Genomic DNA, 57259 nt, shown 5'->3' on the forward strand with positions numbered 1-57259 from the left:
TGCCGACGATGCCGTCCTCGACGAGCGCGTCGTCGAGCGAGCGGTTCGCGCGCCAGTTCGACACCATGCGCGAGGGGTCGCGCACGACGTAGCCCGCGACCCAGATGCGGCGGGATTCGGGATCCTCGTCGTTCACGCCGGTGTTGCCGATGTGGGGGGCCGTCTGCAACACGATCTGGCCGGCGTACGAGGGGTCGGTGATCGTCTCCTGGTACCCGGTCATGCCGGTCGCGAAGACGACCTCGCCGAGGGTCTCGCCGTGCGCACCGTAGGCGCGGCCTGTGTAACGGGTGCCGTCTTCCAGCACGAGGACGGCCGGGTCTCGCGAGATCCGCGAGGAAGGGATCAGGGCGGTCATGCGTCGCTTCCTGTCGTGGTGATGAGGGGACGGATGGCATCGGCCAGCGCTTTGGCAGAGGCATCCTGAGGTCGGAGGTAGGTGTCGACGACGGTGTCGTCGTCGATGCGCCAGCTGACACGCGCCAGACCGCCCGCCTCGACCACGCGGTCGATGGCGACGGTGGCCTGTGCGGCATCCACCAGCAGGTCACGGGTGAGCGCGATGCGGGGCTGGCCCGGAAGGTCGAGGGCGACGCCCGCCGTGGTGACGGTGACGTCGACGCGGGAGCGGAAGCCGAGGCCCTTGATCGCGAGTCGCTCGAGCGGCTCGTCGTGACGGGTCGTGGCCACGTAGAGACCCGGGAACACCGCGATTTCGACGGCGTCGCCGGGCAGCTCTCCCACGGGGGCCGTGTAGCGCGCATCGCGCCGCGTTCGTCGCACCCACGCCCACGCCAGCAGAGCCAGCGCGATCACGGCCACCGCGGCCATGACGAGAAGGGCGCCCTCACGCGTCATCCGAGGACTCCCGGCGCGTCGAGCAGTGCCCCGTCGGCGACGGTGGGGATTCCGGCGCGGACGGTCCAGCGCACCTCACCGGGCAGCTCCCGGCCGAGGTACGGCGAGTTCTTGCTGCGTCCGCGCAGGTCGGCGACGGCGAAGGTGCGCGAGGGGCGGGGGTCGTACAGCGTGAAGCTGGCCGGGTGACCTGCGGCGACCGGGGTGCCGTGACCGTCGAGGCGGCCGATGCGCGCCGGCGTCTTCGACAGCACGCGCGCGACGTCCGCCCAGTCGAGCAGGCCGGTGTCGACCATGGCCTGCTGCACGACCCGTAGGGCGCTCTCGAGGCCCACCATGCCGTTGGCGGCCGCCGCCCACTCGCAGGCCTTCGCCTCGGCGGGGTGCGGGGCATGGTCGGTGGCGACGATGTCGATCGTGCCGTCGGCGAGGCCCTCGCGCACCGCCATCACGTCTTCTTCGCGGCGCAGCGGCGGGTTGACCTTGTATCGGGCGTCGTAGTCGCGCACGAGCTCATCGGTCAGCAGCAGGTGATGCGGGGTCACCTCGGCAGTGACGTCGACGCCGCGCTTCTTGGCCCAGCGGATGATGTCGACCGAGCCCGCCGTCGAGAGGTGGCACACGTGCAGGCGCGAGCCCACGTGCTCGGCCAGCAGAACGTCGCGGGCGATGATCGACTCCTCGGCGACCGCCGGCCAGCCGGTGAGGCCGAGCTCGGCCGAGACGGCACCCTCGTTCATCTGGGCGCCCTCGGTCAGACGCGGGTCCTGCGCATGCTGCGCGACCACGCCGTCGAACGCCTTCACGTACTCGAGCGCTCGCCGCATGATGAGCGGGTCGAAGACGCAGAACCCGTCATCGCTGAACACGCGCACGTGTGCCCGGGAGTCGGCCATCGCTCCGAGCTCGGCGAGACGCTCGCCCTTCTGCCCCACCGTGACAGCCCCGATCGGCTGCACGTGCACGTAGCCGGCGGCCTCGCCGAGCGCGAGCTCCTGCTCGACGACGCCCGCGGTGTCGGCGGTGGGAGAGGTGTTCGGCATCGCGAAGACGGTGGTGAAGCCGCCGGCCGCAGCCGCGCGGGAGCCGGTGAGGACGGTCTCGGACGCCTCGAACCCGGGCTCGCGCAGGTGCACGTGCAGATCGACGAGGCCGGGAAGGGCGATCAGCCCCTCAGCGTCGATGACCGTGGCACCGGCGTGCGACAGGCCGGAGCCGGTCTCGGCGATGACGCCGTCACGAACGAGGAAATCGGTGGCATCCTGCCCTTCGACGCGCGCGCCGCGCACCAGAAGGGTCTGGGGGGTGGCGTGGCTCATCGGAGGTCCTCTTTCTCGGTGTCGGGCCGCTCGCCCGCCAGCAGCAGGTACAGCACGGCCATCCGCACGGAGACGCCGTTCGTGACCTGTTCGAGCACCGTCGAACGAGGCGAATCGGCGGCTTCGGCGGAGATCTCCAGACCCCGGTTCATCGGACCGGGGTGCAACACAATGCTATCGGTCGGCAGGGCGTCCAAACGTCGCGCGTCGAGACCATAGCGACGCGAATACTCCCGTTCAGTCGGGAAATACGCCGCCGACATGCGTTCGAGCTGGATGCGGAGCATCATGAGCGCCTCGGGGCCCGCGGCGATCGCGTGGTCGAGGTCGTAGTCGACCTCGACGGGCCAACCGCTGACGTCCTGAGGGACGAGGGTCGGCGGTGCCACGAGCGTGACCCGGGCACCCAGGGTGTGCAGGAGCCACACGTTCGATCGCGCGACGCGCGAGTGCAGCACGTCACCGACGATCGTGACCCGGATGCCGCTCAGGTCGCGGCCGCGGCTGTCGTCGCCGAAGAGGCGCTTGCGGATCGTGAAGGCGTCGAGCAGCGCCTGCGTGGGGTGCTCATGCGTGCCGTCGCCCGCGTTGACCACGCCCGCGCTGATCCAGCCGCTGGTGGCGAGAGTCCGCGGGGCACCGGATGCGCCGTGGCGGATGACGACGGCATCCGCCCCCATCGCCTGGAGCGTCTGCGCGGTGTCCTGGAGCGATTCGCCCTTGCTGACGCTGGAGCCTTTCGCCGAGAAGTTGATGACGTCGGCGCTCAGGCGCTTCGCGGCGGCCTCGAACGAGATGCGCGTGCGCGTGGAATCTTCGAAGAAGAGGTTGACGACCGTCTTGCCGCGCAGGGTCGGGAGCTTCTTGATCTCACGGCGTTGGGTGTCGGCCATGTCTTCGGCGACGTCGAGGATCTCGAGGGCGTCGGCTCGTGAGAGGTGCTGGGTGTCGAGAAGGTGCCTCATGATTCGATCGTCACCTCTTCGACGCCATCGACTTCGGCGAGGCGCACGTTGACCCGCTCGTCGCGGGCACTGGGGAGGTTCTTGCCCACGAAGTCGGGGCGGATCGGCAGCTCGCGGTGGCCGCGGTCGATCAGGGTCGCGAGTCGCACCGCCGCGGGACGCCCGATGTCCTGCAGGGCGTCGAGGGCGGCGCGGATGCTGCGGCCCGAGAACAGCACGTCATCGACGAGCACGACGGTCTTGCCGTCGATGCCGCCGGCGGGGATCTCGGTACGCCGTGGTGCTCGGGTCGGGTTCCGGTGCAGATCGTCGCGGTACATGGTCACGTCGAGCGCGCCGACCGGGACGGATGTGCCGCCGAACTCGCCGACCAGCGGGCCGATCCGATTCGCGAGCGTGACGCCGCGGGTCGGGATACCGAGGAGGACGAGCCCTTCCGGACCCTTGTTCGACTCCAGGATCTCGTGCGAGATACGCGTCAAAGCGCGGGCGATGTCGGCATCGTGCATGACGGTGCGCGTGTTCATCCGCCGCTCCCTTCTCCGCCTCACGGGACGGGGTTAAAGGTTGCTGTGGTTCGAGGTCGAGTCTAGCGGGTGGGGCGAGCATTCGCCGGGCGGGGCGGACGCATCTGCGGTGCGGACAGCCGCGGCGGCGTGAGGCCTTGGCGTGTGTGGGGGCCTTGGGTGTGGCGGCCGCGGCGGCGGCGGGAGGAGATTCAGCGAAGGGGGGCGGATGCCGCGGGCTCGGTCCTCCGTTCCCGGATTGTCCTCCCGCGGGGGCCCCTGGGTCGGCGATCTCAGCCCGCGGCGACCTCGGCGGCGGCACGTTCGCCACTCCCCGTCGCGCGAATGCCCGACGAGCGGATCGGGTGACCGGTCGTCGTCAGGCATCGACCCGTCGCGAGGTCCCACTTCCAGTCGTGCAGTGAGCAGGTGAGCACGCCGTCCTCGATTTTGCCGGTCTTGGTCAGATCGGCGCGCAGGTGCGGGCACCGACGCTGCACGGTCCAGCCGTCGATCTCGGCATCCTCGGTCTGGTCCGACTGCTCGGAGTACCAGTTCTCGACATACTCGATGCGGTCGCGCGACAGGCACTTGAGGAACGTCGTGAGGAACTCGTTGAACTTGCCCGAGCGACCGACCTCGAACTGCATCGACAGGAAGATCGAGTTCGACCAGTCGATCTCGTGATCGCGGATGTTCGTCGAGACGAGGTCGGCGGGGATCGTGTACCAGTAGATGCAGTCCTCGCCGGCGTACTCGCGCACCTTCGCCTTGGGGAAGTCGACGACCATGTCGAGCTCGCCGATGCGGAATCGCACCGCTCCCCCGACGCCGTTGCGGATGGTGCGGGCGCGGCGAAGCAGCGGCTCCCACCACTCCTTGATCGCGGCGAGCATCTCTTCCGGCGGCAGGATCTCGGAGCGGGATGCCACTTCGGCGGCGATCTCGTTCCGGCGGCTGTCGCGCTGCTCGGCGAGGTAGTTCCACTTGTCGCCGAAGACGCGCTCGATCTCGTCGTCGGTGTACAGCGTCTGGGTGACGGTCACGTCGGATCCCTGCACCTCGACCTCGGTGCCGGGGAGGAACAGGTACCCCTTCTGGTCGGGGCGCTGCTCTTTCATGTGCGCGAGGAATTCACGCTGGTCGGTGAAGATCGAGTCGTTCTCGAGCCCGGTGCCGTTGTACCGGAACAGCTCGTCCCGCAGGAACATCGGCGGCCCCGCCATGGGGAACACATGAGGCGCGTCGACCTTGTCGATGTAGTACATCGCGCGCTTGTTCTGCGCGTCGCGCTTGAGTTGGGCGAAGTTCTGCTTGGCGTCCTGGGGCAGGTCGTAGACCATCGGCCACCAGATCGCGCCCGACACCTGGGTGAAGTACGCGTCGGGCTTGCCGAAGTCGAAGAGCGTGTCGAGATCCAGCGGGTGAGAGTCGTTCTGGTTCAACACGGATGCCGTGCCGTCGTCGACCGAGAGGGACGAGTCGCCGATGGGGCCGTCGGAGGGCGCGCGCAGGGGGGTGACCATGAGTTTCAGGTCGCCGAACTGCAGGGGCACTCCCGCCTCGGTGCGCACGAGGTTCGTGTAGCCGAGGGCGATGAGATCTTGCTCGAGGTCGTCTGTCGGGTACTCGGGCAGGAGAACCGCGATGTCTTTCGACACGTACCGCTCGAGCAGCGCCGGGTCGAAGTGGTCGCGGTGGCGGTGCGAGATGTAGAGGAAGTCGGCCGCGCCGAAACGCTCCCAGTCGAGGGAGCGGTTGTCGGGGAACGGGAACCACGAGCCGAAGAAGCTCGGACCGATGACGGGATCGCAGAGGATGCTGCCGCCCGCCGTCTCGATGAACATGCCTGCGTGGCCGAGGCCGGTGACTCTCATGTCGCTCCTGTGTCGTGGACGGAACCTGTTGAGTCTACGCGGGGGTCGCCTGGGCGGGCGGTGGGCGTGGCGCTGCGCGGGAAACGGACGCCGAACCGCACCCCGGGATCGACCGCGCCCTCCCCCGAGAGCCGAAGCCGGAAGTCCGACCGCTCCGTTCCCGTCACGGCCCGAGGAGCCCACGGATGTCTTCGGCATCGAGCGCCGCAGCGAAGGCCTCGCCGTCGTCGATGACCGCCTCGGACAGTGCGGCCTTCCGGCGCTGCAGGGCCAGCACCTTCTCTTCGATTGTGCCCGCAGCGATCAACCGGTAGACGAACACGCTCTTGTCCTGCCCGATGCGGTGGGCTCGGTCGATCGCCTGGGCCTCGGCCGCGGGGTTCCACCACGGGTCGAGCACGAACACGTACTCGGCCTCAGTGAGCGTCAAGCCGAATCCGCCGGCTTTGAGGCTGATGAGGAACACCGGCGCATCACCCTCGCGGAAGCCCGCGACCACGTCGCCACGCCGTGTGGTGCTGCCGTCGAGGTGCGCGTAGGCGAGGCCTGCGGCATCCAATCTCTGCGCCGCCATGTCGAGGAACGAGGTGAACTGACTGAACACCAGCGCGCGGTGTCCCTCGGCGGCGATCTCGACGAGCCGGTCGAGCAGCACGTCGAGCTTGGCGGAGCCGAGACTCGCGTCACGGTCGTCGACCAGGCCCGGCGCGAGCGCCAGCATGCGCAGCAGCGTCAGCGAGCGGAAGACGATGAACCGCTGTCGATCGAGGTCGTCGAGCAGCCCGAGCACCTTCTGGCGCTCGCGCTGCAGCACCCGGTCGTACACCGCCTGGTGCGCCGGCCCGAGGGGCACCGCGATCTCCTGCTCCTGCTTGGGCGGGAGATCGGATGCGACGACGTCCTTCGTGCGGCGCAGAAGGAACGGGCGCACCCGTCGACGCAGCCTCTCGAGCATCTTGGCGCGGTGGGAGCCGGTGGCCGCAGCCGAGAGCTCGGTGGGCGCGTCGGAGGGAAGCCGTTCGATGGCCCGGGTGTAGTCCTCGCGGAACTGCCGGATCGAGGGGAACAGCCCGGGCGCGGTCAGTGCCAGCAGCGCCCACAGGTCGTCGAGTCCGTTCTCGATCGGTGTACCGGTGGCCGCGTACACCGCGTCGGTGTGCAGCGCCGCGATGGCGCGGTGGATGCGGGTGGCGGGGTTCTTCACGAACTGCGCCTCATCGAGCACCACCCCCGAGAAGTGCGTCGCGGCGAACTCCTCGGCATCGGCTCGGACGACCCCGTACGACGCCACGACCACGTCGGCGGCGCCCGCGATCTCGGCGATCGTCCGTTCGCGCCGCACGGCCGTCGCCTCGACGACGGCGACGCGCAGGTCGGGGACGAAGCGCGCGGCCTCGGCGTGCCACGTCGGAAGCACCGAGGTGGGGGCGACGACGAGCCAGGGGCGCGCATCGCCTCGTGAACGCGAGTGGGCGATCAGCGCGAGCAACTGCAGGGTCTTGCCGAGCCCCATGTCATCGGCCAGGATGCCCCCGAGCCGGTGCCCGTGCAGGAGCGCGAGCCACGCCAAGCCCTCGCGCTGGTACGGACGCAGGTCGGCGAGGAATCCCGGCGGCGTCGCCACCTCGGGTACTTCGGCGACGTCGCGCAGCGCCCGCGCGAGCTGTCGCCACTCCACCGCCGCGTCGGATCGATCGGCGAGATCTTCGAACTCGGCCCACAGGGCGAGGTGCGTCCGCGGCACGCGCGGACCCGTCTCCCACTCGTCGAGCGCAGCGGCCTCTTCCAGCAGCTCACGCAGGCGTTGCAGGGCGGGGTGGGCGAGAGAGAACCATGCCCCGTCGGAGAGCTTGATGCGCGTCCGCCCGCGCGACAGCGCCGTGAAGAGCACGCCGAACGGGATCAGCCGGCCGTCGATGGTCACCGCGATTCCGAGGTCGAGCCAGTCGCGATCGAGCGACTCGACCGTCGTGATGCGCAGCGACGGGTCGCCGCGCAGCTCACGGAACGTCGGGCGGGTTCCGCGCGTGCGCACCCGCACCTCGTCGACCACGTCGACCGCCGGGAGCACGTGCGCGCTGAAGGCCGCGGCATCCGCATCGCGCAGGGTGGCCCGCGGCGCGAGGGACAGGTCGGATGCCGACATCCACGCCGTCTCGAACCGTTCGCCGATCTGCGCCTCGGCGCGGTCGTCGCGGTCGACGTGCTCGCGGTCGTCGTCCCAGGCGGCACGGTACCCCCCGGGGTACACCCAGTCGAGGCGGTACTCCACCGCATCGCCGTCGACGTACGAGACGTCGAGCGTGAGGGTCGGCCGGGCCGGGGGCGGCGCCGGCACACCGGCACCGACCGACAGCGGGGCACGGCGCGCCAGCCGCGGGTAGACCTCGGCGACGAACTCCGCCGCGTCGTCCGACGGCACTTCGACCACCCCGCCTCCGAGGAGGGAGGGCAGCGGCGCGGGCAGGTCGACCGCCGCGAGCACGAGCGGTACGGGGTCGCGGTCGAGCTCGTACGCGAACAGCCCGGAGCCGCCGATCGCCCGGGCGTGGGCGGGGTCCTGCCGCCGCCCGTCGATCTCGAGGTCGGCGGACACGCGGAGCGCTCCCCCGCCCACGGCGTCGAGTGCCACACGCGCCGTCGCCTCGGCCGCAAGGCTCACGATCTGCTGCGCGTTCATCGAGACGATCGGGATGCCGAGCGCCTCCGCCGCGCGCAGGTGCGGCCAGAGCAGGGGCGAGTCGACGGCATCGAGGGCGACCGTGTCGCCGGAGGGGGCGAAGGGTCCCGTCGTCTTCAGCGCCTGCGCCAGGGCGTGCAGCTCCGCGAACCACCGGACCTTCGCCGGATCGAAGCGGCCGGACGATCGCCGCACGGCATCCCACGTGGCATCCGCCCGGATCCAGGTGTCTCGCGTTCCGCGCACGAGAGGCCGCGCGACGAGCTGCAGGTCGTCCTGCCGTCGGGCCAGCGTGCGCGGGGTGACCGGCACGACCGTGCGGGCGTCCCACCGGGTGGGGTCGTACGCCTCGCGCTGACGCAGCTCGATGCCGAGGGCGAGCGGCTCGAGTGCGGCCGGCTCACTCCTTGGGACGAGGTCGCGCCAGGTGGTCACGCGAGCATCCTGTCGGAGACCTCCGACATCGGACCGTGCGCGTCGCGTGCCGACGTCTGTGCCGAGGGCCTGACCTTCGAAGAAACGCGATTCGCGGGAACAAACGCCTGGACGTGGCGTTTCTGCCCGCCGATCGCGTTTCTCGCCGCCCACTGCTCAGCGTCCGCAGACGCACCCTGCGTCGCCGCTCGGCGGCATCGCCCACCTGCGCAACAGGACCGCGACGCGACCGCCGACGAAACGCCGGGGCCGCGTCGGATCACGTCGCGAGCCGTCGGGGTGCGGGAGGTCAGGATGAACGCGCGATGCGCGCGAGCACGCCGTGCACGAACGAGCCGGAGTCGTCGGTCGAGAACTCCTTCGCCAGCTCCACCGCCTCGTCGATCGCGACCGCCGTGGGCACCTCGTCGTTGTAGAGGATCTCCCACGTGGCGATGCGCAGCAGGGCGCGATCCACGGCGGGCATGCGCTGCAGCGACCAGTCCTTGGAGAACGTGGTGATCTGCTCGTCGATCGCGTCGCCGTTGTCGATGACGCCGTCGACGATGTCGCGTGCGTACAGCCACGAAGCCTGACGGTCGGGCTCGCTCGACGCGCGCTTCGCCTCGGTGGCCAGCATGATCGCGAGCTCTTCGCCGCGGACGTCGGCCTGGAAAAGGATGTCGAGGGCGCGCTTGCGCGCCTTTGTGCGGGCGCTCAACGTCAGCTGATGCGGCCGAGGTACTCGCCGGTGCGAGTGTCGACCTTGATCTTCGTGCCGGTCTCGAGGAACAGCGGAACCTGCATCTCGTAGCCGGTTTCGACGGTGGCGGGCTTGGTACCGGCCGACGAGCGGTCGCCCTGCAGGCCCGGCTCGGTGTAGGTGACCTCGAGCACGACCGACGGCGGCATCTCGACGTAGAGCGGGTTGCCGTTGTTCAGCGCGATCTGCACCTGCTGGTTCTCGAGCAGGAAGTTCGCGGCGTCGCCGACGGTGGCGGATCCGACGGTGATCTGGTCGTAGTCGGCGACGTCCATGAAGACGAAGCCGTCGCCGTCGTTGTAGAGGTAGGTGAAGTCGCGGCGGTCGACGTTCTCGGTCTCGATCTTGGCGCCGGCGTTGAAGGTCTTGTCGACGACCTTGCCGCTCATGACGTTCTTCAGCTTCGTGCGGACGAACGCGCCGCCCTTGCCGGGCTTGACGTGCTGGAACTCCACGACGCTCCAGAGCTGACCGTCGATGTTCAGGACGACGCCGTTCTTGATGTCTGCGGTGGATGCCATGAGTGCCAGTATTCCGTTTCGTGTGAGGAGAGGCGGCGCTCCGGCGCACACCCAGCGACCGAGTCTACGTGATGCCCCGCGGCGGACGCGATCGCGGGGTGTGCACGGGCGGGCGACGGGATGCGGGTCGCGGACGCCTCAGCCGTCGGCTCGGCCCGAGATGACCTCGACGAGCAGGTCGACCGCCCGCGCGTAGCCCGGTACGCCCTCGCCGATCACGTGCACGACCGCGACGTCTTCGATGTAGGAGAAGTGCCGGAACGTCTCGCGCTCCTTGATGTTCGAGATGTGCACCTCGGCGACCGGGAGATCGACGGATGCCAGGGCGTCGCGGAGCGCGACGGAGGTGTGCGTGAGTCCCCCCGCGTTGATGACGATCCCGGCGCAGTCGAGGCGCGAGGAGTGGATCGCGTCGATCAGCACGCCCTCGTGATTGCTCTGCACGGCGCGCGTCTCGAAACCGTGCCGCGTGGCGGCCTCGAGGGTGACACGCTCGACGTCGGCGAGTGTGTCGCGCCCGTAGATCTCGGGTTGGCGGGTGCCGAGCAGGTTGAGGTTCGGGCCGTTCACGAGCAGCAGGCGGCGGGGCGTCGTCATGTCGGGCACGCTATCAGCGCCGACCCTGCGCGGTGAGGCGCACGGGGGCCGTGCCCGCGCCGAAGCCCGCGTAGGCGTCGATGCGCTGGACGAACTCGAAGAACACCTCGCCGATCGTGCGCGTGTAGAAGTGGAGGTACTCCCCCGCGGCATCCTGGTCGTACCCGAGGTGGAGCTCTCGCAGTTCGTCGACCTCTGCCTCCGACAGCGCGAAGCGCGCGGCGATGTCGTCGTAGTAGTTGGCGGGCATCTCCAGCGGCGCGAATCCGCGCTCGCGCGCCGCCCGGGCGACTGCGCGCACGTCGGCGCAGACGAAGGCGACGTGCTGCGGGAGGGCGACGCCCGCCCGCTCGGCGGCGAGGATCGGGGGCGCGACGTTCAGAGGTAGGCGCACGCCCCCGCCCGCGGCGACGAGCACGCGGCTGGCGACGAGGCCCTGCGGGCCGGGGACGTCGGTGCTGCTGTCCACGCGCAAGGCGAAACCGGCGGTGTAGAACAGGGTCGCCTCCTCGACGGCGTCCCACGGCTGACTGAGACTCACGTGATCGACACCCGTGATCTCGGTGGGCAGCTCCGGCTCGCCGTGCTCGAACTCCTGCACCCAGGCCGGATCGCCCTCGTCGGCGGCCTGCGCCCAGTAGACCTCGGTGCCGTCGGGGGCGATCGCCCCGTCGAGGCGCTCCTCGGTGGCGTAGGTGCGGCGATAGGCGCGCGGGACTCCCAGCTCGCGCATGCGCAGGTCGACCGCCTCGGCGTCGTCGACCTCGAGGCCGATCGCGGCCAGGCGCGGTTCCCATCCCCGTGCGTGCTGTTCGTTGAGCACGACACGCGCGTCGCTCGCGGTCCACAGGGTCACGGGCTTGGTGCGGTGGCGTCCGCGCGGGGTGAAACCGAGCTGGCCGAGCAGTTCCTCGATCGCGGAGGTGTCCTCGGCCTTGACCTCGACGAAGTCGACGGCGGAGGGGGCGGCCGAGTCGGGCAGCATCTGCAGCTCGGCCGGAGCGTCCGGCATCGCGCGCGACACGGCGTCTTCGAGCCACCGCAGCGAGCGACGAGCGTGGCGCGCGGTGCGCCGCGCGTCGGTCTGACGGAAGGTGTCGTTGAACACCTCCAGCGACCACGGCCCGGTGTACCCGGCATCCACGATCCGCGCGGTGAAGTCGGTCAGGTCGAAGTCGCCCTCGCCCGGGAAGAGACGGTGGTGCCGGCTCCACGACAGCACGTCCATGCTGAGCCGCGGCGCGTCGGCGAGCTGGACGAAGAAGATCTTCTCGCCCGGGATGCCGCTGATCGCAGCGGGATCGTGACCGCGCGAGAGGATGTGGAACGAGTCCAGGCACACCCCCACGGCGGGGTGGTCGGCGAGCTCGACGATGCGCCACGCGCGCCGGTAGTCGTCGACGAAGCGCCCCCACGCGAGGGCTTCGAAGGCGATGCGGATGCCGTACCCCGCCGCCAGATCGCCGAGGCGCCGCAACTGGTCGGCTGAGACGTCGTCGTCGTCGACCGTGGCGGTGGCGACGTTGCTGCAGCAGAGGACGAGGTCGATGCCGAGGCGGTTCATGAGGCGGAATTTCGCCTCGGCGCGGCGCAGCACCGAGGCGAAGATCTCCTCGTCGACGCCCTCGACGTCGCGCATGGGCTGGTAGAGATCGAGGCTGAGTCCGAGTCGCCCCGCGAGGGCGGCGATCTCCTCCGGGCTCTCGGGAGCGGCGAGCAGGTCGGGCTCGAAGATCTCCACGCCGTCGAATCCGGCCTCCGCGCACGCGTGCAGCTTGTCGGCCAGGGTGCCGCTGATACAGACGGTCGCCATCGAGGTCCTCATGGGCGCCGAATGTACCAGCTGGTACAAAGCGGGTCCACTAGTCTGACCGAATGGCCGAGGCACGCAGGGACGCCGAGCGCACTCGCGCCGAGCTGCTCTCCGTCGCGACCGAGGTGTTCGCCGAAGACGGCTTCTCCGGCGCCCGCGTCGATGAGATCGCCGCCCGCACCCGCACCACGAAGCGGATGATCTACTACTACTTCGGTGGCAAAGAGGGCCTCTACCGGGCCGTGCTCGAAGAGGCGTATCGCGGTATCCGCGAGGCGGAGCGGGCGATCGACGTCGACCATGCCGACCCCGTGGATGCCATCCGCGCCCTCGCCGAGCTGACCTTCGACCACCACGTGGGACACGAGGCCTTCATCCGTCTGGTCGCGATCGAGAACATCCATCGTGGCGAGTTCATCCGCCAGATCGAGGGCCTCCGCACGCTCTCGCAGCCGGCGAAGGGACTGCTCGACGAGATCTTGGAGCGCGGGCGCGTGGCGGGCGTGTTCCGCTCCGACGTCGACGCGATCGACGTACACCTCGTGATCAGTTCGTACTGCGTGTTCCAGGTCGCGAACCAGTACACGTTCGGTCACCTCTTCGACGTCGACCTCGCCTCGCCCGAGCGTCGGGCGCACCTGCGCACCGCCCTCGGTGACGTGGTCGTCGGCTGGTTGACCGCGCCCGCCCGTTGACCCGCGCCCGCGCGTCCTCCGCGCACGCCCCTCCCCGGGCGCGACGCCCCGCGCACCTGCGCCCGCCCCTCTGTCGAGCGTCCAGGACGCGCCGCATGCGCGGGAGCGGCACGGCGTGTCCGGGACAGTCGGCGGGATGGGTGACCCGCGTGCGTGTAGCGGGATCGCGGCGGCACGACCCGCGAGGCGGCGGCGCGGCGCCGGTCGCCGCAACGCGAGCTGCGTCGGGCGCCGACCGCGTGGCATCCGGAATTCGTCGTTGACAGCGCGCCCCGCTCATGGTTTCCTCTGAACGTACCGGTTAGTACATAACCGGTCCCACGGACACGAAGGAGTACCGTGATCGACGCGCACCCCTACCTCGTCGGCCTCATCGGCACCGGGGTCCTCCCCTCGCTCACCCCGCCGATGCACATGGCCGAAGCTCGCGCCCTCGGGATGACCTACGTCTACCGCCCGCTCGACCTCACCGCCCTCGGCATCGACCCCGAGCGCATCGGCGACGTGCTCGCCTGGGCGGAACGCCTCGGCTACGACGCCGTGAACGTCACCCACCCCTGCAAGCAGAGCGTGCTCGCCCACCTCGACCGCATCGACCCGGTCGCCGCCGCCCTCGGTGCGGTCAACACCGTGCTGTTCACGCCCACCGGGCGTGTCGGCCACAACACCGACACCACCGGCTTCGCCGCCGCGTTCGTCGACGGGCTCCCGGATGCCGAGACCCGGCACGTCGTCCAGCTGGGCGCGGGAGGTGCGGGCTCGGCCGTCGCCGACGCACTGCTGCGTCTGGGTACCGCGCGGCTGAGCATCGTCGACCTCGACCCCGTACGCGCCGCGGCCCTCGCCGACGACCTGGCGTCGCGGCATCCGCTCGCCGTCGTCGACACCGCTGCGCCCGACCGGCTCGCCGACGTGCTGGCCGGCGCAGACGGTCTCGTGCATTGCACTCCCGTCGGCATGGCCGAACACCCGGGGCTCCCCCTCGACGCCGCCCTGCTGCGCCCGGAGCTGTGGGTCGCCGACATCGTCTACCGGCCGCTCGACACCGAGCTGTTGATCACCGCGCGCGAGCGCGGCTGCCGCACTCTCAGCGGCGGACGCATGGCGGTCCACCAGGCCGTCGACGCGTTCGCCCTCATCACGGGGACGCGACCCGACCCCGACCGCATGACCACCCACTTCCTCGACCTCGTAGCCGCCGACACCACCGTCGGACCGGCCGCCGCCCGCTAAGGAGCATCCGTTCATGACCACCACCGCAACGACGCGGAAGACTCCCGTGAAGGCGGCCACGGCCAGCTTCATGGGCAGCGCCGTGGAGTACTACGACTTCTTCCTGTTCGGCTCCGCCGCCGCCCTCATCTTCCCGACGGTGTTCTTCCCCTCGGGTGACCAGGCGGCACTCGTGATGTCGTTCGCGACGTTCGGGTTCGCGTATATCGCGCGCCCGTTCGGAGCCGTCATCCTCGGCCACTTCGGTGACCGCATCGGGCGCCAGAAGGTGCTGATGTTCACCCTGCTGTTGATGGGGCTGTCGACTTTCATCATCGGCTGCCTGCCCGGTTTCGCGCAGATCGGCTGGTTCGCGCCGGCCCTGCTCGTGCTGTGCCGCCTCGCCCAGGGGCTGTCCGCCGCCGGTGAGCAGGCCGGAGCGTCATCGCTGACCCTCGAGCACGCCCCCGACACCCGTCGCTCGTTCTTCACGTCGTGGACGTTGACCGGCACCCAGGGCGGCCAGATCCTCGCGGCCCTGATCTTCATCCCGGTCGTCGCCCTGCCCGACGACATCAAGTTCTCGTGGGGCTGGCGCGTGCCGTTCTGGCTGAGTGCAGTGGTCGTCGTGGTGGCGTTCTTCATCCGCCGGAGCCTGCACGAGACCCCCGAGTTCGAGCAGGCGAAGGCCACCGGCCAGATCGCCCGGATGCCGCTGGTGCCCCTGCTCAAGAACCACTGGCGCGACGTGCTCCGTGTGATCTTCTGCGCCTTCATCGCCGCGGTCTCCACCGTCTTCGGCACCCTTGCGATCGCCTACGGCAAGGAGGTCGGCCTCGCCGCCAGCGTGACGCTGTGGCTGGTCGTCGTGGCCAACGTGGTCGCGCTCTTCACACAGCCGCTGTTCGGCAAGCTCGCCGACCGCATCGGTCGCAAGCCCGTCTTCATCTACGGCGCGCTGTCGTCCGCGGTCTTCATGCCGTTCTACATGCTGTCGATGGGCGCCGGGAACGACCTGCTCACCTTCGGCCTGGCGATCCTGACGTTCTCGTGCGGATACGCCGCCGCCAACGCCGTGTGGCCGTCGTTCTACGGCGAGATGTTCAGCACCCGTGTGCGCTTCTCGGGCATGGCGATCGGCACGCAGCTCGGCTTCCTCATGGCCGGTTTCGCACCGAGCATCGTCGCCGCTCTCGGTGGTGGCGGCGCGGGCGGATGGGTCGTCATCAGCATCTTCACCGCGGTCATCGCGATCATCGCCTCCGTCAGCGCCCTGACGGCGCGGGAGACGAAGAACGTCCCCACCGACCAGCTCGGGCTGCGGGCCGAGGAACGCGTCCCCGCGAGCGTCTGACCGAACGACGAACGGCCCCGCCTCCTCCGGGAGGCGGGGCCGTTCGTCGTTCGCGTCCGCGTCGAGCGCCGGCGTCGGGACCTACGCGCCGACCTCCTGATACGCCGCGAACAGCAGCGACTCGTCGGGGGCCTGCAGCACGGTCGGGCGCGCGAGGTCGTCGAGCACGATGAAGCGCAGCATCGCGCCGCGGCTCTTCTTGTCGCGCTGCATCGTCGCCTTCAGCGTCTGGAAGGCCCCGGCGCGGTAGGTCGTCGGCAGCCCCAGCGATTCGAGCACGGTGCGGTGCCGCTGTGCGACGTCGTCGGAGAGGCGTCCGGCCAGTCGGGACAACTCGGCCGCGAACACCATGCCCACCGAGATGGCCGCGCCGTGACGCCAGCGGTAGCGCTCGGCGTGCTCGATCGCGTGGCCGAGCGTGTGCCCGTAATTCAGCACTTCGCGGAGGCCCGCTTCGCGGAGGTCTTCGCCCACGACGCGCGCTTTCATGTCGATCGCCAGTTCGATGCACCGACGGAACGCGTCGCCGCGAGGGTCGACGACGCCCTCGGGGTCGGCCTCGATGAGGTCGAGGATCTCCGGATGCCAGATGAAACCGGCCTTCACCACTTCGGCGAACCCGGCGGTCGCCTCGTTCCTCGACAGCGTGTCGAGAAGGTCGAGGTCGCAGATCACTGCGGCCGGGGGCCAGAACGCGCCGACGAGGTTCTTGCCCTCGGCGGTGTTGATCCCTGTCTTGCCGCCCACCGCGGCATCCACCATCCCGAGCACCGTGGTCGGGACCTGCACGAGCGCGACGCCGCGCAACCACGTCGCGGCGACGAAACCGGCGAGGTCGGTGACCGATCCCCCGCCGAAGCCGATGACGACGTCGGTGCGGGTGAAGTCGGCCTGGCCCATCACCTGCCAGCAGAACGCCGCGACCTCGACTCGCTTGCCGGCCTCGGCGTCGGGGATCTCGGCGAGCAGCACCTGCCGGTCCCCCATGAGCTGCGCGCGCAACGCCTCGGCCTGCTTCGCGAGGGTCGGCGGGTGCACCACGAGTACCTTGCGGGCCGCCGCGGGCAGCTTCTCACCCAGCGAGGCGAGCAGTCCGCGGCCGATCGTGATGTCGTAGCCGGCATCACCGGCGACGCTGATGGTGGTGGTGTCGGTCATGCCGTCTCTCCGGCCGGCACACGGCGTGCCCAGGCCACGATGTCGTCGACGACGCGCACGAGCGGTCCCGACGACGTGTCGAAGGTGATGTCGGCGGTCCGCTCGTAGACGGACCGTCGTTCGTCGTAGATGCGCTGCCAGCGGGCGACGGGGTCTTCCCCGCCCAATAGCGGGCGTTCGTCGCCGTGGATGCGGGATGCCACGACGTGCGGCGCCACGGTCAGCAGGACCACGCGATGCGCGGTGAGCCGCTCCCGGGTCACCGGGTCGAGCACGGCCCCGCCGCCGAGCGCGACGACTCCGCCGCGGGCCAGGGCTTCGGCCACGGCTTCGCGTTCGAGGGCGCGGAAGTGCGGCTCGCCGTGGGCGACGAAGAGGGCCGGGATGGGGCCGTGGTCGCGCACGACGAGTTTGTCGGTGTCGGTGAACGGCGTGCCCAGCGCGCGGGCGACGCGGCGGCCCACACTGGTCTTGCCCGCCCCCATCGGTCCGATGAGCACGACGGCCGAGCCGGGCGCCGCGTCGGGAGCGACCTCAGGCGAGGTCATGCGCGAGGAGCCCCGCGTCGGACGCGTCGGTCGTGCGCAGCGTCTCGGGCAGATTCGCGAGGTAGGTCTCGAGGTTGCGACGCGTCTCGACGATGTTGTCGCCACCGAACTTGTCGAGCACGGCGTCGGCCAGGGTGACGGCGACCATGGCCTCGGCCACGACGCCGGCGGCCGGCACCGCGCAGACGTCGGAACGCTGGTGGTGGGCCGCGGCGGTGTCGCCGGTGGCGACGTCGACCGTACGCAGGGCCTTGGGGATCGTGGCGATCGGCTTCATGCCGGCGCGGACGCGCAGCACCGTGCCGGTCGACATGCCGCCCTCGGTGCCACCCGCGCGGTCGGAGGAGCGCGTGATCCCCTCGCCCGTGGCGAACAGCTCGTCATGGGCCTGCGACCCGCGACGAGTCGTGGTGAGGAAGCCGTCGCCGACCTCGACGCCCTTGATGGCCTGAATGCTCATCAAGGCGTGGGCGAGCTTGGCATCCAGTCGACGATCCCACTGCACGTGCGAGCCGAGCCCCGGCGGCAGGCCGTAGGCGAGCACCTCGACGATGCCGCCGAGCGTGTCGCCCGCCTTCTTGGCGTCGTCGACCTCGGCCACCATGGCGGCGCTGGTCTCGGCGTGGAAGCAGCGCAGCGGATCGGCGTCGAGCAGGTCGACGTCGTCGGGGGTCGGGAACGCGGCGTCATCGGGCACGCGCACCGGGCCGATCGAGAGCGTGTGGCTCACGAGGCGGATACCGAGCTCGTTCAGGAACGACCGTGCGATGGCGCCGAGGGCGACGCGCGCCGCGGTCTCGCGGGCGGAGGCGCGCTCGAGGATCGGACGCGCCTCGTCGAAGCCGTACTTCTGCATGCCCACCAGATCGGCGTGGCCCGGACGCGGGCGCGTGAGGGCGGCACCGCGACCACGCGACCGGTCGGACAGCTCGATCGGCTCGGGGCTCATGACCTCGGTCCACTTCGGCCACTCGGTGTTGCCGATGCGCAGCGCGATCGGGCTTCCGATCGTGAAGCCGTGCACGATGCCGGTCGAGAGCGTCAGTTCGTCTTCCTCGAACTTCATCCGCGACCCGCGACCGTAACCCAGGCGGCGGCGCGCGAGTTCGGCGCGGATCTGCGCGGACGAGACGGGGACGCCGGCCGGCATCCCCTCCATGAGGGCGATCAGTTCGGGGCCGTGGGACTCGCCGGCCGTGAGAACGCGAAGCATTCCTCTAGTCTCCCACGAGCGCGGTGCGCATCGCGGCCAGCACCGCATCCTCGCGGTCGAGCGGGCGGTCGGGGTCGCCTGTGACGAAGACGCGCACCTGCAGGAGCGCCTGGTGCAGAAGCATGCCGAGACCATTGTGCGCGGCGACTCCCGCACGACTCCACGCCTGGGCGAGCGGCGTCGGCCATCCGCCGTAGACGACGTCCACGAGAGGACCGGACCCGGATGCCAGGAGGTCGGCGACCGGGCCGAGGTCGGTGCCCCCGGGGAGCGCGGCGATCGTGGCGTCGACCGGATCGACCGTGTCGTCGTCGACCGCTCGGACGCGCACCTCGGCGTCGAGCGCGTCGCCGAGCCGGCGGAGGGACTCGGCGGCATCGGGGCGACGTGCGCGCACCTCGATGAGACCCGCGCCCACGCGCGCGGCGGAGACGACGGCCGACGTCGCCGTCGCCCCGGCGCCGAGCACACGCACCGCAGCCGGGGAGCGCACGCCCATCTCCGCGAGGGCGCGGGCGAGTCCCCCGACGTCGGTGTTGAAGCCGTGGGGGCCGTCGTCGGTGAGCAGGAAGGTGTTGACCGCGCCCGTCAGACGCGCATCCTCGTCGAGGGAGCGGGCCGTCCGCGCGGCGACCGTCTTGAGCGGCATCGTGAGCGAGAGACCGCGCCAGGTCGCATCCAACTGCGCGAGGTGATCGGTGAAGGCATCGGTCGACACCCGCTGGCGCCCATACTCCCACTCGAGCCCGAGCACGCCGTACGCCGCCGCGTGCAGCCGGGGCGACCGCGAGTGCGCGATCGGGTCGCCCCAGACGGCCAGGCGCGTGGGGTCGGTCAGCATCCCGAGTTCGGGTTGTCGGCGCACCACGCCCGCCATTGCTCGACGGCCGCCAGATGCTCGGTGTACGTCGAGGTGAACACGGTCTCGCCGGTGTCGAGGTTGACCGTCACGAAGTACAACCACGGGCCGTCGGCGGGCTTCATCGCGGCGTCGATGGCGAGATCGCCCGCGTTCGCGATGGGTCCGATCGGCAGGCCCGGGTACATGTAGGTGTTCCACGGGTTGTCGCTGTTGCGGGCCTCTTCGGACGTGCTGACCGACCCGCTGCCCATCTCCCCGGCGCCGTACTGCACCGTCGAGTCCATCTCGAGCTTGCCGAACGTCTCCTGGTTCGAGGGCTGCAGGCGGTTCTCGATGACGCGCGAGACCTTGTAGAAGTCTTCGCTGCTGCGCGCTTCGCGCTCGATGATGGAGGCGATGATGAGGATCCGCTCGCGGTCGCCCTCGGGTACGCCCGCGGTGTCCAGCGACTGCATGGTGCGCGTGACCATCCTGTCGATGACCTGCGCGGCGGTCACACCCTCGTCGAAATCGTACGTGGCGGGGAAGATCCAGCCTTCGAGCGTGGTGGCGCTCACGCCGTACTGCGAAGGGTCGGCGACGGCTGCGTCGAGATCGGCGCGCGCGAGGCCGAGTTGCTCGGAGATGAGATCGAGCGACTGCGCGAGCGTCAGGCCCTCACGCAGCTGCACCGAGTAGTCGAGGCGGTTCTCGGGGAGGCGGAGGGCGGCGAGCACGGCTTCCGAGGTCATCTGCTGCTGCAGCTTGTAGACGCCGGGCTGGAACGTGAAGGCGACGGAGTTGTCGACCATGTATTTGTACAGCGAGTTCGATGCCTTGGTCACGCCGGCCTCGAACATCTTCGGTGAGACCGATTCCCCGGTGTCGCCCGAAACGATCGTGACGCGCGTCTCGCCGGTGGCCTGGCCCGCCTCGAAGTCGACCGACTCCTCTTGACCGAGGAAGGCCTGAACCCGATCGCCGTACGTGTTCCACAGCGCCATCCCGCCGCCGACCATTCCGCCGACCAGGAGTACCACGACGGCCAGGGCGATCCAGCGGCCGACGTGGCGGCGCTTCCGCGACGGCGCTGGCACGGGCTGGCCGATGTCGTGCGTCGTGGTCTGGCCCGTGAAGAGCTGTTCGAGGGACCCGGATGCCGCCGACCCCGGGGCCGACGATGCCGAGGCGGAGGCGGCACCGGCGCCCACCAGGACGGGCTCTCGCGCTGGTTCGACGTCGCGCGAGGGTGCACTGCCTCGGCGCGGTCCGGGGGTTGCGTCACGACCCCCCGTGGTGCGGGCGGTGGGGCGGCGCGTTCCAGCGGGCGGCGCGGCGTCGCGCGGGCGGGCCGGGACTTCCTGCGCTCCGGCGTCACGTGACGGGTCGTTCTGCATGGCGGAGCGCGGCGCGACATCCGGCGAGGTCTCGGCGGCCGGGCGAGCGACCGGGGCGTCCGGCGCCGGCGCGGGCGTCATGTCTTCGGGGGCGGGAGTCGACGGCGTGTCACCGGGTGCGCGGCGAGCGGCGTCGAATCGCGCGCTGTCCGGAGCGTCGGGCGCATCCCCGCCCGCCGCGCGGGCCTCGCGGGCTGCGCGGCGCGACGGCGGTGCGTCGTCGGCCCGTGTCCCCTTGCGCGGGTCGGGCAGACGCCCGTAGAGGTCGGCGAACGGATCGCTCTCGGGCGGCTGATTCTCGGGCATGTCAGGCGGGCTCCTGTCCCGGTGATATGGCGGGTCCGGCCGGCTCACCGGACTGTCGCTCGACGTCGAGCGCCTGCTGCAGCAGCACCACAGCGGCGACTTGGTCCACAATGCTACGAGAAGCACGCTGGGAACGTCCTGCCTCCCGCAGAACGCTGTGCGCCGATACGGTGCTGAGACGCTCGTCGACCAACCTCACGGGCATCGGCAGAGCCGCCGCAAGCGCCTCCGCGAAGCCACGTGCATCGGTCGTCGACGGCGTGTCTTCTCCTCGGAGGTTCAGCGGCAGTCCCACCAGCACCTCGAACGCCTCGTACTCGGCGGCGAGGGCCGCGATGCGGCGCACCGACTCGCCCTTGCGCGGCACCGTTTCGACGGGAACGGCGAGCACCCCGTCGGGGTCCGACCGGGCGACGCCCACACGGGCACGCCCGACATCGATCCCCAACCGGATGCCGCGCCGAAACGCCGTCACGCGGTGGTCGCCCGCACGTCCGCGACGATGCCCTCGAGCGCCTGCGGCAGGGCCGTGGCATCCGTTCCGCCGCCCTGGGCGACGTCGGGACGACCGCCTCCGCCTCCGCCGAGGACGCCGGCGGCCCCCTTCGCCAGAGCGCCGGCGGCGAGTCCGCGTTCGCGAGCGGCCTCGTTGGTCACGACGACGACCGTGGCGCGGCCGCCGGTGACGCTGGAGAGGGCGACGACCGCGGGGTCGGCGCCCAGACGGTCGCGCACCTGCAGCGCGAGCGAGCGCACATCGTCGGCCGATGCGCCCTCCCCCAGGCTCTGTGCGACGACGCGCACCGAGCCGACGGCGACGGCCGACTCGACCAGCTGCGGCAGACGCCCCGTGAGGGCCTGCGCTTCGAAGGCGGCGATCTTCTTCTCGGCGGCCTTGAGGCTCGCCGCCAGCTCCGAGATGCGCGTCGTCAGCTGCTCGCGCGGCGTCTTCAGCGACGTCGACAGCTGCGACACGATCGCGCGCTCGGCGGCGAGGTCGCGGAAGGCGTCGAGGCCGACAAGGGCCTCCACGCGCCGGTTGGAGGCGCCGACGGACTGCTCGCCGACGAGGTTGACCAGCCCGATCTCGGAGCTTCGGGCGACGTGGGTGCCGCCGCAGAGTTCGCGCGACCAGGGTCCGCCGACGTCGACCATGCGCACCGTGTCGCCGTACTTCTCGCCGAACAGTGCCATCGCGCCCGCGGCCTTGGCCTCGTCGAGCGACATCACGCGCGTGGTCACCTCGAGGTTGTCGCGCACGGCGTTGTTGGCGATGTCTTCGATCTCGGTGCGGGTTTCGGGCGACAGGGCAGAGCCCCAGCTGAAGTCGAACCGCATGTATCCGGCGCGGTTGAGCGAACCGGTCTGCGTCGCCGTCTTGCCCAGCGTGTCGCGGATCGCGGCGTGCACGAGGTGCGTGGCGGTGTGCGCCTGCTGTGCCGAGTGGCGATTCAGCGCGTCGACGACGGTCGTCGCCGGGGCGCCGACCGACACTTCACCGGTGGTGACTTCGACGGTGTGGCTGATGAGGCCCGGCACCGGACGCTGCACGTCGAGCACCTCGAGGGCGTAACCGGGGCCGACGATGGTCCCCTTGTCGGCGACCTGGCCGCCCGATTCGGCGTAGAGGGCGGTCTCGGCGGTGATGATCTCGGCGATCTGGCCCTCGGACGCGCGATCACTGCCTTGACCCGCGATCAGGATGCCGAGGACCTTGGACTGCGTCTGAAGCTCGGTGTAGCCGGTGAACACCGTTTCACCGAGGGCTCGGAACTCGCGGTAGGCGCTCTGATCGGCGATGGCGCCCTTGCGGGCACGGGCGTCAACCTTGGCGCGTGTGCGCTGCTCGAGCATGAGCTGGTCGAAGGACCCACGATCGACGGTCAGACCCGCCTCTTCGGCGATCTCGAGGGTCAGGTCGATGGGGAACCCGTAGGTGTCGTGAAGAAGGAACGCCTCCGACCCCGAAAGGGTCGTGCCGCCACCGGTCTTGGCCTGGGCGACCGACTGGTCGAGGATGGCGGATCCCGCCGCGAGTGTGCGCAGGAACGTCTGCTCCTCGGCGATGGCGTAGGCGGAGAGACGGGGGTAATCGGCCTCGACCTCGGGGTACGACTCCTTCATCGCGTCGCGCGACGCGGCGAACAGCTCGGGGAACGTGGCGCCTTCGACGCCCAGCAGGCGCATCGAGCGGATCGCGCGGCGCATGATGCGGCGCAGGATGTAGCCGCGACCCTCGTTCGAGGGGGTCACTCCGTCGGCGAGCAGCATGAGCGAGGAGCGCACGTGGTCGGCGACGATGCGCAGACGCACGTCGTCCTCGTGGGACTCGTTGCCGTAGGACTTCCCGGCGAGCTTCGCCGCGAGGTCGAGCACCGGTCGCACCTGGTCGGTCTCGTACATGTTGTCGACGCCCTGCTTGATGAACGCGATGCGCTCCAGGCCCATGCCGGTGTCGATGTTCTTCGCGGGGAGCTCGCCGACGATGTCGAAGTCGTACTTGGAGCGGACGTTCGTGATCTCGTACTGCATGAACACGAGGTTCCAGATTTCGACGTAGCGGTCGTCGTCGGTGGCGGGACCGCCGTCGATGCCGTAGTCGGGTCCGCGGTCGAAGAAGATCTCGGAGCAGGGGCCTGCGGGGCCGGGAAGACCGGTCGACCAGTAGTTCGTGTCTTTGCCGAGGCGCTGGATGCGCTCCTCGGGCAGCGGGGTGAGGGAACGCCAGAGGTCGTGCGCCTCGTCGTCCTCCTCGTAGACGGTGACCCACAGGTCCTTCGGGTCGAAGGCGAGACCGCCCTCCGACTCGGGGCCGGTGAGCAGCTCCCACGCGAAACGGATGGCGTCTTCTTTGAAGTAGTCGCCGAACGACCAGTTACCCAGCATCTGGAAGAAGGTGCCGTGGCGGGGGGTCTTGCCGACCTCCTCGATGTCGTTGGTGCGGATGCACTTCTGCACATCCGCCGCGCGCGGGTAGGGCGGCGGCACGACGCCGCTGAGGTACGGGATGAAGGGCACCATGCCCGCCACGGTGAAGAGCAGGGCCGGGTCGTCGGTGACGAGCGAGGCCGAGGGGACGATCGTGTGGTTCTTCTTCTCGAAGAAGTCGAGGAAGCGCTGGGCGATCTCGGCGGTTTTCATGGCGGGTCTTTCCGTGCGCGTGCGCACCCGTCCCGCGGCGGCGGGACGAAGGGCGCAGAGAGGTCAGTCGGAGGGCGAAACGGTCTTCTTGGCCGCTGCGGCGGCATTGCCGATGGCGTCGGTGGCATGGTCCGCAGCTTCCGCGACGTGACTTGCGGCCGAGGCGGCGACGCCCTTGGCGTCGTCGAGGATGTCCGACAGGCGGGTCTCCTGCTCGTGGTAGGCGTCGCTCATGTGGTCGGTGAACTCGCCGATACGGGAGTCGAGCTGCGCGAGCAACTCCTGACCGCGGGGGTCTTTGTTGACGAGGTGGGCGGCGACGAATCCGCCGGCGATACCCAACGCGAACCAGACAACGCTTTTCACGATCACCACTTCTTCCTCGATGCGACACCGCGTTCGCGGCATCCTTCATCGTAGGCGACGGCCCCTGTGCACCGCGCAAAGCAGCTCGTCGAATGCCGCCGCCGGCTTTCCGTGACCGTTCGAGACCGCGCCGCCGCTGGGTGCCGGGCTCTGCCTCGGACACGACGCGGGAACGACGAAGGGCGCCGGGAGAACCCGACGCCCTTCGTTGCTCGCTGGGATCAGCGGGCGGCGTAGTACTCGACGACGAGCTGCACGTCACAGGTGACGGGCACCTCGGCGCGCTTGGGACGACGGAGCAGGCGGGCCTGCAGCGTCGAGAGGTCGACCTCGAGGTAGCCCGGAACGGGGGGCAGAACCTCGGCGTGACCACCGGCGGCGGCGACCTGGAAGGGCTCGAGACCCTCGCTCTTGCTCTTGACGTGGATCAGCTGACCGGCCTTGACGCGGAACGACGGGCGGTCCACCAGCTGGCCGTCGACCATGATGTGGCGGTGCACGACGAGCTGGCGAGCCTGCGCGGTGGTGCGGGCGAAGCCCGAACGCACGACGAGGGCGTCCAGACGCATCTCGAGCAGCTCGACCAGGTTCTCACCGGTCAGGCCGTCGGTGCGGCGGGCCTCGTTGAACGCGATGCGCAGCTGCTTCTCGCGGATGCCGTACTGCTCGCGCAGACGCTGCTTCTCACGGAGACGGACGGCGTAGTCGCTGTCGGCCTTGCGCTTGGTGCGGCCGTGCTCGCCGGGAGCGTAGGGACGCTTCTCGAGGTAGCGGGCGGCCTTGGGGGTGAGTGCGACGCCGAGGGCGCGCGACAGACGCACCTTGCGGCGGTCCTGAGACTTCGTGGTCACGAAGTTCTCCTTCCGATGACGTGGCCGCGCCTTTCACGGCTCACGGGCGTATCGCCCCCTTCCGCCCGATCCGAAGCGCACGCCGGGGCGCACCGGAAGGTGATCACAGAAAGGAGGGGATGCCCGAAAACCCTGTTTCGAGCCGGTTCATGCTATCAGAGCCCACCGAGAGACCCCGGTGCGCGGCTCAGGTGCCGTCGAGGATGCGTCGGATCTTCTCGAGACGCGCCGACACGTCGCGCTCGGCGCCATGGTTCGTCGGCTCGTAGTATCGGCGACCGCGCAGCTCGTCGGGGAGATACTGCTGCGTGACGATGCCGATCTCGCTGTCGTGGGCGTACTTGTATCCCTTGCCGTGGCCGAGACGCTTCGCCCCGGGGTAGTGCGCGTCGCGCAGGTGCATCGGTACGCGGCCGAAGCCGCCCGCCCGTACGTCGGCGATCGCGGCATTGATGGCGTTGTAGGCGGCGTTCGACTTCGCGGTCGTGGCGAGGTAGACGGTCGCCTCGGCGAGCGGGATGCGCCCCTCGGGCATGCCGATGAACGCCACGGCATCGGCGGCGGCGACCGCGATCTGCAACGCCTGGGGGTCGGCCATGCCGATGTCTTCGGCAGCGGAGATGACGAGGCGCCGCGCGATGAACCGCGGGTCCTCCCCCGCCTCGATCATGCGCGCGAGGTAGTGGATCGCGGCATCCGGGTCGGATCCCCGCACCGACTTGATGAACGCACTGATGACGTCGTAGTGCTCGTCGCCCTGCCGGTCGTAGCGCAGCAGGGCGCGGTCGACGGCCTGGGCGATGTGATCGGCCGTGATGACAGTGGTAGGCGCGGTGCCGTCACCGGCATCCGAGTCGTCGTCCTCGTCGGTGTCGTCCGGCTCATCGAGGGAGGGTGCCGGTGCCGCCGCATCGAGGTCGCCCGCGACGGCCGCCGCCGCCTCGAGGGCGGTCAGCGCGCGCCGGGCGTCTCCGGATGCGAGGCGAACCAGGGCGGCGCGGGCGTCGTCGTCGAGCTCGACCCGGCCGGCCAGGCCCCGCGGGTCGCGCACGGCGCGGTCGACGAGCGCTCCCAGGTCGTCGTCACCGAGCGGTCGCAGGGTCAGCAGGAGGGAGCGCGACAACAGCGGCGAGATGACCGAGAAAGAGGGATTCTCGGTCGTCGCGGCGATGAGCACGACCCACCCGTTCTCGACGCCCGGCAGCAGCGCGTCCTGCTGGGCCTTGGTGAAGCGGTGGATCTCGTCGAGGAACAGGATGGTCGACTGCCCGTAGAGATCCCGCTGCGTCAGGGCTTCTTGCATGACCTCGCGCACGTCTTTGACGCCCGCCGTGATCGCCGACAGCTCCACGAACCGCCGCCCCGATGACCGGGCGATCGCCTGGGCGAGCGTGGTCTTGCCCGTGCCGGGCGGGCCCCACAGGATGACGGAGACGGCGGAAACGGATGCCGAGGAGTCGGTCGTGGCGAGGGTGACCAGCGGCGAACCGGGACGCAGCAGATGCCCCTGCCCGGCGACCTCGTCGAGGCTCACGGGCCGCATGCGCACGGCGAGCGGCGTCTGGCCCTGGAAGAGCGCCGAAGAAGGGGTCACCGCTCCAGGCTAACCGGGGGCTCCGACAACGGACCCGTCTTCGCGGGCACCGTGCGGTGGGAAGCCGCCGGGGCGGCGGGCGTGATGTTTGTAGGATCGACGAGTCCGGACGGGCAGAGGAGGTCGATGTGGCGACGCGCGGAAACGACCGGCAGACGCGGGAGCAGCGGGAACGTGCTCGCGCATACCAGGCGCGGCTCGAGCTGCACCAACGGCAGGGACGCCGGCGCACGCGCGACAACGCGATCGCGCTCGTCGTGGGCCTCGTGGTCATCCTGGGAGCGGTCGGCGCGCAGACGGCCTACTTCGTCGCGGGACCCGGAACACCCGAGCCGCTGCCGACGTCGACCCCCGGCCAGAGCGCCCCCGCGACCGATGCGCCGGCGACTCCGGCGCCGGATGCCACGGAGTCCACGGCACCTTGATCCTGTGTCGGCGGCGCGGCTCGTACTAGGCTCGGAGGGTCCTTCTCCCCCAGGCGGCTCTGCCGCGATGAGGTGCTATCCGTGTCTTCCGCTTCCACCCCCGAGACCTCCGACCCGCGCGACGCCGCGAGTGACGCCGAGGCCGACGCTTCTTCCCCGAACGAGGTGCAGACCGACGACGTCTCCACCGCCGATGGTCAGACTGCGCCGGTCGCCGACGACGCGGATGCCGCGGGCGAACCCGACGCGGTGCCCGACGTCGATCCGAGCGCGGAGGCCGAGCCCGCCGCGGCCGACGAGGCCGGCGCTGAGACCGTCGAGGCCGAGTCCGACACTGCTGACGAGTCCGTCGCCGACGAGTCCGCCGCCGATGCGGAGACCGTCGCCGTCGAGTCCGAGCCCGTCGAGACGGAGTCTGCCGTAGGCACCGAGCCCGTCGCTGATGCAGAGGCCCCTGCTGACGAGCCCGTCGCCGAGGCCGATGCCGCGGAGGGTGCCGAGACGGTGTCCGCCGCGCCCTCCCCCGCGCAGCCCGCGGCCCGCCCCGGCCCGCGTCTGCCCGGACCGCCCCCCGGTGCGACGGCGTCGAAGACCACGACCCCGCCGTGGGGACGCGTCGACGACGACGGCACCGTGTCGGTTCGTGAGGGAGACGACTGGCGCGAGGTCGGTCAGTACCCCGACGGCACGCCCGCCGAGGCCCTCGCGTACTACCAGCGCAAGTTCTCCGACCTGGCCGGCGAGGTCACGCTGATCGAGACCCGTCACCGCCGCGGCGGTGCGTCGGCATCCGATCTGCGCTCCACCGCCAAGACGCTGCGCGCCAAACTCGACGGTGCTGCCGCCGTGGGCGACCTGGCCGCCCTCATCGCCCGCGTCGACGCCCTCACCGCCGAGCTCGCCGAAGCCAGCGAGACCGAGGCCGTCGCCGCCAAGCAGGCGAGCGAAGAGGCCGTGCGCGAGCGCACCGCGATCGTCGAAGAGGCCGAGGCCCTCGCGGCACGCGACCCGCAGAGCGTGCAGTGGAAGCAGATGACGGCCGACATGACGGCGCTCTTCGACCGGTGGCAGGCGCACCAGCAGAACGGCCCGCGCCTGTCGAAGTCGACCGCCCAGCAGCTGTGGCGTCGGTTCCGTGACGCGCGCGCCACGGTCGACCGCCACCGCCGCGAGTTCTTCTCGTCACTCGACGAGACGCACAAGTCGGCACGCGAGGCCAAGACACGTCTCGTCGAGCGTGCCGAGGCACTCGCTCCGCGCGGCGAAGACGGAATCAACGCCTACCGCGACCTCCTCGACGCGTGGAAGGCGTCGGGCCGCGCGGGCCGAAAGGTCGACGACGCGCTGTGGGCGCGATTCAAGGCCGCCGGTGACGCTCTCTACGGGGCGCGCATCGAGCGTGAGTCCGCCGAGAACGAGGCGTCGAAAGAGAAGATCGAACAGAAGCGCGCGCTTCTCGAAGAGGCTGCCCCGATCGTCGACGAGAAGAACCTGGCGACCGCCCGTCAGAAGCTCACCGCGATCCAGCGCCAGTGGGACGAGATCGGACGCATCTTCCCGCGCGACAAGGAGCGCACACTCGACGACGAGCTGCGAAAGATCGAGCAGAGCGTGCGCACGCGCGAAGACGCCGACTGGAAGCGCAACGACCCCGAGCAGAAGGCGCGTGCCAACGACATGACGCGTCAGCTGACCGACGCGATCGACAAGCTCGAGGCCGAGGTCGCCGAGGCCGAAGCCCGCGGCGACAAGCGCGCCGCGGCGCAGGCGAAGGAGGCCCTCGAGGCCCGTCGTACCTGGCTGCGTGCCCTCGGCGGCTGACCGGTTCTCCACAGGTCCGACGCTCCGGCGTCCTGGGCGACATCGCCCCGTCACACTGGCGGGATGGTGTCGCCCTTCCTCTTCTTCGCCGACGAGCGTCTCTCCCTCGCCGAACTGTCCGCCGCCTGCCTCGATGGTCTGCTCGTGCCGCTCGGCGAGGGGTTCATGCCCGCCGACGCGGCCGAGACGCCGTGGATGCGCGCCCGCAGCCTGCTCCCCCTGCTGGGCGAACGGTGGGCGGCCGTGCGCGGCAGCGCAGCGTGGATCCATGGGGCGGTGTCGGAGGAACCGACGTCGCACCACGTGCAGCGGGCGGGTCCGACACGTGCGCGGGCTCGTTCCGACGCCCGCACGGTCTTCCACGACGTGCGTCTCGAACCCGTCGACGTGTGCACGATCGCCGGCGTGCACGTGAGCTCACCCGGACGGACGCTCGTCGACCTCGCGCGTTCCGACGACGCCGCCGACCAGGCACTCGCACGCACCTGGGCGCACGCCGATGCGCTCGTGCGCGTCTCGGCTGAGGAGTGGCTCGCACGGCATCCGCGGTTCCCCCACGGGCGACGCGCGACGGCCCTGCTGACGGGGACTACGACGAGGTGACGCGATAGACGTCGTAGACGGCGTCGATGCGTCTAACGGCGTTCAGCACGCGATCCAGGTGCACCGTGTCGCCCATCTCGAAGACGAACTTGCTGAGAGCCAGCCGGTCGTTCGTGGTCGACACGGTCGCCGACAGGATGTTCACGTGGTGCTCGCTGAGCACGCGCGTCACGTCACTGAGCAGCCCCGAACGATCGAGCGCTTCGACCTGGATCTGCACGAGAAAGACACTCTTCGTGGTCGGTGCCCACTCGACCTCGATCAGACGGTCGGGTTCTTCCTTCAGCGCGCGCACGTTCGTGCAGTCGCCACGGTGCACCGAAACGCCGCTTCCACGGGTCACGAATCCGACGATGTCGTCGCCGGGGACCGGGGTGCAGCACTTCGCCAGCTTCACCAGGATGTCGGGGGCGCCGCGCACGAGCACGCCGGAGTCGCCGCCGCGCGGAGCCCTGCTGCGTCCGACGGGGATGTCGATGGGGCCGGTGTTCGTCTCTTCGACGCTGACGAGGGCCGTGACCTTCTCGATCACCGACTGGGTCGAGACGTGTCCCTCACCGACCGCGGCGTACAGCGCGGAGACGTCCTCGTAGTGGAAGAGCCGTGCGACCTCGGTGAAGGAGTCCTGGCTCATCAGGCGCTGCAGAGGGAGGTTCTGGCGCCGCATCGCGCGGGCGATGGAGTCCTTGCCCTGCTCGATCGCCTCTTCGCGGCGCTCCTTCGTGAACCACCCGCGGATCTTGTTGCGCGCGCGGGTGCTCTTGACGAAGCCGAGCCAGTCCTGGCTGGGGCCGGCGTCGGGGTTCTTCGAGGTGAAGACCTCGACCACGTCACCGCTCTGCAGAGTCGACTCCAACGGCACCAGACGCCCGTTGACCTTCGCACCCATGGTGCGGTGACCGATCTCGGTGTGCACCGCGTACGCGAAGTCGACCGGCGTCGCCCCGGTGGGAAGACCCACGACACGGCCCTTGGGGGTGAAGACGTAGACCTCCTTCGCACCGATCTCGAACCGCAGCGAGTCGAGGAACTCCCCCGGGTCGGCGGTCTCGGCCTGCCAGTCGGAGATGTGGGCGATCCACGCCATGTCGGCGTCGACGGCTTTGGCATCCGATTTCGTGCCGGCCATGCGCTCTTTGTACTTCCAGTGCGCGGCCACACCGAATTCAGCCTGCTGGTGCATCTCGTGCGTGCGGATCTGGATCTCGACGGTGCGGCCGCCGGGACCGATCACCGTCGTATGCAGCGACTGGTAGAGGTTGAACTTCGGGGTCGCGATGTAGTCCTTGAAGCGCCCGGGCAGCGGCGTCCACCGCGCATGGATCGCGCCGAGAACGGCGTAGCAGTCTCGTACGGTGCCCACCAGGATGCGGATGCCGATGAGGTCGTAGATGTCGTCGAACTCACGACCTCGTACGACCATCTTCTGGTACACGGAGTACAGCTGCTTCGGCCGACCCATGACGCGGCCGCGCACGCGCAGCTCACGCAGATCGGCGTCGACCGCGTCGATGACGTTCTGCACGTACTGCTCGCGCTGCGGGGTGCGTTGCTTGACGAGACTCTCGATCTCGGCGTAGAGCTTGGGATGCATCACGGCGAACGAGAGGTCTTCGAGTTCGCTCTTGATGGCCTGGATGCCGAGACGGTGCGCGAGCGGCGCATAGATCTCGAGCGTCTCGGTGGCCTTCTTCGCCGCCTTGTGCGGGGGCACGAAGCCCCAGGTACGCGCGTTGTGCAGGCGGTCGGCGAGCTTGATCAAGAGCACCCGGATGTCTTTCGACATCGCCACGATCATCTTGCGGACGGTCTCGGCCTGGGCGCTGTCGCCGTACTTGACCTTGTCGAGCTTGGTGACCCCGTCGACCAGCATCGCCACTTCGTCGCCGAAGTCGGCGGCGAGTTCGTCGAGCGGGTAGCCGGTGTCTTCGACCGTGTCGTGCAGCAGGGCGGCGGCGATCGCCTTGGGGCCGAGGCCGAGCTCGGCGAGGATCTGCGCCACCGCGAGCGGGTGGGTGATGTACGGCTCGCCGCTCTGACGCTTCTGTCCGTCGTGCGCCTTGTCGGCGACGGCGTACGCCCGCTCGATGATCGCGAGGTCACCCTTGGGGTGATGGGTGCGCACGGTGCGCAGCAGCTTGTCGACGTCGTCGCGGCGCGCGGCGCGCGAGAAGATACGCGGAACGAGGCGTCGCAGCGACGACGGTGGCGGCGCGGAAGACGTGGTTTCGGTCATCGCCACCTCTCCCCTACGGCCGGTCGGTCAAGTCTACGCCCCGACAGGTGAGGCCCCGACATGACGTCGGGGCCTCCCCTTCGGACGGGCCCTGTGATGCGGGTCCGGCCTCAGGCCGGGACACCCGCCTTTTCGCGAGCGGCGCGCACGCGGGCATCGCGCTGAGCCACCGGCTTCTCCTTCTCGCGCAGGAGGGCGTACATCGGCACGGCGACGAACAGCGTCGAGTACGCCGCGACGATGGTGCCGACGAAAATCGACAGCGAGATGTCGCTCAGCGTGCGGGCACCGAGGGGCACACCGATGAAGAGGATCGCGCCGACCGGCAGGATCGCGACGACGGTCGTGTTGATCGAGCGGATGAGCGTCTGGTTCGCGGCGAGGTTCACCGACTCCGCGAACGTGCGACCGGAGATCTCGCCGTCTTCCCTGGTGTTCTCGCGCACCTTGTCGAAGACGACGGTGGTGTCGTACAGCGCGTACGAGAGGATCGTGAGGAAGCCGATGACGGCGGCCGGCGAGATCTCGAACCCGAAGACCGCGTACACGCCGATGGTGATGACGAGCACGTCGACGAGGCCGATGATCGCCGCGACGGACATCTTCCACGTGCGGAAGTAGATCGCCAGGATCAGGAACGTCAGCGCGAGGAAGATCGACAGGCCCCAGAGCGACTGGCGCGTGACGTCGTTGCCCCAGGTCGGGCCGATGAAGGAGTTCGTGATCTCGGACGACGGCACGTCGTAGGCGGTGGCCAGCGCGGCCGACACGGCCTGCGCCTCGTCGTTGTCGAGCTCGTCGGTCTGTACGCGAACGGCCTGGTCGTTGATCGTCGACACGCGCGTGGTGGCGCCCGGGAGCACCGACGCGACGGCCTCGGTCGCGAGGGACTGATCGAGGGATGCCGGGTTCGACACCGTGAACTGCGCACCGCCGGTGAATTCGATGGAGAACTGCACCGGGCGGAACAACGGCACGAGGGCTGCGCCGATGACGAGCACCGCGGCGATGATGAACCACAGGCGGCGACGCTGCACGAACGGGAAAGAGGTCTTGCCCGAGTAGAGGTCGTTGCCGAGTTGCGTCATGGAGCGCATCAGTCGTCTCCCTCCTTCGTGGAGCGGCTATCGCCGCGGCCGGCGGCGGCGAGTTCGGCCTGCTTGCGTTCAGCGATGGTCTGACGGCGCTGGGCCTCGCCGCGCGAACGCTTGACACGTGACGCGTCGGCGACGGGAGCGCGGAACTGCGCGCGACCGCGATAGACGGCTCCCAGCGCGTGGGGGTCCATGCCGCAGAGCGGGTGGCCGGAGCCGAAGAACCGGGTGCGGGCCAGCAGCTGCATGACCGGGTGGGTGAAGAGGATGAAGATCAGGATGTCGATCGCGGTCGTCAGGCCCAGCGTGAACGCGAAGCCCTTCACCGTGGCATCCGCGAGGATGTACAGCACGACGGCCGCGAGGATGTTGATCGACTTGGAGATGTAGATCGTGCGCTTCGCGCGAGCCCAGCCGTCTTCGACCGCGGCCGTGATCGACTTGCCGTCGCGCAGCTCGTCTCGGATGCGTTCGAAGTAGACGATGAACGAGTCGGCCGTGAAGCCGATCGTGACGATCAAGCCCGCGACGCCGGCGAGCGAGAGCCGGAATCCGGCGCGCCACGCGAGGATGCACAACGCCACGTAGGTCAGCACCGCCATCACACCGAGCGAGGCGATGATCACCGTGCCGAGCGCGCGGTAGACGATCAGCGAGTAGATCGCGACCAAGCCCAGTCCGATGAGGCCGGCGATGAAGCCGACCTGCAGCTGCTGCGATCCGAGGGTGGCCGAGACCGTGTCGGAGCTGACGACGGTGAAGCTCAACGGCAGGGCGCCGTACTTCAGCTGGTCGGCGAGGGCCTTGGAAGACTCTTGCGTGAAGCTCCCGGTGATGCTCGGGCGACCGTCGAGGATGGTGCCCTGCATGACGGGTGCTGACAGCACCGAACCATCGAGCACGAAGGCGAACTGGTTCAGGGGCGCCTGCTGTGCGACGAGGCGCTGGCTGATCTGACCGAAGGTCTCTGTGCCCTGGTCGTTGAAGACGAGGTTCACGGCCCAGCGGCCCGTGTTCTGCTCCTGGCCGTTGGTCGCGTCGACGATGTCGGTGCCGTTGAGCTCGACGGGGCCGAGGATGTACTTGCCGCCGTCGTCGACACCGCACGTGATCAGGGGCTGGTCGGCCGGCGCCTGCGAGGGGTTCGACGGCGGGTTGGCGCAGTCGTACGCGAGGAACTGCGCCTGCAGCGCCGGCGTGATGTACGCGGGGTCGCTGGCGTTCGTCGGAGCGGCGGTCGGGGTGGACGGCAGTGCGGGGTCGGGCGTGGGGTACGGCGTGGATGTGCCGTCGGCGCCGACGAACGAGGTGCCCTGCGCGCCGGTGAACAGCACGGGGCGCAACTGCAGCTGCGCGGAGCTCTGGATGCGCTCGCGCGTCGCCTCGTCGGCTTGACCGGGGATCTGCACGACGATGTTGCGGCCACCCTCGGTCGCGACGTCGGTCTCACCGACACCCGAGGCGTCGACGCGCTGCCGGATGATCGTGACGGCCTGCTCCAGCTGTTCGCTGTCGGGCGCGGCGCCGTCGGTGGTCTGGGCCTGGAGGATGATCTGGGTACCGCCCTGGAGGTCCAGGGCGAGATCGGGGGTCCAGGAGCTGGCGTTGAAGGTGTACACACCGAGGGCGTTGATGCCGAACAGCACGCCGGTGATGGCGAGCAGTCCGGTCAATACGCGCCAGGCATGACGGACGGGAGTCGAGGGCGCCACGGAGTCGGCTTTCTGTGCGGCGGTGAACGAGAAGGAGAGGGAGGGCGATCAGACCGCGGGGCGGTCCTTGTCGTCGCGCTCGACGTCGACGGCGTTCTGGCGTGCGGCCCGCTTGTCGTCGCTGATCGAGGTGGTGGCACCGTCGGCGACCCCCGCGATGTACTCGGCCTCGGACTCCTCGGCCTCGATGAACTCGTCTTCGGTGACGACTCCCTCGAGCGGGTCGACGATTCGCAGCACGGCCTGGCTGTGCACCTTGATGACGATGCCGGGGGCGATCTCGACGAGCGCGGGCTTGTCGAGGTCTTCGCCGTCGTACTCGACGATGGTGCCGTAGAGGCCACCCTGCAGCAGCACTTCGGCGCCGGGAACGGTCTCGCGGGCCTTCTTCTCCTGCTCGGCCTTCTGCTTCTTCATGCGGCGGCGGGAGCTCACGAACATGAAGACGAGCAGTCCGGCCAGAAGAATCAGAAGGGGAAAGCTATCCATGGAGGCGGTGCACCTTTCAAATCAGGCGCGCCGTGCGGCACTGCCTAGCGAGGGTCGGGGAATCCCCCGCCGAGTATAGGTCATACGCCCTGGCTGAACCGGAGCAGGCCGTCGGGGTGGGGAGCACCGAGGTGGTCGTACGCCTCGGGTGTCGCGACACGGCCGCGGGGCGTACGCCCCATGAATCCGATGCGCACGAGGTAGGGCTCGACCACCGATTCGATGGTCTCGGGCTCCTCGCCGACGGCGACCGCGAGCGTGCTCAGCCCCACGGGCCCCCCGCGGAATCGGCGGACGAGGGCGTCGAGCACGGCGCGGTCCAAGCGGTCGAGGCCGATGGAGTCGACGTCGTAGAGATCGAGTGCGGCGCCCACCGTGCGAAGGTCGGCGTGGCCGTCGTCGGCACCGGCGGAGGGGCCGTGGACGACGAGGTAGTCGCGCACGCGGCGCAGGAGGCGGTTGGCGATGCGGGGCGTGCCGCGCGAGCGGCGGGCGATCTCCGACCGCGCCGTGCCCGGGAGCCCGACATCGAGCATGGATGCCGACCGCGAAACCACCAGTTCGAGCTCTTCGGGCTCGTAGTACTCCAGATGGGCGGTGAAACCGAAGCGGTCGCGGAGGGGGTTGGGAAGCAGCCCCGCGCGCGTGGTGGCGCCCACGAGGGTGAACGGGGACAGGTCGAGGGGGATGCTCGTGGCGCCCGCGCCCTTGCCGACCATGATGTCGATGCGGAAGTCCTCCATCGCGAGGTACAGCATCTCTTCGGCCGAGCGTGCCATGCGGTGGATCTCGTCGATGAAGAGCACCTCGCCCGGCGTGAGAGACGACAACAGCGCGGCCAGATCGCCCGCGTGCTGGATGGCCGGGCCGCTCGACAGCCGCAGCGGACGACCGCTCTCGTGGGCGACGATCATCGCGAGCGTCGTCTTGCCCAGCCCCGGCGGGCCCGACATCAGGATGTGATCGGGCGAGCGCTGCTGGATGCGGGCGGCATCGAGCAGCAGCTGCAGCTGAGCGCGTACTTTGTGCTGGCCGACGAACTCTGCGAGCGAGACGGGCCGCAGGGCCCCCTCGATGGCGAGCTCGGTCTCGTCATCGGGCGCGCCGGCGTCGCGGACGTCAGCCACCCACGGTCTCCTTGCGCGCGGGCCCGAGCAGCGCGAGCGTCAGACGTAGCAGGCTCTGCACCGATGCGCGGTCGCTGTCGGAGGCGCTCTCGGCGACGGATGACACAGCCTCGGCTGCGGTGCGCTCGCTCCACCCGAGCCCGATCAGCGCCTGCGTGACCTGCAGCGGAACCTGCCCGTGCGCACCGACGGTGGCGGGAGCGGCCGTGGAGACGACGGCGAGTTTGCCCGCGAGCTGCACGACGATGAGCTTGGCGGTCTTCGGGCCGATGCCCGACACGCGTCGGAAGGGCGCATCGTCGTCGTCGGCGACGGCCTGCGCGATCTGCGGCACCGTCAAAGACGACAGCACACCGAGCGCGGACTTGGGCCCGACACCGGTCACGCTGATCAGTTGAGTGAAGACCGTCAGCTCTTCGCGGCTCTGGAAGCCGAAGAGCGACAGCGCGTCTTCGCGCACGATGAGGTTCGTGTGCAGGTGCACGTCGGCTCCGACGTGCACCGTCCGTGCCAACTGCGCGGTGACGGCGACCGAGAAGCCGACTCCACCCACCACGACCACGAGGGAATCGTCGGCGACGTGGGCCGCCGTCCCGTGCAGCGAAGAGATCATGAAGATAGCCTACGCGCCGGTTCGTACATTCGTTCGAGCGACACGGGGGTGGGGAGTGCGACGCTTTTCCGCGTCCCGCCACGCACGCTGAGCGGGCGTCAGAGCTGTCTGTTCAGAGGCCGAGGCGGCTCCCCCGCGCCAGGCGTGGCACAGCGCGATGGCCAAGGCATCGGCAGCATCCGCGGGCTGGGGGAGGGACTCGAGGCGCAGCACGCGCGCGACCATCGTCTGCACCTGGAGCTTGTCGGCCGCGCCGTAGCCGGTGATGGCGGCCTTCACCTCGCTCGGGGTGTGGGTCGCCGCCGGGATCCCGTGCTCCGCGGCCAGGAGCAGCGCGATGCCGCTGGCCTGGGCTGTTCCCATCACCGAGTGACGGTTGTTCTGCGCGAAGACGCGCTCGACGGCAACCACCCCCGGATCGTGCTCGGCGAGCACGAGACGGATGCCGGCTGCGATCGCGGCGAGCCGCTTCTCGATGGGGTCGGTCGTCAGGGAGCGAACGACGCCCACGTGCACCAGCGAGGCGGTGCGATTCGGCGAGACGTCGACGACTCCGACGCCGCAGCGGGTGAGGCCGGGGTCGATGCCGAGCACGCGGAGGGAACGGGACACGGCCCCCACGCTAAGCGCAGGGGCCGTGTGCGAATCGAGGGCGCGCCCTTACTCGTCGTTCTCGAGCTCGGCCTGCACCTCGGCGGTGAGGTCGAAGTTCGTGTAGACGTTCTGGACGTCGTCGCTGTCTTCGAGGGCGTCGATGAGGCGGAACACCTTGCGGGCGGTGTCGGCATCGACCTCCACCTTGAGCGAGGGGACGAATTCCACGTCGGCCGAGTCGTACTCGATTCCAGCCTCTTGAAGGGCGCTGCGCACCGAGACGAGGTCGGTGGCTTCGGTGATGACGCCGAACCCCTCGCCGTGCGGCTCGACCTCTTCGGCACCGGCCTCGAGCACCGCCAGCATGACGTCGTCTTCGGTCGTCCCCTCGGCGGGGACGACGATGACGCCCTTGCGGCTGAAGTTGTAGGCGACGCTGCCCGGGTCGGCGAGGGTGCCGCCGTTACGGCTGAGGGCGGTGCGCACCTCGGCTGCGGCGCGGTTCTTGTTGTCGGTCAGACACTCGATGAGGAACGCCACGCCGTTGGGGCCGTAGCCCTCGTACATGATCGAGGCGTACTCGACGGCTTCGCCGCCGATGCCGGCACCGCGCTTGATGGCACGGTCGATGTTGTCTTTGGGGACCGAGGTCTTCTTGGCCTTGAGGACAGCGTCGAACAGCGTCGGGTTGCCCTGGAGGTCGGCTCCACCGAGCTTCGCCGCGACCTCGATGTTCTTGATGAGCTTGGCCCACGACTTGGCGCGACGGGAGTCGATGACCGCCTTCTTGTGCTTGGTCGTGGCCCATTTGGAGTGTCCGGACATGTCTTCCAGTCTAGAGCGCGGGCGCGTCGGCGCCGCGTCGGGCGTTCACGTGGTCGAGGAAGCGCCGGTGGAATCGCGTCTCACCCGTCGATTCGGGGTGGAACGCCGTGCCGAGCAGCGCGCCCTGCTCGATGGCGACGACCCGCCCGTCGGGAAGGGATGCCAGGGGCACGGCATGTGGGCCCCATTCGACGACCGCGGGGGCACGGATGAAGACGGCGTGCACGGGCGACTCACCCAGCGCCGGTACGTCGAGATCGGTCTCGAACGAGGCGGTCTGACTGCCGAAGACGTTGCGCGCGACGCGCGCGTCGATGCCCCCGAACGTCCTCTGACCGGCGATCGCTCCGTCGATGCGGTCGGCCAGCAGGATGAGGCCCGCGCACGTGCCGTACATCGGCAGGCCGGCGGCGATCGCCGCGCGGATCGGGTCGAAGAGCCCGAAGGCGCGCGCGAGCTTGTCGATGACGCTCGACTCGCCGCCGGGGAGCACGAGACCCTCCACCGCGGCGAGTTCCTCGGGCCGACGCACGGGGTGTGCGTCGGCGCCGAGGGCGGTCAACACCGACAGGTGCTCGCGCACATCGCCCTGGAGGGCGAGAACTCCGACGCGCGGGCTGTTACCAGCCACGCTCGGCCAGGCGGTGCGGTGCGGGGAGGTCGGCGACGTTGATGCCGACCATCGCCTCGCCGAGTCCGCGTGACGCCTCGGCGACGATCTTCGGGTCGTCGTGGAAAGTGGTGGCCTTCACGATCGCCGCGGCGCGCTGGGCGGGATTGCCCGACTTGAAGATGCCCGAGCCCACGAACACGCCGTCGGCGCCGAGCTGCATCATCATGGCGGCGTCGGCGGGGGTCGCCACTCCCCCGGCGGTGAACAGCACGACGGGGAGCTTTCCGGTCTCGGCGATCTCGGCGACGAGGTCGTAGGGCGCCTGCAGCTCTTTTGCGGCGACGTAGAGCTCGTCCTTCGTCTTGGCGCGCAGGGCGTTGATCTCTCCGCGGATGGTGCGGATGTGCTTGGTCGCCTCCGACACGTCGCCCGTGCCGGCCTCACCCTTGGAGCGGATCATCGCCGCACCCTCGGTGATGCGGCGCAGCGCTTCGCCGAGGTTGGTCGCGCCGCACACGAACGGCACGGTGAAGCCGTACTTGTCGATGTGGTTGACGTAGTCGGCGGGTGAGAGGACCTCGGACTCGTCGATGTAGTCGACGCCGAGCTCTTGCAGGATCTGCGCTTCGACGAAGTGGCCGATGCGGGCCTTGGCCATGACGGGGATCGACACGGTCGCGATGATGGCGTCGATGAGGTCGGGGTCGCTCATGCGTGCGACCCCGCCCTGGGCGCGGATGTCGGCGGGAACCCGCTCGAGGGCCATGACGGCGACGGCACCGGCGTCCTCGGCGATGCGGGCCTGCTCTGCGGTGACGACGTCCATGATCACGCCGCCCTTGAGCATCTCGGCGAGGCCGCGCTTGACGCGGGAGGTTCCGGTGTCGGTCATGTCCACTCCGTTCCGCGCTTGTCAGCGCGAGGTTCCGCGCTTCGGGGCGCGATCTATTGGCTTAGGCCAAACCGTAGCATGGCGCAGGACATAGGCTGGCAGGGATTCGAGGGGGCGCATGAGCATCGACCTGACCGGTAATTCGGCATCCGGGATCGCGGCCGACCTGCGTACGCGCATCGAACGCGGCGAGCTCGCCCCCGGCACACTGCTGCCCTCGGTGCGCGCGGTGGCCGTCGATCTCGGCATCAACCGCAACACCGTGGTGGCGGCCTACCGGCAGCTCGCGCAGGCAGGTCTCGTCGAGGCGCGCGGGCGCGGGGGCACGCGCGTCGCCGATCGCACCGCGGTCGCCCAGGAGGGCTACGCGCCCGACACCGTGCTGCGCGACGTCGGCACGGGAAATCCCGACCCCGCCCGCATCCCGGATCCGACCGCGGCCCTGGCTCGCTCGGCCCGACCGGTGCTGTACGGCGAGCCGGTCATCGACCCCGGCCTCGAAGCGTGGGCGCGCGGGTGGATGACCGATCAGCTCCCTCACGACGACGTGCGCATCACCGTCACCAGTGGCGCGAGCGACGCGATCGAGCGCCTGCTCGCCCAGGCCCTTCAGCGCGACGATGCGGTCGCCCTGGAAGACCCCTGCTTCCTCTCCGCCCTGCACACCGTTCGCACCGGCGGGTACCGGGCCGTCCCCGTCGAGGTGGACACCGAGGGCATGACCGTCGACGGTCTCCGCTCCGCGCTCGAGGCGGGCGTGCGGGCCGTCATCTGCACGCCGCGCGCGCACAATCCCACGGGCGCCAGTCTGAGCGTCGAGCGCGCGGCGTCCCTGCGCGCGGTGCTCGAAGACCACCCCTACGTCCTCGTCATCGAAGACGACCACTTCTCGCTGCTCTCGCGGGCGCCGCTGCATTCGGTGATCGGTCCCGCGCAGCGGCGGTGGGCGCGCATCCGGTCGATGTCGAAGTTCCTCGGGCCCGACACGTGCCTCGCCGTCACGGCATCCGATCCCGACACCGCCGACGGTCTCGCGGTGCGTCTGACCCCGGGCACCACCTGGGTGAGTCACATCCTGCAGCGACTGACCCTCGCGCTGGTGACCGATGAAGACGTCCGCGCCGACATCGAGCGCGCGGCCGAGCACTATGCCGCCCGCAACACCGCGTTCGCGCAGGCGCTCACCGAGCGGGGACTCCCCACCACCCCCGGCGACGGGCTCAACCTGTGGGTGCCGCTGCCCGCTCCGGCGGCGAGCGTGCGTGAGGAACTCATGCGGCGGGGGTGGCTCGTCCGAGAGGGCGACCCGTTCTTCCTCTCCCCCGATCACGCGGGGGCGTTCCTCCGGCTCACCGTGCACGACCTCGACGACTCTTCGGCCGCGGCCCTCGCCGATGACATGGCCGTGGCCGCGGGCACGCGTCGCTCGAGCGTGCGAAGTGGAAGGATCGAGGCATGAAGGTTCTCTCGATCCAGTCCGCCGTCGCGTACGGGCACGTCGGCAACTCCGCCGCGGTCTTCCCCCTCCAGCGCATCGGCGTCGAGGTTCTGCCCGTCTACACGGTCAACTTCTCCAACCACACCGGGTACGGCGCATGGCGGGGTCCGCTCATCTCTCCCGACGATGTGGCGGCCGTGATCGCCGGTATCGAAGACCGCGGGGTGTTCCCCGAGATCGACGTGGTGCTCTCGGGCTACCAGGGTGGCGAGGGCATCGCCGACGTGATCATCGACACCGTCGCGCGGGTGAAGAAGGCGAACCCGGATGCCGTGTACGCCTGTGATCCCGTCATGGGCAATGCCAAGTCGGGGTGCTTCGTGGCCCCCGCCATCCCCGAGCTGCTGCGGGAGCGCGTCGTGCCGGTCGCCGACATCCTGACGCCCAACCAGTTCGAGCTGGGCTTCCTGACGGGTACCGAGCCGGGGAGCATCGAGTCGACCCTGGAGTCCGCCGACGTGCTGCGCGCCCGCGGCCCGCGCACGATCCTCGTCACGAGTGTCGAGCGCCCCGACCGCGAGGCGGACACCATCGAGATGATGGTCGTCGACGACAGCGGCGCGTGCATCGTGCAGACCCCGCTCATCCCCATGAAGGCCAACGGCTCGGGCGACGTCACCGCGGCCCTTTTCACCGCGCACTACCGCCGCAGCGGCGGTGACGCGGCAGACGCGCTCGCGCGTACGGCATCCAGCGTCTTCGACCTGCTGACCAACACCTTTGAGTCGGGCTCGCGAGAGCTGCGTCTCATCGAATCGCAAGAGGCGTACGCGCACCCGCGCTTGCAGTTCGCCGTGCGGCAGGTGCGCTGACGCGGGTCAGCCGGAGCGTGGGGCCGGCTCCGGCGAGTCCGCCGCCCTGAGGGCGGTGTCGTTCGCTGGAGCCGGCCGGTTCAATCGGCGGGCGTCACAAGCCGTCGTGGTGCATCGCCTGCACCAGCCGGACGTTCCGGTCGAAGTTCTGCGCGGTGTACTCGTTGGCCTGGTTGAGGCCGTACGGCCACATGTGTCCTCCGCCGCCGTTGAGGCGGGCGTCCGCGCCGTCCCACGAGCGCAGCAGAGGAAGAGCCGAGGGCCAATCCTGCGCGTCGATCTTGCTCTGGAAGTTCCACGCCTGGCCGACGCCTACCGTGTGCGAGATCTCGTGCAGCGCTGTGCCCTCCTGCATGAAGCCGCGGTTCGACCCGAAGCGGATGTTGCCGTTGATGCTGCCGTCGGCCGTCTGGACCCCGGGGTCGTACGTCACCGAGAGATGACGCCAGGTGTTGTTGAACTTGTTGTAGCGGGCCAACGCGCGATCCATCGCGTCGGTGATGCGCGCGTACGCGTCGAGCTGGTCTTCGGTCGGGTTCGCCGCGCGAGCCAGGCTCCACGTGATCTTCTGGACGTTCGGGTCGGTCAGGCGCCAGCGCTGCACGCTGGAGCCGTTGCAGGTGACCTGCGACAACAGTCCACCGTCCAGCGGGGAGGCCACGCTCTCCACGCACAGGTTGTTGTACTTGTTGCGGATTTCGGTCCACCCCCCACCGACGTCGGTCAGTTTCCACTGCTGCACGTCGCCACCCCAGCACGACCACTGCCGCACCTCGGATCCGCTTGCGGTGGCGAAGTTGTAGTTGTCGAGGCAGAGGTTGCTGTGCTTGTTCTTGATCTCGGCGTACCCGTTGCCGAGGTCGGTGACCGCCCACAGCTGGTTCTGTCCCTCGATACACGTCCACTGGCGTACCTCGGCGCCCGGCTGGGTGTTGAAGCCGTAGTCGTCCATGCAGAGGGTGTTCTGCTGATTGCGGATTTCCTGGTTGGTGCCCGTGCCCACCGGAGCGGTGGTGGCGGCGGCGGCGGGGGTCACCGCTCCGAGGGTTGCGAAGCCGATGACGACAGCGCCCAGGACGGCGCCGAACGCTCTCGCCCTTCCGCCGTGCGTCTTCGTGGGGGACATCTTCGTCCGAACCATCATTGTTGCCTTCCGTGATCGTGAACCACCGGGGTGGTCCCCATGGGTGTGATCGCGGACCGGGTACGGCGAAGCGCATCGGTCGCGCGGCGTGTCGACCCGATGACAGTCGGCGACGATCCACTACTTCGTGGGGCGTCGCGACCTACGCGGGGGACACGTGAAGGGCGGTCCGATAGTCGATGTTGACGCTAACATCCCGCCTGAGAGAGATCATCTCGGCAAAGAGATAGCGCTGTCAAGAAGATGTCGACACATCTGTTGTCGGCGCATTTCCGGTGCATTCCGAGAACGATCGGCCGTCGTGACGGCGCACGCCGGTCCCGGGTTCCACGGGTGGGGTCGGGGCCCGTGTCGTACCGCCGAGCCGCGGTGACGTGCATCTTCGGGGGGCGGCGCCTCAGGCGTCCCACGACTCCGCGACGGTGCGACGCACATCTCCCAGCAGCTGAGGCAGCGCTTTGGTCTTGGCGATGATCGGGAAGAAGTTGGCGTCCGACGCCCAGCGCGGAACGATGTGCTGGTGCAGGTGCGCGTCGACGCCGGCGCCGGCGATCGCGCCCTGGTTCATTCCCAGGTTGAACCCGTCGCACCGCGACACCGCGCGTAGCACCCGCATGCCGCGCTGCGTCAGCGCGCCGATCTCCGCCACCTCTTCGTCGGTCGCCTGGTCGTACGTGGCGATGTGGCGGTACGGGCAGACGAGCAGATGTCCGGAGTTGTAGGGGAAGAGGTTGAGCAGTACGTAGGCCGTGGTGCCGCGCGCGACGATCAGGCCCTCTTCGTCGGACTTGTCCGGCGCCGCGCAGAAGGGACAGTTCTTCTCCATCGGCTCGCGCCCGGCGGAGATGTAGGCCATCCGGTGCGGCGTCCACAGGCGCTGGAATTCGTCGGGTACCCCCGGAAGGGTCGCGGCGTCGACGAGCTCGGCATCTGTCGTGGGTGCGTCGGCGGACTCCCCGTCCGGCCCAGCGTGGTCGGCGGCAACGGACCCCGTTGCCGCGGCGGCCGGGTCGCTCGTCACGCCAGATCCTCGGCGGTGTTCACCAGCGTGCGCGCGGCGATCGCACCGGTTATGCGCGCCACGGCCTCGTCGACGGGGATGCCGTTGAGCTGCGTGCCATCGCGGAAACGGAACGAGACGGTGCCGTTCGAGCGGTCCTGCTCGCCGGCGATCAGCATGAGCGGCACCTTCTGCGTGGTGTGCGTGCGGATCTTCTTCTGCATGCGGTCGTCGCTGTGGTCGGCCTCGGCGCGGACGCCCGCGGTCTTGAGGTCGGCGACGATCCCCTGGAGGTAGTCGCCGTACTCGGCGGCGACCGGGACGGCGACGACCTGCACGGGCGCGAGCCACACGGGGAAAGCCCCCGCGTAGTGCTCGAGCAGGATCGCGAAGAAGCGCTCGACCGAGCCGAAGAGGGCGCGGTGGATCATCACCGGGCGGTGCTTCTCGCCATCGGGACCGGTGTACTCGAGCTCGAAGCGCTCGGGCTGGTTGAAGTCGAGCTGGATGGTCGACATCTGCCAGGTGCGTCCGATCGCGTCGCGCGCCTGCACCGAGATCTTCGGGCCGTAGAACGCCGCCCCACCCGGGTCGGGCACGAGCTCGAGGCCCGAGGCCTCGGCGACTTCGCGGAGGGTCTCGGTCGCCTCGGCCCAGAGGGTGTCGTCACCGATGAACTTCGGGTTGCCCTCTTCTTTGGTCGACAGCTCGAGGTAGAAGTCGTTCAGGCCGTAATCGCGCAGCGTCTGCAACACGAAGTCGAGGCTGTGGGTCAGCTCGCCCTTCACCTGGTCGGCGGTGACGTAGATGTGCGTGTCGTCCTGGGTCATGCCGCGCACGCGCGTGAGACCCGAGAGGGTGCCGCTCTTCTCGTAGCGGTAGACCGACCCGAACTCGCTCAAGCGCAGCGGGAGCTCCCGGTAGCTGCGTCCGCGCGAGCGGAAGATGAGGTTGTGGAACGGGCAGTTCATGGGCTTCAGGTAGTACTCCTGGCCCTCGCGCGAGACGTGCCCGTCGGCATCCACCACCTCATCGAGCACCATCGGGGGGTACATGCCGTCGGCGTACCACTGCAGGTGGCCGCTCGTCATGAACAGATCGCCCTTGGTGATGTGCGGGGTGTTGACGACCTCGTAGCCGCTCGCGAGCAGACGCTCGCGCATGTAGCGCTCGATCTCGTAGCGGATGATCCCGCCCTTGGGGTGGAACACCGACAGTCCCGGGCCGATCTCGTCGGGGAACGAGAACAGATCGAGCTCCTTGCCGAGCTTGCGGTGGTCGCGTTTGGCCGCTTCTTCCAGACGGTGCTGGTAGGCGCGCAGTTCGTCTTTCGTCGGCCACGCGGTGCCGTAGATGCGCTGCAGCTGCGGGTTCTTCTCACTGCCACGCCAGTAGGCGCCGGCGATGCGCGTGAGGTCCCAGCCGTTGCCGATCAGGCGAGTGCCGGGCACGTGCGGTCCTCGGCAGAGGTCTTTCCACGCGGTCTCGCCGTCGCGGGTGACGTTGTCGTAGATGGTCAGCTCACCGGCGCCGACCTCGACGGAGGCGCCCTCGGCGGCCTCGGCCGACCCGCCCTTGAGCCCGATCAGCTCGAGCTTGAACGGCTCGTCGGCGAGTTCGGCGCGCGCCTCGTCGTCGGTGACGACGCGCCGCACGAACCGCTGGTTCTCGCGGACGATGCGCTCCATCTCCTTCTTAATGACCTTGAGGTCGTCGGGGGTGAAGGGCTCGTCGACCTGGAAGTCGTAGTAGAAGCCGTCGGTGACGGGCGGGCCGATCCCGAGGTTCGCCTGCGGCTTGACGCGCTGCACCGCCTGCGCCAGCACGTGGGCCGTCGAGTGACGAAGGATCGACAGGCCGTCGGCGCTGTCCACCGTGACCGGCTCGACGGCGTCGTCGGCGGTCACGGTCGTGGCCAGGTCTTTCAGCTCTCCGTTCACGCGCAGCGCGACGACCGAACGGTCGGGGAAGAGGGCGAAGCCATCGGCGGGGAAATCAGTCACAGCGCATCTCCTGAAGGGGTCGAATCCAGGCTACCCGGCGGCCGTGGCCTCGATCGCACCGGGTGTGCCCCATAGTGGAGCGGTGACTCTGGCCATCATCGGCGGCGTGCTCTGGATCCTCGGGATCGTCGCGCTGCTCACCGGCACCTTCCCCGCGAGCGACGCCCTCGCCGTCGCCGACCGGGTATGGCCGATCCTGCTGTTCGTCGTCGCCGTCACGGTCGTGGCGGAGCTGGCATCCAAGGCGGGACTGTTCGACGTGGTCGCCGCACGGCTGGCGCGCATCGCGCGGGGCCGCACGGTCTGGCTCTGGGTGCTCGTCGTGGCTCTGGCGACGGTGGCGACGGCTTTCCTGTCGCTCGACACCACGGCGGTGCTGCTGACGCCGGTCGTCATCTCGATGGCGGTGGCGCGGAAGCTCGATCCCCTGCCCTTCGCGTTCGTCACGGTGGTGCTGGCCAACACCGCGTCCCTCGTGCTGCCGGTGTCGAACCTGACCAACCTGCTGGCATCCGAGGCGCTCGGCGGCGGGCACGACCCCGTCGCCTTCCTCGCGCTGCTGGGCCCCTCGGCGTTCATCGCCATCGCGGTGTCGGTCGTGGTGCTCACCCTGGTGTTCCTGCGCCGTCTTCCCCGGACGTACCCGGATGCCGCCTCGCCCACCGTCTCCGACCCGGTGCTCCTGCGCGTCGCCGGCGTCGTCACCCTCGCGCTGCTGCCTCTGCTCGTGGTGGGCCTCGAACCGTGGATGCCGGCACTCGGCGCCGCGGTCGTGCTGGTGGCGACGTTCGCGTGGCGTGCGCCGCGGGCTCTCGGCATCCGTCTCGTGCCGTGGTCGCTGCTGGTCTTCGCGGGCGGTCTCTTCCTCGCCGTCGGCGCGCTGGAGGCGCTCGGCATCGGCCGGGTGACGACGGTGCTCGCCGGCACGGGCGACGACCTCGCGTCGCTCTGGCAGCTCGCCGGTGTGGGAGCGCTGGCGGCGAACGGCATCAACAACCTGCCGGCCTATCTGGCGCTGGAGTCGGCCGCGGGCTCCCCCGCGCGCCTCGCGGCGCTGTTGGTGGGCGTCAACGCCGGACCCATCGTCACGCCGTGGGCGTCGCTGGCGACGCTCCTGTGGCACGAGCGGCTCGTTGCTGCCGGGGTCGAGGTGAAGTGGAGCCGTTTCATCGTGCTGGGCGCCGTGATCGCGCCGCTCATCCTGCTGCTGGCTGTGCTGCCGCTCCCGCGATGAGCCCCGGCGGCGGCGCTCGCGCTCAGCTCTCGTAGGCGCGCGCCCAGGCCTTACTCGGCTCGATGAACCAGACGGCCAGGCCTTCGCGCATCTCGTACGGGCCGCCCGTGTAGATGGTCGAGATGCGGTCGACGAACGGCAACGCCTCGTCACCGTCGATGCGTTCGACCGCGTTGCCGCGGACGAAGGCCATCGCGTAGGGGTTCTCGGCGCCCGTCACCGATATCGCGACGCGCGGGTCGCGACGCAGATTGCGGTCCTTCAGCGTGTCGACTTCGGTGAAGATCGCGAGTCGATCGCCCTCGACGCCCACCCACAGCGGAATGGAGTGCGGGGATCCGTCGCGCATCAGGGTCGCGAGGTGTGCAACGGCGTTCGTTTCGAAGTACGGCTTGGCCTCGGTCCAGTCGGTCATGCCTGACACAACAGCGGAGTCGATCCGGTGCATTCCCCCTCAGGACCGCACGGCCGTCGGAGCCTGCTCGTTCGGCACCTCGCGGAACACCATCTCGTCGCGCCGCGTGCTCTCCCGAGGGGCGAACTCGTCGGGCTCCGGGATGACGTACAGCCCGCGACCGGAGTTCGCGTTGTAGGTGAGGGCGTGCAGCCAGGCGGGACTCATCTGCGGGGAACGGCTGCCGTGGTACTTGAAGACCAGCGAGACATTCGGGTGGATGTACACGGTCGTGCGACCGCCGCCCGTGCTGATGTCGTCTTTCCACGTGAAGGGAAAGCTCTCGCCCCTCCGCACCTTGGCCATGATGACAGCCTGAAGGTGGGCGAGGAGCCTGTCCTCGAAGTCGACCTTGATGTTGCCGTCATAGATGAACTTGCCCACGGTGCCCCCCTACGAGGTCACCACCGCCGCACGCGTCTCCGAGCGAGTGGAGGGCGCGGGACTCGGGGCGATGACCGCTGTTTCGCTTCTGGCACTGTCTCGCGCGAGAGTGGCACCCGCAAACCCCCTTGCGTCCTCGGTCGCTTTGCGGATAGCGCTTTTCGTCTTGTCCTCGTAGAGGGTCGTCTGGCGGAGCGTCGTCAGGCGGAGCGTCGTCAGGCGGAGCGTCGTCAGGCGGAGCGTGAGATGCGGATCATGACGCGGTCGCCGGGCTTGCGCTGTACGCGACGCACCAATGACTCGAATCCGAGGATGGCCCGGTATTGCAGTCCGTACTTGCGGCGAAGGGCTTCGTCGGCCCGCTTGTCGTCGGTGGCGGGCCCCGCGATCCGTCCGTGAGCCTCGACGGTGATGGCATCCGGTTCGACCGCTCCCATCCTGCTGCAGGGGCGGATGATCACGCGAGCGTCGTTCCGCAGCCGTTTCACCTTGCCCGTCGTCCGCTCGCTGGTGACCACGAGTTCATCGCCGTCGCGTGCGATCCACACCGGCACGGATACCAGCGCACCGTTGCGGCGATACGTGCCGAGGGAGACGAACGGGGATGCCGAGATCTCGCGCCACAGGGTGTCGGGAACAGTCATGGCGTTCAGGCTACTGGGCGCAACCGGGGCCGATCACGGGCGAGGGGCGAAGTCGATGTGGTTGTCTCGCGCGCCGCGGGGCGTCGAACCTCAAGATGAACGCAAGGAACACGCAAGGCTCGGCGATACGCCCGTGCCCTGCCCCCTCCTCCCCTAGTTTCGAGGTGTCCCCGCCGCTCGGTAGACCCCACACCCGTTCCAGCTGCGGCGGGGACCGTCATCTGCCGGCCCGGCACATCGTGGTGAGGGCCGAGACGAGCTCGCGTCCATTCCGGACACGGTGACGTCGCCTCCGTCCGTCTATTCCTCGGACTCATCTCCCGGTTGGAACCAACCATTGTTTCGAGGCGGTGTGTCGCCCGCGGCGGCGGATGCGCGCGATTGCGGGGAAACCGCGCACGGCGCCGATTCTCAAGCTCAACATCGTCTGAGGACCCGATCAAGATGGGCGATTCCGTGTCCCCCATTTGGCGGACATGGGGTACTTTTTACCTGTCCCCGCCGCCAGGCACTCCGCAGCCCCCCTTACTGGCGGCGGGGGCGACACTCTCCCGCAGGCGATGCGCCGTGGGATCGAGTGGAATCGACCGCCGCACCCCTGCAGCCGCTCGTCGCGGTCGCGCCGACGACGGTCTTTAAGACCGCGCCGCGGCAGTCTTCGCGATCATGCGGTGGCGTCCCCGCCTCGCGCCTGGCACTGCGTCGACACGCACGGGAGGATCACCGACGCAACGCGACCCCGAAGATGGTGAGGCAACGGCTCGCAGCCGCGACGGCGCAGACGACCACGTGCCCACTCTCGGTACGGCGTGCGCGGTCGCTGCGGCCTTTTGCACCGCGACGTCGATTACCTGGCCGGGATCAACACATTCAAAGTGGAGGGAAGTGCGCTATCTGATGCGGCGACTGTGACCGCGGCGCAAGCGTCAACACGGGCATCGCCGCCTCGGTTCCGCCGTCGTCATCCCAGTGTTCGAGGGCAATCTCTTCATCGTCGAGTTTCGAGTTGCCGTCCATGTCTGGACTCTACGCCTGCTCTCGTGCGCCGGATAGGCGGGTGCCGGCGGCCTATCGACCGTTGCAACGTCACCGAGGGCCTGAACCCTCTGCGGGCGGACTGCGTTGCGCTACCCTACCTGGGCAACAAAAAACCCCCGGATAACCGGGGGTTCTGTGGTGCGCGATACTGGGATCGAACCAGTGACCTCTTCCGTGTCAGGGAAGCGCGCTACCGCTGCGCCAATCGCGCCTATACAGGCTGTTCTATTGTGAGTTGAGGTGGCGACGGGATTCGAACCCGTGTAAACGGCTTTGCAGGCCGGTGCCTAGCCGCTCGGCCACGCCACCGTGTGTGGTTCGACCCACGTGTCATGATGCTCCGTCGGTTTCCCAGACGGAGATCCCTCCACTCGAGCGGATGACGAGACTCGAACTCGCGACCCCAACCTTGGCAAGGTTGTGCGCTACCAACTGCGCTACATCCGCATTTCGTTCCCGGGGCTTGCCCCGAGCACTCGTAAGACATTACCTGATCTGGGCGTCCGCGCAAAACCACGCGCGGCCCGGGTGTGTCCGGCCCAGGTGGTCCGAAGCATGTTCCGGCATCCGGTACGATCGTTGAGTCCCGTTCAGGATGCGGGCGATTGGCGCAGTTGGTAGCGCGCTTCCTTCACACGGAAGAGGTCGTCGGTTCGAGTCCGGCATCGCCCACCATAGAAACCCCCGGTCATCCGGGGGTTTTCTGTTTCCCGACGTGGAGCAGCCTCGCCCACGTGGAGCAAACGTGGAGCATTTTGCGCCGCAGCACGACGCAGTGCCGCGCAATCTGACACGCCATAGAGCCCCGAACCGCTCGACTATGAGCAGGCTGAGGATGGCGGATATGGTGAGCCCGATGCCCGCCCTATTGGGGGACGCGGGCGCCTGACAGAGAGACATCAGCATGACCATTCCTGCGCCTGCCGCACCCACCTCGACCGCACCGAAACAGAAGAGCCCCGTCGGCCTCGCCGCGCTCATCGTCGGCGCGGTTGCATTCGTCTTCGCGATCGTCCCCGTGCTGAGCTTCATCGCATGGCTACCCGCCATCGCGGCGATCGTGCTCGGCATCATCGGCCTCGTACAGAAGGGCCGCGCGCGCGGCTTCGCATGGGCCGGTATTGCCCTCGGCGTCGTCGCCTGGATCGTCGCTATCGTCGTCTCGATCTCCTCCGTCGCCGGCCTTGCCGGTGCCGTGAGCGAGGCGGTCGAGTCGGCCAGCGCTGCGCCCGTCGCTCCGAGCTCGATCGCCGCGCCCGCCGAGACCGCGGAGGCAGAGCCCGCCGAGGCATCCGCGCCCGCCGAGCCGGCTCAGCCCGCCGTACCGAGCGACTTCATCTCGGCGCTGGCTCAGGCCGAGAGCTACTCGAACATCATGCACATGAGCAAGGCCGGCGTCTTCGACCAGTTGACGTCCGAGTACGGCGGCCAGTTCACCCCCGAGGCGGCGCAATACGCCATCGACAATGTCTCGGCCGACTGGAACGCGAACGCCCTCGAGAGCGCGAAGACCTTCCGCGACAGCATGTCGATGTCGCCGGCCGCGATCTACGACCAGCTGGTGTCCGAGTACGGGAGCAAGTTCACGGCCGAAGAGGCTCAGTACGCCGTCGACAACCTCGGCTGACACACGTCGCCCGCGGACAGAAACGACGAAACGCCCCGGCGCTCGACCCCACATCGGGGACGGGCGCCGGGGCGTTTGTCATGCAGCCTTCGTGTAGCGAATCGCGAGAGTGAACGAACCGGGCGTCGCCGTGCCACCGAACCCGCCGTAGTCGCCACCGACGGCCACGAGCCCGCGAGCGGCGCCCGTGCGGAGCGCCTCGCGCAGACCGGCGGGCAGCGAGATCGATCCCGTTTGGCCCGACCCGATCGACCCCGACGACGCCGACTCGAACGGCCCCGCCACCGGCTGACCCGACGGCCGCTCACCGGCCGCGGTGCCTTGCACCATCAGCACAGCCGAGTTGCCGTCGGCGGTCTTGCGTGCGGTCAACACGGCCTCTTCGATCGTGAGCGCTCCGAGGTTGCGGATTTGGTCGCCGTACCCGGCGAACCCGCGCAGCTGACCCGACCCGTAGGCGTTGCCCTGGTAGATGTCGCTCGCGCCGCCGTACCGGCTCGCGTTCCACTGGTCCCACCGCCCGGCCGCGACGCTGAACGTGCCCGACGTCTGCGGGCCGATCGTCGTCGTCGCCGTGACGATCTCGCCGCCGGCATCCGGTGGAGGCTCGACCGGCGCGGGAGGCGGCTCGAGCGACGGGCCGAGCGCGATCACCGGGCGGCCCCAGTCGTCGAGCATCACCCACGCGGTGTCATCCACCTCGTAGGCACCTGCGACAGACGGGATGACGAACTGCGGCCCGCCGAACGTCACGGTGAGGGTGCGCCCGTCGATCACCTTCACCTGCCCGGCCGCGACGGGTGCCGCCGGTTCGGCCGTGCCGAGCACGAGCACCGGCCGCGCCGAGGTGGCATCGAACAGCACGCGCACCGGGGCGCCTGACGCGTAGCGCGCGGCCACCGCCGGCAGCCACACGTCGCCGCCGCGGATGCCGACACGGACGCGGCGAGATGCCGTGTTCACGTCGAGCACAGAGCCGGTCGACACGAGCGCCGTATCGTCATCCACCCCCGGCCCCTGCGGGGTGTTCCGCGCCAGCAGGCCGGCGATGTTCAGGGGGCTGAGATCGGTCACCCGGACACCCCCACATCGATGCGCATATCGCCGCCGTCAGCGGTCAGCGGCAGATCCCACGCGGTAACCCACCCCCACAGCGGCGGATCGTCGCCGCGGGCGACCGATATCGGGTCGTCGATCTCGACGCGCGGATCGGGCGCCAGGCGCACCGGCACCGACTGCGCCGGCCGCGACCCCGCCTCGAGCATGTTCCTCGCCGCGGCCTCTGCCTGCGCCTCGGTCTCGAGCAGGCTCGACGACCATTCCTTCGTGACGACGCCGTAGTCACCGTTGATGCTCATCGGCCCGGACGTCAGCGCAGCGACACCCTGCACGTCAGCGCCCGAGGTGTTGCCCGTGGATGCCACGACCACATTCGGCACGCCGACACGCGAGTCAGCCCGCGGGGCCGAGATGAGCGTGCCCCCCTCGCCGTCCTTCAGGCGGATGACGGGATTCGGTATCTCGGGCAGCGGCGCGCGGTATCGGATCTGCCCCCATGAGTCGACCCGCAGCAGCGCCGGCCACGCGTTCGCGATCTCCTGAAGATTTTCCAGGCGGTTCTTCGACCACGACATCGCGGGCGGACACGGCCGATCGACGAGCGCCGAGTCAAACGACACCCCCATGCCGGCGGGTGCGAGTCGACGCGCCTCCGTCATCAGCGACCCGACCGGCGACACGAGCGTCAGCATCTTGTCGTCGCGGGGACGCGCCAGCAGCGACTCAGCCTTGACCGAGATCGTGCCCTCGTCGTCGTCATCCCAGGACTTCACCTGGTATCGACCGATTCGGGTCTCCCACACCTGACTTGTCACGACCGACTCGACGACAATCGACACGTCCAGCTGCTGACCGAACCGCGCAAGCGGATGCCGCGCGTCTCCCCCGGGCCGCCAGTCGAACGCGTCGTCACCGGGGGCCGGGGCGGCGAACCGAGGGACCGTCAGCGACAGTTCCTCGATCACCTCCCGGTCAGCCTTTGCCGTCACGCGCCCCGACTGGATCGGGATCTGTGCGGCGAGGATCTGCCCCCCGAGCCACGACGTCACCCGCGCCCACCACACGGGCGAGCCGGCCAACACCTCATCAGGTGCACCGTCGCGCATCGATACCCCCTCTCACCCGGCCCAGTTGGCTGCGTCGAACTCATCCCACGTCGCGAAGATCTCATCGAACGTGCGCACGGCCGGGTCGGTCGACGACCACACCCGGTTACTCAGCGCCGCGTCGAAGTCATCCCAGACGAACACCACGAGCGCGGTCGACGGCTGCGGGTCCGCGATCTCTCGCACCGTGAGCGAGAACCGCCGCCACGTGTCGAGCCCGTCAGTAATGAGCTCGTCTTTCCACGAGCGGACGAGACCGATCACGACCGTCTCGAGATCGCGCATCCCCGGATTCAGGCGACGCACGATCGGGCGCCCCGTGCGCAGGATCTCCGTCAGCGCGACAGTCGCCGCGCCCTGCGTGTCGAATGTCCATGAGTAGGAGAACGACCCGGCTACGTCGAGCCGTGCAGCGGGGTCGCTGCGCCCGGCGATCTCGAACGTCGAAGACCGCGGCTCCGCCGATCGTTGCTCGGTAAGCGACGCGATCTCGACCGGCACGACATCGCGGCCGTCGAGCGACTGCACCACAGCCACCCCGGCCGAGTCGACCGTGACGGGGGCCGCCGCGTAAGTCACTCCTCCGACCAGCGCCTGATAGGTGATCGGAGTATTCAGCGGCGTTCTGTTGTCGATCAGCAGAACCACGACACCCGTCGACACGCCGACGCCACCGGACACACCTCGGCGCACCCCGTCGCCGGTCGTCGCCACGACCTCGAACCGCTGCCCCGCCGGCACCCCGCCCAGCGTCAGCTGAACGGGGCGCGGCGCGGCAGCCGAGAGGAGCGTCGCCTGCAGCGTTACAGCCATCTCGGATCAGCCCCCCATCGCGGTCTTGATCGTGTTCTGCGCACCCTTGACGATGAGCGGGTAGACCACCTCGCCGATGAGCCGCGCCAGCAGTTCGACATCTTCCCGAGCGATGCGCATCGGGCCAGAGGGAGCACCTGCGCCAGCACCGCGCGACGCCTCGATCGCGACCCGCTCCATGCGCGACGCGACCTTATCGACGGGCTCGATGTACTCACGACCGCCGGGGTTGTCACCGACTACGGCGAGCATCGGCCCCATCGTCACACCACCGGTTGCCAGGTACGGCACCTGCGGCAGTGAAACCCCGAACGTCTGGCCGCCGACGATCGGCACCCATGACGGGATCGTGACCGAGATTCCGTTGATAGCCCGGATCGCCCCGTTCACGAGACCAATGATCGAGTTGATGGGGCCACGCACTGCACTCACAGCGCCGTTGAAGGCGTTCGAGATGAAACCGCCGATCGCGCCGAACACGTTGCGGAATGCGTTCCCCACCATGTCGACAGCCCCTGATATCGCGTTGAACACGGGCGAGATGATCGAGTTATAGACCCACTGCACGGCCGAGGCGATCCCGTTCACCGCGGGCTGTATGGCATTGCCCCACAGCCACGCGAAGACGGCTCCCACGGCGTTGATGACCGCTCCGATACCCGCCCCCACGGGGACGAGAACGTTCATCCACAGCCACGCGAATGCCTGCCCGATCAGGCCGAGGACGGGCGAAACGACAGCCTCCCACAGCCACGTGATCAGCGCGGCCCAAAGGCCGATGTAGATCATGATCGCGGTCACGATCGGCAGGATGATCGTCTGATAGAGCCACGTGAACACCGCCCCGATCGCCGCGAAGACGGGCGACAGGACCGTGTTCCATAGCCAGTTCCACGCGTCACCGAGCCACTGCGTGACGGCGCCCCAGTTCTGCCAAAGCCAGATCCCCGCGGCGACCAGCAGGCCGACCGCGACGATGATCGCGAGGACTATCCACGTGATAGGCGACGCGAGCCAGGCGGCGTTACTCGCCCACTGCATCGCCGTCTGGATTGCCTGCGCAGCGGCGTACACCTTCATCGCCCCCGACACAGCGATGATGCCGGCAGCGATGACCCCGACCACACCGCCGATTGCCAGCAGGACGCCCGTATTCTGCGACGCCCAGTCGGCGAACGTCTGCAGACCGCCGATCACGGCATCGATGGCCGGCAGGAGCGCCGCGCCGAGATCGACGGCGACCATCTGCAGCGTCCGCTGCATCTGCTCCCACGACGCCTTCGGGTTACCCGAGACGGTGTCGGCCATGCGATCGGCCGAGCCCGCGACGTCGCCGAGTGCCGTGTCTACGCCCAGAAGCGACTCGAGGAAGGTCGGAATCTCGTTCACGCCGAGATCCTCGAGCGGCGTACCGAAGAGACCGATGGCCGCGTTCGCACGAGCCACGGGATCTTCGATGCCCAAGAGGCCGTTGACGACCTGAGAGAACCCTTCACGCCCCTGCTCGCCGCCCGCGAGGATCTTCGCCGCCATCTCGGATGCCGACAGCCCCGCGGCCTCGTACGCCGCGACCGACGTCGTACTCATGTCGGTGGCACGAATGCCGAACTCCTTCACCGCGTCGCCGGTCTTGTCGATCCCGTACATGCCTTTGTCGGCCGAGGCGAGCAGCGCGCCCATCGCCTCTTCACCGGACATGCCGATCTGCTGGAAGAACGGCCCGTACTCGTCGACCGCGTCGAGAATGTCTTCGCGTACCGCGGGCGGCACCTTCTGCAGCGTGGCCGTGAGCAGATCGAGACCCTCCGCGGCAGAGGATGCGAGACCGGTCGAGAGCATCTGACCGACCACCTGCGAGATGCGGTCGGCCTCGAGCTCGAACCCCGACGACAGGGTCAGCACCTTCTCGGTGATCCCCTGTATTTCGTCGGCGCTCGCGGTGCGCATGCCCCGGATCGAGCCAACAACGCCGGCCGTCGCGGCCTGCACTTCCTCGAGCGACCCGCCGAAGTTGCGGGCGTACGCGTTGCCCGCAGCTTCACCCGCATTCGCCGCCTGCTCCTCCGTCAGCGAGAGCGAACCGGCCAGCCGGTCGACCCCCGCTTCGGCCTCCGCGAAGGCGACCGACGCGCCGACCCCCGCCGCGCCGATCGCGACGAGCGTCCCGGCCGCAACCTTCGAGCCCTCCCCCAGCGCGTCATTCCACGCGTCGAACTTCGCTTTCGACCGGTCGACCTTGTCGAGCGATTCGTCTTCGACGAGCAGCCGAATGATCAGATCCGTTGCGGATTTCCCTGCCATCCCGTCACCTCCGTCTCTTCAGTTCTTCGGCCTCGTCGGCGCGCTGCTTTGAGATCGCGTCGCACGCGAGCGCCAGCTGCGCCCACATCTCGGCGGGCAGCGCCCAGAT

Annotated in this window: 52 protein-coding genes, 4 tRNA genes and 2 pseudogenes (1 of these 58 cut by a window edge); 11 read left to right on the forward strand and 47 right to left on the reverse strand. The window is 69.4% G+C overall.

The window, feature by feature from the left end:
* From carA to FHS07_RS09115, 13 genes and pseudogenes are all read right to left on the reverse strand, one after another.
* On the reverse strand, window positions 1-358 hold the beginning of the coding sequence (carA, locus tag FHS07_RS09065; protein WP_183419599.1) for a glutamine-hydrolyzing carbamoyl-phosphate synthase small subunit. It extends 875 nt beyond the left edge of the window; the window shows 358 of its 1233 coding nt (coding positions 1-358); its start codon is at window positions 356-358; its stop codon lies off the left edge, out of view.
* Window positions 355-858, reverse strand: coding sequence for a PH-like domain-containing protein (locus FHS07_RS09070; RefSeq protein WP_183419600.1), 504 nt, complete (start codon window positions 856-858; stop codon window positions 355-357). Before FHS07_RS09070 ends, carA begins: the two co-directional genes overlap by 4 nt.
* Window positions 855-2177 carry a dihydroorotase gene (locus FHS07_RS09075; RefSeq protein WP_183419601.1) on the reverse strand — a complete coding sequence of 441 codons (1323 nt, stop codon included), beginning with the start codon at window positions 2175-2177 and terminating at the stop codon, window positions 855-857. The genes FHS07_RS09070 and FHS07_RS09075 overlap by 4 nt, the downstream gene beginning before the upstream one ends.
* A complete protein-coding gene (locus FHS07_RS09080) occupies window positions 2174-3142 on the reverse strand; it encodes an aspartate carbamoyltransferase catalytic subunit (protein ID WP_183419602.1) in 969 nt (322 codons plus the stop codon). The genes FHS07_RS09075 and FHS07_RS09080 overlap by 4 nt, the downstream gene beginning before the upstream one ends.
* Window positions 3139-3669 carry a bifunctional pyr operon transcriptional regulator/uracil phosphoribosyltransferase PyrR gene (gene pyrR / locus FHS07_RS09085; RefSeq protein WP_183419603.1) on the reverse strand — a complete coding sequence of 177 codons (531 nt, stop codon included), beginning with the start codon at window positions 3667-3669 and terminating at the stop codon, window positions 3139-3141. Before pyrR ends, FHS07_RS09080 begins: the two co-directional genes overlap by 4 nt.
* A gap of 272 nt (window positions 3670-3941) precedes the next feature.
* Entirely contained in the window at window positions 3942-4148 is a 207-nt protein-coding gene (locus FHS07_RS16925) for a Rieske (2Fe-2S) protein (protein ID WP_484502661.1), read from the reverse strand.
* A 54-nt stretch (window positions 4149-4202) separates the two neighbouring features.
* Window positions 4203-4562, reverse strand: a pseudogene (locus FHS07_RS16930) ((2Fe-2S)-binding protein); the annotation flags it as partial.
* A 762-nt stretch (window positions 4563-5324) separates the two neighbouring features.
* A pseudogene (locus FHS07_RS16905) lies at window positions 5325-5723 on the reverse strand (MBL fold metallo-hydrolase); the annotation flags it as partial.
* Window positions 5689-8640 (reverse strand): SNF2-related protein, encoded by a 2952-nt coding sequence (locus FHS07_RS16485; protein WP_183419605.1) that lies wholly within the window; start codon window positions 8638-8640, stop codon window positions 5689-5691. The gene FHS07_RS16485 and the pseudogene FHS07_RS16905, both read right to left, overlap by 35 nt.
* A 289-nt stretch (window positions 8641-8929) precedes the next feature.
* Window positions 8930-9340, reverse strand: coding sequence for a transcription antitermination factor NusB (nusB, locus tag FHS07_RS09100; protein WP_183419606.1), 411 nt, complete (start codon window positions 9338-9340; stop codon window positions 8930-8932).
* Window positions 9341-9342: 2 nt separating this feature from the next.
* Window positions 9343-9903, reverse strand: coding sequence for an elongation factor P (gene efp, locus FHS07_RS09105; RefSeq protein WP_183419607.1), 561 nt, complete (start codon window positions 9901-9903; stop codon window positions 9343-9345).
* Window positions 9904-10041: 138 nt separating this feature from the next.
* The gene (locus FHS07_RS09110) at window positions 10042-10500 is read right to left on the reverse strand and encodes a type II 3-dehydroquinate dehydratase (protein WP_183419608.1); all 459 of its coding nucleotides are present in this window, start codon (window positions 10498-10500) and stop codon (window positions 10042-10044) included.
* Between the two features lie 13 nt (window positions 10501-10513).
* Window positions 10514-12325 (reverse strand): sugar phosphate isomerase/epimerase and 4-hydroxyphenylpyruvate domain-containing protein, encoded by a 1812-nt coding sequence (locus tag FHS07_RS09115; RefSeq protein WP_183419609.1) that lies wholly within the window; start codon window positions 12323-12325, stop codon window positions 10514-10516.
* Between the two features lie 50 nt (window positions 12326-12375).
* Between FHS07_RS09115 and FHS07_RS09120 the strand changes: the two genes are divergently transcribed.
* From FHS07_RS09120 to FHS07_RS09130, 3 genes are all read left to right on the forward strand, one after another.
* Window positions 12376-13008 carry a TetR/AcrR family transcriptional regulator gene (locus FHS07_RS09120; RefSeq protein ID WP_183419610.1) on the forward strand — a complete coding sequence of 211 codons (633 nt, stop codon included), beginning with the start codon at window positions 12376-12378 and terminating at the stop codon, window positions 13006-13008.
* 339 nt (window positions 13009-13347) lie between these two features.
* Entirely contained in the window at window positions 13348-14241 is an 894-nt protein-coding gene (locus FHS07_RS09125) for a shikimate dehydrogenase (RefSeq protein ID WP_183419611.1), read from the forward strand.
* A 13-nt stretch (window positions 14242-14254) separates the two neighbouring features.
* On the forward strand, window positions 14255-15574 hold the full coding sequence (locus FHS07_RS09130; protein WP_183419612.1) for an MFS transporter: 1320 nt from the start codon (window positions 14255-14257) through the stop codon (window positions 15572-15574).
* Between the two features lie 81 nt (window positions 15575-15655).
* On the opposite strand, the gene aroB is transcribed toward FHS07_RS09130, so the two are convergent.
* The 10 genes from aroB to FHS07_RS09180 form a co-directional block, all read right to left on the reverse strand.
* Window positions 15656-16732 carry a 3-dehydroquinate synthase gene (gene aroB / locus FHS07_RS09135; protein WP_183419613.1) on the reverse strand — a complete coding sequence of 359 codons (1077 nt, stop codon included), beginning with the start codon at window positions 16730-16732 and terminating at the stop codon, window positions 15656-15658.
* Window positions 16729-17280 carry a shikimate kinase gene (locus FHS07_RS09140; RefSeq protein WP_183419614.1) on the reverse strand — a complete coding sequence of 184 codons (552 nt, stop codon included), beginning with the start codon at window positions 17278-17280 and terminating at the stop codon, window positions 16729-16731. Before FHS07_RS09140 ends, aroB begins: the two co-directional genes overlap by 4 nt.
* Entirely contained in the window at window positions 17267-18493 is a 1227-nt protein-coding gene (gene aroC / locus FHS07_RS09145; protein ID WP_183419615.1) for a chorismate synthase, read from the reverse strand. Before aroC ends, FHS07_RS09140 begins: the two co-directional genes overlap by 14 nt.
* A 4-nt stretch (window positions 18494-18497) precedes the next feature.
* Window positions 18498-19361: a shikimate dehydrogenase gene (locus tag FHS07_RS09150; RefSeq protein ID WP_343054662.1), complete on the reverse strand. Its 864-nt coding sequence runs from the start codon at window positions 19359-19361 to the stop codon at window positions 18498-18500.
* The gene (gene mltG / locus FHS07_RS09155) at window positions 19328-21037 is read right to left on the reverse strand and encodes an endolytic transglycosylase MltG (RefSeq protein WP_183419616.1); all 1710 of its coding nucleotides are present in this window, start codon (window positions 21035-21037) and stop codon (window positions 19328-19330) included. Before mltG ends, FHS07_RS09150 begins: the two co-directional genes overlap by 34 nt.
* Before the next feature lies 1 nt (window position 21038).
* On the reverse strand, window positions 21039-21512 hold the full coding sequence (gene ruvX, locus FHS07_RS09160; RefSeq protein ID WP_183419617.1) for a Holliday junction resolvase RuvX: 474 nt from the start codon (window positions 21510-21512) through the stop codon (window positions 21039-21041).
* Window positions 21509-24178 (reverse strand): alanine--tRNA ligase, encoded by a 2670-nt coding sequence (gene alaS, locus FHS07_RS09165; RefSeq protein ID WP_183419618.1) that lies wholly within the window; start codon window positions 24176-24178, stop codon window positions 21509-21511. Before alaS ends, ruvX begins: the two co-directional genes overlap by 4 nt.
* A gap of 63 nt (window positions 24179-24241) precedes the next feature.
* Window positions 24242-24544, reverse strand: coding sequence for an ATPase (locus FHS07_RS09170; RefSeq protein ID WP_183419619.1), 303 nt, complete (start codon window positions 24542-24544; stop codon window positions 24242-24244).
* 221 nt (window positions 24545-24765) lie between these two features.
* Window positions 24766-25395, reverse strand: coding sequence for a 30S ribosomal protein S4 (gene rpsD / locus FHS07_RS09175; RefSeq protein WP_183419620.1), 630 nt, complete (start codon window positions 25393-25395; stop codon window positions 24766-24768).
* Between the two features lie 187 nt (window positions 25396-25582).
* The gene (locus FHS07_RS09180) at window positions 25583-26989 is read right to left on the reverse strand and encodes an AAA family ATPase (protein ID WP_183419621.1); all 1407 of its coding nucleotides are present in this window, start codon (window positions 26987-26989) and stop codon (window positions 25583-25585) included.
* 128 nt (window positions 26990-27117) lie between these two features.
* Here FHS07_RS09180 and FHS07_RS09185 point away from each other — a divergent pair, with 128 nt between their 5' ends.
* The 3 genes from FHS07_RS09185 to FHS07_RS09195 all read left to right on the forward strand — a co-directional run bounded on the left by FHS07_RS09185 (window position 27118) and on the right by FHS07_RS09195 (window position 29838).
* Window positions 27118-27414, forward strand: a complete 297-nt coding sequence (locus tag FHS07_RS09185; RefSeq protein ID WP_183419622.1) for a dioxygenase — start codon at window positions 27118-27120, stop codon at window positions 27412-27414.
* Window positions 27415-27495: 81 nt separating this feature from the next.
* Entirely contained in the window at window positions 27496-29235 is a 1740-nt protein-coding gene (locus FHS07_RS09190; protein WP_183419623.1) for a DUF349 domain-containing protein, read from the forward strand.
* A gap of 63 nt (window positions 29236-29298) precedes the next feature.
* On the forward strand, window positions 29299-29838 hold the full coding sequence (locus FHS07_RS09195; RefSeq protein ID WP_183419624.1) for a type IV toxin-antitoxin system AbiEi family antitoxin: 540 nt from the start codon (window positions 29299-29301) through the stop codon (window positions 29836-29838).
* On the opposite strand, the gene FHS07_RS09200 is transcribed toward FHS07_RS09195, so the two are convergent.
* The 10 genes from FHS07_RS09200 to pdxS all read right to left on the reverse strand — a co-directional run bounded on the left by FHS07_RS09200 (window position 29825) and on the right by pdxS (window position 40033).
* On the reverse strand, window positions 29825-32074 hold the full coding sequence (locus tag FHS07_RS09200) for a RelA/SpoT family protein (RefSeq protein ID WP_183419625.1): 2250 nt from the start codon (window positions 32072-32074) through the stop codon (window positions 29825-29827). The genes FHS07_RS09195 and FHS07_RS09200 overlap by 14 nt on opposite strands.
* 110 nt (window positions 32075-32184) lie before the next feature.
* Window positions 32185-33171, reverse strand: a complete 987-nt coding sequence (secF, locus tag FHS07_RS09205; RefSeq protein WP_183419626.1) for a protein translocase subunit SecF — start codon at window positions 33169-33171, stop codon at window positions 32185-32187.
* The gene (secD, locus tag FHS07_RS09210) at window positions 33171-34880 is read right to left on the reverse strand and encodes a protein translocase subunit SecD (protein WP_183419627.1); all 1710 of its coding nucleotides are present in this window, start codon (window positions 34878-34880) and stop codon (window positions 33171-33173) included. Before secD ends, secF begins: the two co-directional genes overlap by 1 nt.
* 48 nt (window positions 34881-34928) lie before the next feature.
* The gene (locus FHS07_RS09215) at window positions 34929-35369 is read right to left on the reverse strand and encodes a preprotein translocase subunit YajC (protein ID WP_183419628.1); all 441 of its coding nucleotides are present in this window, start codon (window positions 35367-35369) and stop codon (window positions 34929-34931) included.
* 80 nt (window positions 35370-35449) lie between these two features.
* The gene (gene ruvB / locus FHS07_RS09220) at window positions 35450-36496 is read right to left on the reverse strand and encodes a Holliday junction branch migration DNA helicase RuvB (protein ID WP_183419629.1); all 1047 of its coding nucleotides are present in this window, start codon (window positions 36494-36496) and stop codon (window positions 35450-35452) included.
* Window positions 36489-37109 (reverse strand): Holliday junction branch migration protein RuvA, encoded by a 621-nt coding sequence (ruvA, locus tag FHS07_RS09225; protein WP_183419630.1) that lies wholly within the window; start codon window positions 37107-37109, stop codon window positions 36489-36491. The genes ruvB and ruvA overlap by 8 nt, the downstream gene beginning before the upstream one ends.
* A 9-nt stretch (window positions 37110-37118) precedes the next feature.
* Window positions 37119-37721, reverse strand: a complete 603-nt coding sequence (gene ruvC, locus FHS07_RS09230) for a crossover junction endodeoxyribonuclease RuvC (protein WP_183419631.1) — start codon at window positions 37719-37721, stop codon at window positions 37119-37121.
* Between the two features lie 48 nt (window positions 37722-37769).
* A complete protein-coding gene (locus tag FHS07_RS09235; protein ID WP_183419632.1) occupies window positions 37770-38528 on the reverse strand; it encodes a YebC/PmpR family DNA-binding transcriptional regulator in 759 nt (252 codons plus the stop codon).
* Window positions 38529-38538: 10 nt separating this feature from the next.
* Window positions 38539-39159, reverse strand: coding sequence for a pyridoxal 5'-phosphate synthase glutaminase subunit PdxT (pdxT, locus tag FHS07_RS09240; protein ID WP_183419633.1), 621 nt, complete (start codon window positions 39157-39159; stop codon window positions 38539-38541).
* Entirely contained in the window at window positions 39149-40033 is an 885-nt protein-coding gene (gene pdxS, locus FHS07_RS09245) for a pyridoxal 5'-phosphate synthase lyase subunit PdxS (RefSeq protein WP_183419634.1), read from the reverse strand. Before pdxS ends, pdxT begins: the two co-directional genes overlap by 11 nt.
* A gap of 118 nt (window positions 40034-40151) precedes the next feature.
* On the opposite strand from pdxS, the gene FHS07_RS09250 reads away from it, so the two are divergent.
* Together FHS07_RS09250 and pdxY are read left to right on the forward strand one after the other, a co-directional pair.
* On the forward strand, window positions 40152-41492 hold the full coding sequence (locus tag FHS07_RS09250; protein ID WP_183419635.1) for an aminotransferase class I/II-fold pyridoxal phosphate-dependent enzyme: 1341 nt from the start codon (window positions 40152-40154) through the stop codon (window positions 41490-41492).
* The gene (gene pdxY / locus FHS07_RS09255) at window positions 41489-42343 is read left to right on the forward strand and encodes a pyridoxal kinase PdxY (protein WP_183419636.1); all 855 of its coding nucleotides are present in this window, start codon (window positions 41489-41491) and stop codon (window positions 42341-42343) included. Before FHS07_RS09250 ends, pdxY begins: the two co-directional genes overlap by 4 nt.
* Window positions 42344-42437: 94 nt before the next feature.
* On the opposite strand, the gene FHS07_RS09260 is transcribed toward pdxY, so the two are convergent.
* The 3 genes from FHS07_RS09260 to thrS all read right to left on the reverse strand — a co-directional run bounded on the left by FHS07_RS09260 (window position 42438) and on the right by thrS (window position 46490).
* Window positions 42438-43469, reverse strand: a complete 1032-nt coding sequence (locus FHS07_RS09260) for an RICIN domain-containing protein (protein WP_183419637.1) — start codon at window positions 43467-43469, stop codon at window positions 42438-42440.
* 415 nt (window positions 43470-43884) lie between these two features.
* Window positions 43885-44508, reverse strand: a complete 624-nt coding sequence (locus FHS07_RS09265) for an HIT family protein (protein WP_425488148.1) — start codon at window positions 44506-44508, stop codon at window positions 43885-43887.
* Window positions 44505-46490, reverse strand: coding sequence for a threonine--tRNA ligase (thrS, locus tag FHS07_RS09270; RefSeq protein WP_183419638.1), 1986 nt, complete (start codon window positions 46488-46490; stop codon window positions 44505-44507). The genes FHS07_RS09265 and thrS overlap by 4 nt, the downstream gene beginning before the upstream one ends.
* Window positions 46491-46572: 82 nt before the next feature.
* On the opposite strand from thrS, the gene FHS07_RS09275 reads away from it, so the two are divergent.
* Entirely contained in the window at window positions 46573-47724 is a 1152-nt protein-coding gene (locus FHS07_RS09275) for an SLC13 family permease (RefSeq protein WP_183419639.1), read from the forward strand.
* Between the two features lie 22 nt (window positions 47725-47746).
* On the opposite strand, the gene FHS07_RS09280 is transcribed toward FHS07_RS09275, so the two are convergent.
* The 7 genes from FHS07_RS09280 to FHS07_RS09310 all read right to left on the reverse strand — a co-directional run bounded on the left by FHS07_RS09280 (window position 47747) and on the right by FHS07_RS09310 (window position 50691).
* Window positions 47747-48139, reverse strand: coding sequence for a TIGR03618 family F420-dependent PPOX class oxidoreductase (locus tag FHS07_RS09280; protein WP_183419640.1), 393 nt, complete (start codon window positions 48137-48139; stop codon window positions 47747-47749).
* A 39-nt stretch (window positions 48140-48178) separates the two neighbouring features.
* Window positions 48179-48562, reverse strand: a complete 384-nt coding sequence (locus FHS07_RS09285) for a DUF7882 family protein (protein ID WP_183419641.1) — start codon at window positions 48560-48562, stop codon at window positions 48179-48181.
* 230 nt (window positions 48563-48792) lie between these two features.
* The gene (locus FHS07_RS09290; RefSeq protein WP_183419642.1) at window positions 48793-49206 is read right to left on the reverse strand and encodes a PPOX class F420-dependent oxidoreductase; all 414 of its coding nucleotides are present in this window, start codon (window positions 49204-49206) and stop codon (window positions 48793-48795) included.
* 870 nt (window positions 49207-50076) lie between these two features.
* Window positions 50077-50223 (reverse strand): hypothetical protein, encoded by a 147-nt coding sequence (locus tag FHS07_RS09295; protein ID WP_183419643.1) that lies wholly within the window; start codon window positions 50221-50223, stop codon window positions 50077-50079.
* Window positions 50224-50380: 157 nt separating this feature from the next.
* A tRNA-Val gene (locus tag FHS07_RS09300) sits at window positions 50381-50455 on the reverse strand.
* 27 nt (window positions 50456-50482) lie between these two features.
* Window positions 50483-50553 (reverse strand) — tRNA-Cys (locus FHS07_RS09305).
* 65 nt (window positions 50554-50618) lie between these two features.
* Window positions 50619-50691: transfer RNA gene (locus tag FHS07_RS09310), tRNA-Gly, on the reverse strand.
* A gap of 152 nt (window positions 50692-50843) precedes the next feature.
* On the opposite strand from FHS07_RS09310, the gene FHS07_RS09315 reads away from it, so the two are divergent.
* Window positions 50844-50919: transfer RNA gene (locus FHS07_RS09315), tRNA-Val, on the forward strand.
* A gap of 229 nt (window positions 50920-51148) precedes the next feature.
* Window positions 51149-51871 (forward strand): Ltp family lipoprotein, encoded by a 723-nt coding sequence (locus FHS07_RS09320; protein WP_183419644.1) that lies wholly within the window; start codon window positions 51149-51151, stop codon window positions 51869-51871.
* A 78-nt stretch (window positions 51872-51949) separates the two neighbouring features.
* Here the strand turns inward: FHS07_RS09320 and FHS07_RS09325 are convergent, their stop codons facing one another.
* From FHS07_RS09325 to FHS07_RS09340, 4 genes are read right to left on the reverse strand one after another with little or no spacing between them, the layout of a single operon-like run.
* Window positions 51950-52945: a hypothetical protein gene (locus FHS07_RS09325; RefSeq protein ID WP_183419645.1), complete on the reverse strand. Its 996-nt coding sequence runs from the start codon at window positions 52943-52945 to the stop codon at window positions 51950-51952.
* Entirely contained in the window at window positions 52942-54036 is a 1095-nt protein-coding gene (locus tag FHS07_RS09330; RefSeq protein ID WP_183419646.1) for a hypothetical protein, read from the reverse strand. Before FHS07_RS09330 ends, FHS07_RS09325 begins: the two co-directional genes overlap by 4 nt.
* Window positions 54037-54048: 12 nt before the next feature.
* Window positions 54049-54849, reverse strand: coding sequence for a hypothetical protein (locus FHS07_RS09335; RefSeq protein WP_183419647.1), 801 nt, complete (start codon window positions 54847-54849; stop codon window positions 54049-54051).
* Window positions 54850-54855: 6 nt separating this feature from the next.
* On the reverse strand, window positions 54856-57150 hold the full coding sequence (locus tag FHS07_RS09340; RefSeq protein WP_183419648.1) for a phage tail tape measure protein: 2295 nt from the start codon (window positions 57148-57150) through the stop codon (window positions 54856-54858).
* Window positions 57151-57259: the final 109 nt, after the last annotated feature.

Origin of the sequence: Microbacterium proteolyticum (genome assembly GCF_014192415.1) — a bacterium.
In the GTDB taxonomy this organism is placed as follows: Bacteria; Actinomycetota; Actinomycetes; order Actinomycetales; family Microbacteriaceae; genus Microbacterium; species Microbacterium proteolyticum.

Coding starts and splice junctions, on each gene's coding strand:
- FHS07_RS09070 (WP_183419600.1), bottom strand. CDS start 858: ATGACGCGTGAGGGCGCCCTTCTCGTCATGGCCGCGGTGGCCGTGATC.
- FHS07_RS09075 (WP_183419601.1), bottom strand. CDS start 2,177: ATGAGCCACGCCACCCCCCAGACCCTTCTGGTGCGCGGCGCGCGCGTC.
- FHS07_RS09080 (WP_183419602.1), bottom strand. CDS start 3,142: ATGAGGCACCTTCTCGACACCCAGCACCTCTCACGAGCCGACGCCCTC.
- pyrR (WP_183419603.1), bottom strand. CDS start 3,669: ATGAACACGCGCACCGTCATGCACGATGCCGACATCGCCCGCGCTTTG.
- efp (WP_183419607.1), bottom strand. CDS start 9,903: ATGGCATCCACCGCAGACATCAAGAACGGCGTCGTCCTGAACATCGAC.
- FHS07_RS09110 (WP_183419608.1), bottom strand. CDS start 10,500: ATGACGACGCCCCGCCGCCTGCTGCTCGTGAACGGCCCGAACCTCAAC.
- FHS07_RS09115 (WP_183419609.1), bottom strand. CDS start 12,325: ATGAGGACCTCGATGGCGACCGTCTGTATCAGCGGCACCCTGGCCGAC.
- FHS07_RS09120 (WP_183419610.1), top strand. CDS start 12,376: ATGGCCGAGGCACGCAGGGACGCCGAGCGCACTCGCGCCGAGCTGCTC.
- FHS07_RS09130 (WP_183419612.1), top strand. CDS start 14,255: ATGACCACCACCGCAACGACGCGGAAGACTCCCGTGAAGGCGGCCACG.
- aroB (WP_183419613.1), bottom strand. CDS start 16,732: ATGACCGACACCACCACCATCAGCGTCGCCGGTGATGCCGGCTACGAC.
- FHS07_RS09140 (WP_183419614.1), bottom strand. CDS start 17,280: ATGACCTCGCCTGAGGTCGCTCCCGACGCGGCGCCCGGCTCGGCCGTC.
- aroC (WP_183419615.1), bottom strand. CDS start 18,493: ATGCTTCGCGTTCTCACGGCCGGCGAGTCCCACGGCCCCGAACTGATC.
- mltG (WP_183419616.1), bottom strand. CDS start 21,037: ATGCCCGAGAATCAGCCGCCCGAGAGCGATCCGTTCGCCGACCTCTAC.
- alaS (WP_183419618.1), bottom strand. CDS start 24,178: ATGAAAACCGCCGAGATCGCCCAGCGCTTCCTCGACTTCTTCGAGAAG.
- FHS07_RS09195 (WP_183419624.1), top strand. CDS start 29,299: ATGGTGTCGCCCTTCCTCTTCTTCGCCGACGAGCGTCTCTCCCTCGCC.
- FHS07_RS09200 (WP_183419625.1), bottom strand. CDS start 32,074: ATGACCGAAACCACGTCTTCCGCGCCGCCACCGTCGTCGCTGCGACGC.
- secF (WP_183419626.1), bottom strand. CDS start 33,171: ATGCGCTCCATGACGCAACTCGGCAACGACCTCTACTCGGGCAAGACC.
- FHS07_RS09215 (WP_183419628.1), bottom strand. CDS start 35,369: ATGGATAGCTTTCCCCTTCTGATTCTTCTGGCCGGACTGCTCGTCTTC.
- ruvA (WP_183419630.1), bottom strand. CDS start 37,109: ATGATCTCTTCGCTGCACGGGACGGCGGCCCACGTCGCCGACGATTCC.
- FHS07_RS09235 (WP_183419632.1), bottom strand. CDS start 38,528: ATGTCCGGACACTCCAAATGGGCCACGACCAAGCACAAGAAGGCGGTC.
- pdxS (WP_183419634.1), bottom strand. CDS start 40,033: ATGACCGACACCGGAACCTCCCGCGTCAAGCGCGGCCTCGCCGAGATG.
- FHS07_RS09250 (WP_183419635.1), top strand. CDS start 40,152: ATGAGCATCGACCTGACCGGTAATTCGGCATCCGGGATCGCGGCCGAC.
- pdxY (WP_183419636.1), top strand. CDS start 41,489: ATGAAGGTTCTCTCGATCCAGTCCGCCGTCGCGTACGGGCACGTCGGC.
- FHS07_RS09260 (WP_183419637.1), bottom strand. CDS start 43,469: ATGTCCCCCACGAAGACGCACGGCGGAAGGGCGAGAGCGTTCGGCGCC.
- FHS07_RS09280 (WP_183419640.1), bottom strand. CDS start 48,139: ATGACCGACTGGACCGAGGCCAAGCCGTACTTCGAAACGAACGCCGTT.
- FHS07_RS09290 (WP_183419642.1), bottom strand. CDS start 49,206: ATGACTGTTCCCGACACCCTGTGGCGCGAGATCTCGGCATCCCCGTTC.
- FHS07_RS09295 (WP_183419643.1), bottom strand. CDS start 50,223: ATGGACGGCAACTCGAAACTCGACGATGAAGAGATTGCCCTCGAACAC.
- FHS07_RS09320 (WP_183419644.1), top strand. CDS start 51,149: ATGACCATTCCTGCGCCTGCCGCACCCACCTCGACCGCACCGAAACAG.
- FHS07_RS09330 (WP_183419646.1), bottom strand. CDS start 54,036: ATGCGCGACGGTGCACCTGATGAGGTGTTGGCCGGCTCGCCCGTGTGG.
- FHS07_RS09335 (WP_183419647.1), bottom strand. CDS start 54,849: ATGGCTGTAACGCTGCAGGCGACGCTCCTCTCGGCTGCCGCGCCGCGC.
- FHS07_RS09340 (WP_183419648.1), bottom strand. CDS start 57,150: ATGGCAGGGAAATCCGCAACGGATCTGATCATTCGGCTGCTCGTCGAA.